We start from the raw sequence: 57671 nt of genomic DNA, 5'->3' as shown, positions 1-57671 counted from the left end.
CTGCACTGTCACTGGCTATCCAGGTTGGCAGCACATTCATTGCGTAGGCCTGAAAAATTGCTCGCACCTCATGGGTATCGAGCTGCGTGGTGCCTTCCGCCAGTGTCCGGGCAATCAGCTGGTGCGCCTGATCGGTGTTTTGTTCAAGGTCTGCAGGAAGTGCCGGCGTTTCTTTCAGCTGCTTCTGGTTACGGCGATATTCCACCATGTGCATAAACGCCGTCACCGTACCTTCCGGCGTGCGGTAAGTCGGGATCCCGGCTTCAGTGAACAGTTTGCGGGCTTCCTGTGACGAAAATTCTCCGCACCAGTTGGTCAGTAACGTGACGTATTTACCGCGCGGATGCCCACGAACGGCATCTATCAGCTGACTGGCTGTCACCGTGCCGTGGGCAGCCGCGCTTGGGGCGTGGATCACCAGCAGTGCATCGTAATCCGTGCTGTCGAGCAGAGCGGTCATTACCGCCTGATACAACTTTGGTGTGGCATCGTCGCGTAAATCTAACGGATTGGCGGCGGTAATTGCCTCTGGCAAAACAGCACTCAGGGCGTGACGGGTTTCCTCACTGAGTTGCGCCAGTTTGCCGTTACGTGACAGCAGCTGATCCAACGCCATTGCAGCAGGGGCTGCGCCGTTACTGATAATAAGTAAGCGCTCACCGCGCAACGGACGCATATGGCTCAGTGTTTCGACAGCTGAAAAAAGCTCATGAGTATCCTGCACACGCAGCAAACCGGCGCGCTGGATAGCGGCATCATAAGCCGCATCGAGGCTCAGCGGGCTGTTGAGTAATTGCTGTGCCTGACCGCTGCGGCCACTTTTGATCACCAGAATCGGTTTATTGCGCGAGGCACTGCGGGAGGCGGAAAGAAAACGTCGTGCATCGCTGATATGTTCGAGATAAAGCAGGATGGCGCTGGTTTTACTGTCGCGGGCGAGAAAGTCGAGCAGGTCGTCGACATCAATATCCAGGCTGTCACCCAGCGAAACGAAATAGGAAAAGCCCACGGCTCGCTGTTGCGCCCAGTCGAGAATGGTATTAGCGACGGCCGCTGATTGCGAAATAAATGCCAGTTTACCGGGCAGGATCGGCACCGGCGAAAAGCTGGCGTTCAGTTTCTGCCACGGCGCGAGAATACCGAGACTGTTTGGCCCGAGCAGACGCATCGAAAAGCGCTGGGCACAGGCTTTGAGTTCAGAGAATTGCTGCGGTTTTGAGGAAAGCACAATCACTGTTTTACAGCCGCGTTCGCCAAGCTGTTCGAGGAGGGCGAGATTGCGGTCAGCGTGGGTACAGAGAATCGCCAGATCCGGCGACATCGGCAGACTGGCGATATCCCGCCAGGTGAGAACACCACACACTGCGCGATAAGCGGGCGTGACCGGCAATACCGGGCCATTAAATCCGCTGTCGAGCAGATTGCGCATCATCAGATATCCGGCGCGGCCCAGTTTATTGCTGGCACCAATAACCGCGATAGATTCAGGTCGTAAAAGTGCTTCCAGTCCGCGCTGACTCATGGAATCTCCCATACCCTTTATTCTTGAAGCTGTCTCTGCGTCGGCAACGCTCGCTCAGCCGAATCACCCGGGGTGCCAGGCTCGTCGGGATCCCTTCTCTTGCCGCCTTGATTCAGCGTCAATTATTTCAGGTATATTTAATTGATGAACTGATTCTAGAGGCTTTCTTCGTTCTTTGCTGTGAGCTGATGCACCGGATGATGGGGTTTTCCGGCCAGATATTGGGTACGGAAATGAGTGAAGTGCCTTGACAGACCCGCTGATGCGTCGAGATCACCGGCTTTTTCCAGCAACGCCGCCGCCACTTCTACGGTGCAATGCAGTTCCGGGCGCGAGGCTTCACGCAGGATATAACCGGAGCTGACGCTTACATCCAGGGAGAACACCGGCAGATTATCCAGATACGGGCTTTTACGAAACATCTTGCGCGCCTCGTTCCAGGTGCCGTCGAGCATAATAAATAAAGGCGGTTTGCTGCCTGCCGGAACCTGCGTAAATACCTGACGCGGCGGTGTTGCGAAAGACGCAGGGAAAACGACGTAAGCCTGACGGCCGGGATCGGCAATCGCTTCCAGCAATGCCGGATCAGTCTGCGTGCGCGACCACAGAAACGCCTGGGTATCGGGCAAAACGTCTGCGATTAACCGGCCAGTATTGCTGGGTTTCATCGGCTCAGTGTCAAACATCACCAGACAAAAACGGCTGGCGGCCTGATGGATTTCGCGTGTGGCGCAGATGCAGTTACGTGTGGGTAACAGGCAGGTCTGACAGCGAATGGCCCTGGATCCGCGCGCAAGGAAAGGGCGGGTAGACTGAGCTAAGCGCTGCTCACGCAGGCGAAGAACGGCGTTGTCTGACATAGGCATTCCGGTTAACGAAAAACGGCTATTCTAATCACCCGGTGAGGACAGGCAAGTGGCAACTGCGAATAACAGAAAAAGGCCCGTACTGTACGGGCCTTCGGCAGGGCTTTATAACGGCTAATGCGTTACAATGATTCATTGAGCCAGTTGTTGAACGGTGCCTTAGGCATTGCTCCGCTCAGCATGTCGACCATTTTGCCTTCATTAAATACCATAATGGTCGGAATACTGCGGATACGGAACCGCGCGCTCAGTTCAGGTTCTGCTTCGGTATTAACCTTAATGAAACGGATTTTACCGGCACGTTCCTGAGCCACATCTTCAAAAATTGGCGCGAAGTTAACGCAAGGGCCACACCACGGCGCCCAGAAATCGATGACAACCGGCAAATCATCTTGCAGGTATTTGTCCAGGGTGGCGGCGGTCGCGTGAACCACATCGCCTTCAAAAAGTGCATGACCGCAGCGGCCGCATTTTGCGCCGTCGTCGATACGATCCTCAGGCAGGCGGTTGGTGGCCTGACATGATGAACAAACCGTATTCATAAAATAGCCTCTACATTGCTTAACGTGAGAAGGGCATCAACCACAAACTCGTTTTTACCCTAAAAACGGTTAATAAAACGGCTGATATGTTACTTGTATGTTGTAAGTATGGGGGCGACACCTCACGTAAACAACGTGGTTTATTCAATGAATACGATAGTTTTAAGCTTTTGGTCCAAAGCCTGTGGCTTAGCTCACAGACATCAGGTAATCTTCGCGCCCTGCGCGTAGGTGGAGAGAAAAATGAACGATTCATTCAGTGGCAAGAACGGCAAAGTCAAAGTGATGTACGTCCGTAGTGACGACGACGGCGATAACCGCAATAACGATAAACGTCCTTCTAACAATAAAGGACGTCCGGGCGATAAACCTCGCCAGGGTTCCCGTCCCGACGATGCCCGCCGCAATGAGCGTCGTAGCAGCGATTCCCGTGGTGATTCCCGCGGCCCGGCTCCGCGTCGCGGCGACGATCGCCCGCGCCGTCCGGCACGTGATGACGACGGCCCGTACTCTTCGCCGTGGAAAACTGTTTCACGTCCGCCGGCAGATGAATCTGTTCCGGATCACGGTGGTATCAGCGGCAAAAGCTTTATCGATCCTGAACAGCTGCGTCGTCAGCGTCAGGAAGAAACCCGCGTATATGGCGAAAATGCCTGTCAGGCGCTGTTCGCCAGCCGTCCGGACGCTATCGTCCGTGCATGGTTTGTTCAGTCAGTAACACCGCGTTTTCGTGAAGCACTGCGCTGGATGGCGGCAAACCGCAAAGCCTATCATGTGGTTGAAGATGACGAGCTGGCGAAAGCGTCCGGCACCGAACACCACGGCGGCGTGTGTTTCCTGATCAAAAAACGTCAGGGTCTGGATGCGGAAACCTATCTGCAATCTGCTCCGGCGAAAGACTGTGTGCTGGCGCTGGAAAACGTCGGTAACCCGCACAACCTCGGCGGTATCATGCGTTCTTGTGCGCACTTTGGTATCAACGGGATGATGGTTCAGGATCCGGCTCAGCTGGAATCTGGCGCGGCAGTCCGTACTGCTGAAGGCGGCGCGGAACACGTTAAAGCCATCAGTGCGGATAACTTCCTTGAAGTGCTGGAAACCTTCCGTAAAGCGGGATACACCATCGTCACCACGTCCAGCCATAAAGGTACGGCGCTGGGCAAAGCCGTCTTACCGGCCAAAATGGTGCTGGTGCTGGGTGAAGAGAGTGATGGTCTGTCTGACAGCGCATGGCAGCAGGGCGACCTGAGCGTCTCTATCGGCGGTACCGGTAAAGTGGAAAGCCTTAACGTTTCCGTTGCATCAGGTATTTTGCTGGCAGAATGGTGGCGTCAGAACCAGGCATAATTGCCGGTTTTTGCCATAAAAAACGGACGCTTAATGCGTCCGTTTTGCTTTCCGACATTCAGGAATCGCCTGAATCAGTGTGCGCCACCGGCACCACCACCACTGCTAAATGGCGGACGGGCGAACCAGATTAAAATAAGCAACACCAGGAACGCGCCGCCAGATAACCAGAAGATTTCATTGGCAGAGATGATCAGTCCCTGGTTGGTGATTTCCCTCGCTATCCAGCCTGATGCCTGCTGATGGCTCATGCCCAAACCTTCGAGCTGCTGATAGGTCTGCGTCGCTGCCGGATTATACGGCGTGATGTTTTCCGTTAACTGCGCATGGTGCAGCGATTCACGGTTCGACCACATAGTAGTGGTGATCGACGTACCAATCGAGCCTGCCAGCGTACGGATAAAGTTCGACAAACTCGATGCCGCCGCCATGCGTTCAGGCGGTAAACCGGAAAGAATAATGGTCGTCAGCGGCATGAAGAAGCAGCCGACCGCGAAGCCCTGAATAAACTGCGGCCACGCCGATGCCCCAAAATCCATCCCCGGTTCGAACGTATACGCACGCCAGAAGAAGCAGTAGGCATACATGATAAAGCTGAAGGTCACCAGCTTTCGCATATCCAGCCGATGCGCAAAGCGCCCGATAATCGGTGACATCAGCACTGGCAAAATACCCACTGGCGCCGACGCCAGACCGGCCCAGGTGGCGGTATACCCATAGACCTCTTGCAATAACTGCGGCAGCAAGACAATTGCGCCGAAGTAGAGCATGTAGGCCAGGCTAATACACAGCACACCTATGGTGAAGTTTCGTGATTTAAACAGCGACAGATCGACTATCGGGTGATCATCGGTCAGCTCCCACACGACCAGGAAGCACAGCGCGACCACCGCCACGGCCGCAAGTACGATAATTTCCGTTGAGTTAAACCAGTCGAGTTCTTTACCCCGATCGAGCATCACCTGCAATGCGCCAATGCCCAGTACCAGCAGCACTAACCCCACACTGTCGATTGGCCTGATCTGCGTCGCGGTCTCGCGTCCTTTCAGCGTTTTCAGCGTCAGGAATACCACCACAAGACCGATCGGCACGTTGATAAAGAAGATCCATCCCCAGTGATAGTTATCACTGATATACCCGCCCAGGATCGGCCCGCAAATCGGGGCGACGATCACCGTCATCGACCAGAGCGCGAGCGCGGTACTTCGCTTGGCCGGCGGATAGTTATTGAGTAACAGACTTTGTGAGAGGGGGATCAGTGGACCTGCCACCACGCCCTGCACCACACGGAAGAAGATCAGCATTTCCAGACTGTTGGACATACCGCACAGCCACGATGCAATCGCAAACAGCACCGTGGACCACAGGAAGAGTTTGACCTCACCAATACGTTTTGCCAGCCAGCCGGTGATCGGGATCGAGATGGCGTTTGCCACCCCGAACGACGTGATAACCCAGGTGCCCTGTGAGTTTGAGGCACCGAGATTCCCGGCGATGGTCGGGATCGCCACGTTGGCGATCGTCGAGTCCAGCACCTGCATAAAGGTGGCCATAGACAAAGCCACCGTCATCCAGGCCAGCGGGGCGCCTACCAGCGGTTTATTTGCCACGAAGGCCTCCGGAGATTTTAGCCTGCATTAGCATGGATAACGTCTGCAATGATGGCATTGACCGGTGCCAGATCTATCGTCAGGGCTGAAGTCTGATACAACGGTTCGGTACGGACTTTATCGGCCAGCACCAGACCATCACGGTTTTGCGTATCAACGGTTACCAGTGTTGATAAACCGATACGCAGCGGATGTTCTGCCACTTCCTGATCGTTAAGTTCGATACGAACCGGCAGACGCTGAACCACTTTGATCCAGTTACCTGTCGCATTCTGAGCCGGTAACAGCGAGAACGCGCCACCGGTGCCCATATCCATACCCACAACTTTGCCGTGATATTTCACATCATCGCCATACATATCGCTGACCACGGTCGCCATCTGGCCAATACGCATATTTGCCAGCTGGGTTTCTTTAAAGTTGGCATCGACCCAGATGTGATGAGCCGGAACGACTGCCATCAGAGACGTCGTCGGGCTGATTTGCTGGCCGATTTGCACGGCGCGGCGTGAGACGAAACCGTCAATCGGGCTGCGCACTTTGGTACGTTGCTGGGCGAGCCATGCGTCACGAACCTGAGCGGCGGCCTGCAGTACCTGCGGCTGTTTATTGACAGGCGTATCCAGAATCATCGCCTGATTGGCGTTGTATTGCTGAACGGCGACATCATATTGCGCTTTCGCGGTATCGACGGCGTCACGGGCGTGTTGCAGTTCTTCACGGCCAATCGCATCAACATTACCCAGCACGATGCGGCGCTTGAGGTCAGTCTGTGCCTGTTGCAGCTGCGTCTGACGCAGCGCGATATTGGCCTGATACTGCTTGCCGTTGATGATTAACTGATGTGTCTGACGCACGCTGTTCGCCAGCGCTGTTTTAGAGCGCTCGAAAGCCTGCTCTGCATCGGTCGGGTCAATCGTCACCAGCACGTCGCCTTTTTTCACAAAGTCGGTGCTGTCGAAGTTGACGTCGGTCACGCTGCCCGACACCTGCGCCATAATCTGCACCTGGTTACCTGCGATATAAGCATCGTCAGTAGACTCGAAATGACGCAGCACCAGCAGCCAGTAGAACAGGTAGGCGATGGCGATAATAATGAAAATCCCGGTTAACAAGAGCAAAGCGACTTTACGCGTTTTTTTCTTATTTTTCGGAGCTTGCGGCGTTGCCTGAGTTTCGGCATTTGCGCTCATGGTCTTCTCCACAATGTGTCTTTTATTATGATTTTTGGTCCGCGGCCGGGGCCTGATAGCCACCCCCAAGCGCACGGATGAGACTGATTTTTGCCTGCATCAACTGACTGCTGGCGTTGAGTTGCGCCTGTTGTTGTTGCAGGAGCGCTGACTGGCTGCTCAACAGCTCATCCCGTCCGATGACGCCAGCGTTGTATCTTGCATCCGAAACGCGATACACCTCATCAAGCGACTTAGCGGCAGAAGATGCCTGCTGCAATTGTTCCGCGCTGCTTTTTGAGACTGTAATGGCATCCGCAGTTTGCTGGATGGCGTTCAGGATGGTCTGGTTATACGACTCAACAGACTGGTCATATAACGCGGACTCTTCGCCCAGTTTGGAGCGCAGTGCACCGGCGTGGAAAATCGGCAGCGAAATGGCTGGCGCGATATTCCATGCCTCACTGGCTGCTGACAGAATATTTGGGCTGGTACCGCCATAGTTGGTGGTCGTCAGACCGCCAAAGGCACTGATGGAAAGGCTTGGATAGAACTCTTTTTTCGCTGCACTGACCCGCTGGGAATAGGATTCGACCAGATCACGTTGTGCTGCGATGTCAGGGCGTTTGCCCAGTAAATCCAGCGTCAGTTCCGCTTTCGGTGCCAGAGCCTCTGCCGGTGGCAGCGCCACGGCGTGCAGCCCGTTCATGGCATCCGGGCCACGACCTGCGAGCGCTGAAAGCTGATGTCTCAGCTGTTCAGTTTGCGATTTCAGATTGATGAGCTGCTGTTTGGCGCTGTCAGCCTGAGCCTGGGTTTGTTGCGGAATCTCAATACCATAGACACCGGCTTGATATTGCGCTTTACGCAAATCTGCCAGATGCTGGTTGTTATCCACTTCATGTTGCAAAACATCCTGCAAAGCAAGATTGGCCTGCAACTGATAATAGGCTGACGCCACCGAACTGGTCAGCGTCAGAGCGGCTTCTGCCTGTTCAGCACGGGCTGAATCTACCTGCGCTTTCGCGGCATTCACCTGATTGCGGTATTTACCCCACCAGTCAAACTCATAGCTCAAATTCAGCCCGAGGCTGTTGCTGCTGTCGAAAATTGGCGCTTCCGGATAACTTGTCAGGAACGGCGGGATCGTATTTTTTGCTATACGTTCGCGTCGTGTCGAGGCATTGAGATCCAGATAAGGGCCATTGGCGGCATCGGCTTCTCCCATAACGCTCTGTGCTTCGCGCACGCGAGCGGCGGCCTGACGCAACGACGGCGAGTTTTGCAACGTCGTGGTCATCAGGTTATCCAGTTGCGGGTCATTAAGACTGCGCCACCACTGAGGGCCGAGGGTCAGGGAGCTGACCTTTGCCTGCTGCAGGTGAAGCTGTTGCGTATCCAGCAGCGACGACTGAGGAGCAATATTATTACTGGAGGCGCAGCCGGCCAAAATCAAAACGGCAAACAGCGGCGTAAGCCTCCAGCGAGCTTGGAGTGACATGTGTAGTTTACCTGAACAGAAATTTAGAATTGTTGTAGCGCTGTTGCATCCATCTGATCAAGGCGAGTTAACAGCTTGCGGGTCAGTGTTTCTAACTGCTTCTGTTCTTCAGCGTCTAAAGTTGACCAGAGTAAATGCAGACTCTTGTGTTGAGGTGGAAGTAACTTCTGGATAAAGGCTTCCCCGTCAACCGTCAGGTGCAAATGCAGGCACCGGCGGTCATTATCGCTCTCACGACGTTCAATCCATCCGCGTTTTTCCAGCTCATCCGCAATACGGGTGGCGTTAGTGCGGGAAGAACCCAACGCAGAGCTTAGTTCAGAAGGCTGAATGCTGTGGCTTTCCTGCGCATCAAGGGTCAGTAACGCCATAAACAGCGTTTCATTAATGCCCTGTGCTTTCAGCATTTTATTGCGATTTTCAAGCAATTTACTTTGCATGTGCATACACAAACGGGTCAGCAGAATTTCCTGATAAGGGAAATCTTTTTGCTTTTTGGCCCGGAAATTTAACATGTTTTCAATTGGCGCGAACGAACTGTCCATATGAGAAGCCTCATTAGTTACAGATGACATAGTAACGATGGTAATTAATAATATCAATGTTATGAATCACCAATTCTTTAGCAAATAGTGTGATTCATAACTCCAGTGAATTATTCGATGTTTACTGTATTCGGCAGAGTTTGCCATTCTGTTGTTTTGCGGTAAAAAATGATCTTCAGCCTGCGGTCATCAGCATCACCTTGAACACCAGTCCGTACACCAGGGCACCGGTCAGTGTGGCAATAATGATGCTTTTGGTTCGCCAGAAAATCAGCGCGAGCAGGACAAAACCGGCCAGCGAAGGCAGCAGTTTTTGCTGATCACGCAAAATTTCCGGTGTACTTGAAACCACCAGCAGCGCGCAGATAGACGCGATGCCGATGCTGTCGAGCACGCGGGACAGAGGACCACTCTTCGGCCCGGTTTTCTGCCTTGCGCCCATGCGCAAAGGCAAATACCGGAACAGGTAATTCACGGTGCCGACGAGCAGACAGACCAGAATGACATTAGTGCTCATCTGAGGTTATCTCCGTGGCAGAAGGGGATTGAGGGCGTTGCAGCAAGGCGGCAAGGCAACCGGCGGCCAGACCGCAGCCGATAGCGGCAGGAATCGACCAGAACAGGAGTCCGCCCAGCGCACCGGCCAGCGATGCGACAAACACCATGCTTTGCTGGCGCTTAAACGCCGCGAGCAGAAAACTCAGAAACAGCGCCGGTAACATAAAGCCGAGTGCGGCTTCGATGGCCGGAAAATTTTCCAGCGGCCCGTTACCAAACAGCGCACCTACCGCCGTGCCAGATACCCATGAGAGCCAGGATGAAAGCGCTATGCCGCACATCCAGTTTTCGCTCCAGCTGCGTTTATCGCGGATAAGTTTGGCGGTAGCAGCGGCGAACACTTCGTCTGTCAGGCCAAATGCCCAGAGTGCGGTTTTTTTGCCATTGAGTTTTCCCACCAGACGGTTACGCAGCGACGGACCGTACAGCACATGCCGCACATCCATTGCCATGACGGTAAGGGCAGAAATCCACAGGGACATTCCGGCGCTGAGCAGCGCGGTGATGACAAACTGACTGGCGCCAGCATAGATAAGAATGGAAAACAGGAGACTTTCAGCTGGGGTGAATCCCAGTTTTACGGCACTAAGGCCAAATGCAAAAGCGATGGGCAGATAGCCAATGACAATGGGCAGGCTATCAGTAATGCCTTGTTTGAATGTTGAAACACGGACGGGGTCGGGTGCTTCGAGATCTGGGTTGCTTTGCATGAGTGTTTAAAACATTGTGAAACCGGATGAGTACCGGCAAATAATTTATGGCGCAAACATTACCAGACTGTAAGTATTGTTAACACCCTTTGGTTCAAATAAATTTCTAATATGATTATTCGCAAGCTAATCAGGAGGGGTGATGGTTCCCTCCTGATGTAATTTCATTCGTTATTACGCCAGCTTGTGTTTATATCCCTTCAGCCAGACGAGCAAATTCAGCACACACATGATGGTGCCTGCTGCCGACACCCCATACCAGCCAGCGGCCTGATAGGCTGATGCCGAGACCAGCGAACCCACCGCACCACCAATAAAGTAAGTCGTCATGTAACCCGCGGTCAGGCGGTTTCGCGCTTCCGGCATGGTTTTATAGATAACGCTTTGGTTGGTGATGTGCACGCCCTGAACCGAAAGGTCCAAAACGATAATGCCGATAATCAGCGAAATCACTGAATGCTGACCCCAGGCAATCGCAGCCCATGACAGCAAAAGCAGAACCAGTCCCGCCGTGGTGGTCAGATGCGCTTTGCCCTTATCTGCCAGATGTCCGGCGCGGGTAGCCGCCAGCGCGCCGGCTGCACCCACCAGCCCGAACAGCCCGATCACCGCTTCGGAATAATTGTACGCCGGACCTGCCAGCAGGAACGCCATTGACGTCCACAAAATACTGAAGTTAGCAAAACAAAACATGCCGATCAGTGCGCGCGTGCGTAAAACCGGCGTGTGGATGAACAGCGTGAAGATGGATTTCAGTAGCTGAGGATAATTCAGGTCGGTTTTCTGCTCATGCTTGGGCAGTTTACGCCACAGTACCAGCGCCATCACGATCATCAGCGCACTCGCCACCCAGTAAACGGTGCGCCAGCCACCCAGCGACGCCAGAAGACCGGCGACAGTCCGCGCCAGCAGAATGCCCAGCAGCAGCCCGGACATAATCAGCCCGACCACTTTACCGCGACGTTCCGGTTCCGCCAGCGTGGCCGCCAGCGGCACCAGAATCTGCGCTACGACCGAGAACAACCCGGTCAGCGCTGTACCGACCAGCATGATAGTCAGCGTTGGCGCCATCGCCGTGATCAGTAATCCGGCGGCGGAAAGCAGCGTCATCAGCACGATTAAACCGCGACGTTCGAACATATCGCCAAGCGGTACGATAAACATCAGCCCGCAGGCATAACCGAGCTGTGCCACGGTGACGATGAATCCGGCCTGATTGACTGAAAGACTGAACGCGCGTGCGATAGTTTCCAGCAACGGCTGCGGGTAATAGTTACTGGCGACGGCAAGCCCGGTGGCAACGGCCATCAGAATAATCAGCGCCGGGCTGAGGGGAGAATGCGTTGTAGTTTTTTTCATAATCAGAATAAATGGATCTTATTGAAGGAGCAGGGAAATGCGTAAAACGATTATCGTTTTAGTTGAAATATTAAACCAATGAATAGTTTTCATGGCAACTAGTGGGTTTTGCAATAGCGTTTTTTTTATACAGCCCCACAAAAAAGCGGGCGGAGATTGCTCCCCGCCCGCTGGTCTTACAATGTTCGTGCTGTGTTATTTCGCAGCAGCCAATGATTCTTTAATCCAGCTATCGAACACTTCCTGGTGGGCTTTGATCCAGCCGTCAGTTTGTGCGTTGATATCGGCTTCTGAGTTCTGACCGGCGTGCATAGCAGCGTTCTGCGCATTAATGTCTTTCAGAGGCAGTTTCATGATGGCAAACAGTTTCGCCGCTGCCGGGTTTTTCTCAGTCCAGGCACGGTTCGCTACGATACGCATGGTGCTGACCGGGAAACCGTAGTTCTTGCCATTTGGCAGCTCAGTGTTGGCGTTTTTCTCGCCAGGCACCACGGAGAATGGCACCTGCAACCACACAACATCTTTGCCCGGCACCATAATGCTGCTCACCCAGTACGGCGTCCAGGTGTAATAAAACACAGGTTTGCCTTCTTTGTAGCGCGTAATGGTATCGGCGATCATCGCAGCATAGTTACCCTGGTTATTGGTCACGGTATCTTCCAGACCAAAAGCTTTCAGCTGTTCATTGAGCACCGCTTCACAACCCCAGCCCGGTGTACAACCGGTCAGATCAGCTTTACCGTCGCCGTTGGTATCAAAAATTTTTGCCAGTTTCGGGTCTTTCAGCTGAGCGACATTGGTAATGTGATACTTTTCGGCGGTTTTCTTATCAATAAGCCAGCCTTGTGCCGCGCCCGTGATATACGTGCCTTCGCGGTAAAAGACCTTGTCGCCACCGGCTGCTTTGTACATTTCATCATGCAGCGGCGTCCAGTTAACGGCGGTAAAGGTCGCATCACCGGCAGCCAGAGTGGTGTAGCCCACGTTGTAATCGACTTCGCGAATTGGCAGAACGTCGTAGCCCAGTTTTTCCAGCGCTTTGTTTACCAGCTCAGTCTGGAAGGTTTCCTCGCTGATGCTGCTCTGGATTGGCGTAACCTTAATGCCTTTACCCGGCAGATCGGCGGCGAAAGTGGATGCTGTGGCAAATGTAGTGAGAGCGACGAGCGCCCAGAGTCCTGTCTTTTTCATAAATTCCTCAGATTTTATCTTTGATTATTTTTTTGCTGCGGCAGCGGCAGCTTCTTTGATCCAGCCATCGAAGGTCGCCTGATGCGCCTTGATCCAGCCGTCGACGTGTTGCTGAATATCCTCGGAAGAAGATTCACCCTCGTGCATCCGCAAGTTTTGCGCATTCACATCAGCCAGTGGCAATTTCATAATGGCAAACAGTTTTGCAGCCGCCGGGTTTTGCTCAGCCCAGGCTTTATTGGCCACGATATGTTCGTTATTGACCGGGAAACCGTAGTTTTTACCATTAGGCAGCGTGGTATCGAGGTCTTTCAGTGATCCCGGATTGGCGGAGAAAGGTACGGTCAGCCAGACCACATCTTTGCCAGGTTTCATCTCGTTACTGACCCAGTACGGCGTCCAGGTGTAATACAGCACCGGTTTGCCGGATTTATAGCGGGTGAGGGTATCGGCGATAATGGCCGAATAATTGCCCTCGTTTTGTGTCACGGTATTGTTAAGGCCGTAGGCTTTAAGCTGCGTGCTAATTACCGAGCCGCACACCCAGCCCGGATTACAGCCCGCCATGTCGGCTTTGCCATCGCCGTCGGCGTCGAACAATTTGGCGATTTTCGGATCTTTCAGCTGCGACAAATCGTGGATGTGATATTTGTCTGCGGTTTTTTTGTCGATCAGATAACCCTGTGCCGCACCGGCGATATACGTACCTTCGCGGTAGAATTTCTGATCGCCACCGGCTGAGGCGTACATGTCTTTTTGCAGCGGATCCCAGTTCACCGCCATGAACGTCGAATCACCACTGGCGATGGCGGTGTACGCCACGTTGTAGTCGACTTCGCCGGTTTGCTGAACGTCGTAGCCCAGTTTTTGCAGCGCACGGTTAACCAGTTCGGTCTGGAAAGTTTCTTCTGCGATAGTGCTTTGCAACGGTTTGACGACCACGCCTTTGCCCGGTAAACCGGCAGCGAAAGCGGCGGGTGTCGCAATGGATAATGCGAGGATGAGTGCTTTTTTCTGAGTTGTGCGCATGGTGAACCCTTATTCTTTTTAAGTTTGTGGCTTATGAATACGTAAGAGTGGACTGCGTTGTTTCAGTTTATTGAGAGTTCCCGGCAGCGAACTGCCGGGAAAAGTGCAGTATGAATCAGACTTTTTTAGTGAAAGGCTTCATCACCAGACCGACAGGGCCACGGGTGAACCAGCGGTGACCGCCTTTACTGCGGCTGTCACGACCCATCGACTGAGTAAGACGGTCGAGGATAATGGCGAGGATGACGATACCTGCACCACCGACCGACGCCAGACCCATGTCCAGACGACCGATACCGCGCAGAACCATCTGACCCAAACCACCGACCGCGATCATCGAGGCGATAACCACCATCGACAGCGCCAGCATCAGCGTCTGGTTAATACCAGCCATAATGGTCGGCATCGCCAGGGGCAGCTGAACTTTAAACAGCAGCTGGCTCGGGCTTGAACCAAAGGATTTCGCCGCTTCGATCAGATCTTCGGGTACCTGATTAATACCCAGAATCGTCAGACGCACGACTGGCGGCAGGGCGAAGATGATCGTTACCACCACGCCCGGCACGTTCCCGATACCAAACAGCATCACGATCGGCACCAGATAGACAAACGCCGGAGTGGTCTGCATGGCATCAAGCAATGGCCTGATAATTTTGGCGGCCCTCTGACTACGGGCCAGCCATATGCCGAGCGGCAAGCCTATCAAAATACAGAAGAACAGCGAGGTCAGCACCAGCGCCAGCGTCACCATAGCCTGTGACCATGCGCCGATAGCGCCGATCAGAACCAGTGAAACCAGCGTGGCAGCACCCATACCCAACCCGGCCATCTGCCAGGCGATTAGCGCGAACACCAGGATCGCCAGCGGGGCAGGCAGGGATTCCAGACCATGCTGGAAACCGCTCAGTACGAAATCGACCGGCACACGGATCCCCTGGAATACCGGGCGGAAGTTGGTGACCAGCCAGTCGATCCCGCTGGTGACCCAATGGTCAAGCGGGATCAGCGTATTGTGGAACGGATCGAGAATATTAAAATGCTGATGATGTTCAGGCGCGACGGTCAGCCAGTCGTTGGCCTGTGCTGCGGCGTGGTGCGCGGTGTCCGGAGCACTGGTCGCGGCATCGCTGGCGCCTCCCCACGGATCACTGCTGGCCGCTGCGTTCGCGGCGGCATCGGGCTGAGTCGCAACAGCGCCACTGGCGTTATCGGCACCCCACGGATCGATGGACGCGTCGGGAACCTGCGCCTGAGCGGCCTGTGCGTGCTGAACAATGGTGTTATGCATGCTTGAAAGACTCATTCGTTACCCCCTTCTTTATCCAGAGCCTGAAGCAACATGGCTTTGGAAATAATGCCGATATAGTTATTGTCCTCATTGACGACCGGCACGGCGCAAGGCGCGGCGGCGACATGGGAAATCAGTTCGCTGAGTGGCATATCTGCCTGCACCGCAGCCGGAGATTCCAGCAGGGCACTTTCCAGCGTCAGATTGGCTTTCAGCGCGGTTTTCAGGGATTCAATCGACACAACGCCGATGAATTTCTGCCCACGTTCAAGCACATAACCATATTCGCGGTCTTCATCTTCGAGCAGCTTAAGGGCAGCACGCGGACCAAAACCGGGGGTTTTACGTATAAGCGCGCCACGACGGCGGGCAATGTCTTTGGCACTAAATACCTGGCTGATATCGACGCCACGGAAGAAGGTGCGCACATAATCGTTTGCCGGATTATTCAGAATGTCTTCCGGCGTACCGACCTGCACCACTTCGCCGCCCTGCATAATGGCGATGCGATCGCCGATGCGCATGGCTTCGTCGAGATCATGGGAAATGAACACGATGGTGCGCTGATGCTGAGCCTGAAGCTTCACCAGCTCATCCTGCATTTCGGTACGGATTAACGGATCGAGTGCCGAGAAGGCTTCATCCATCAGCAGAATGTCAGGGTTGTTGGCCATCGCACGGGCAAGACCCACACGCTGACGCATACCACCCGATAATTCATCAGGATAAGATTTGGCATAGTTTTCCAGCCCGACCTGACGCAACGCGTCAATCGCTTTTTCATTGCGCTCTTCGACCGGGACACCGGCCAGTTCCATACCAAACGCGGTGTTATTCAACACGGTCAGGTGTGGCATCAGCGCAAAGGACTGAAATACCATACTGATTTTACTGCGGCGCACCTGGCGCAATTTTGATTCTGAGATTTTGGCGATATCTTCGCCGTCGATCAGGACTTCGCCACGGGTGGGCTCTATCAGACGATTGAGAAGGCGTACCATGGTGGATTTACCAGAACCGGATAACCCCATGATGACGAAAATCTCGCCTTCTTCAATGGCCAGACTGGCATTCTTAACGCCAAGTGAAAGACCGGTTTTCTCAAAAATTTCTTCTTTACCCTTGCCTGCGTCGATCATCTTGAAAGCGCGATCCGGGTTCTCGCCAAATACCTTATAAAGATTCTTTACTTCGATTTTAATTGCCATGCAATGTGCATTCCTTGGATATAAATAGCCGTATCGGCTCGATATCTAGTTTTTGTGTTGGACCGTATAGGATTTTGCCTGTAACAAAATAGTGAACGCTTTATACCCTAACACATAGAAATTCTGAGACAAGTCTCAATGTTTCCGGGGAATAATCATGATTGTGTTTCTGGTGGTGTATTTATCTGTATTTGCAGTGTTTAATTTAGGTAAGTTAGCACTGACATTTAATGACAAATTATCCCACCCGAAAATTTCAAGCGCAAAACTAATTCCTTCATGGGGTGTTGTGTTAAAAATATATGTAATTTATTGTTTTTACTAGGGATAATATCTTTTGTTTTTGTGGGGTTATAAGGGGTGGTAATTGCGTGATTTATAGGGAGTTAATGTGTTTATGTTAGTACTCATTTACATGTGTAAATAGAGATTTCAGATTTGACTGAATGCCGTGAATTTACCGGTTATCTGAAAGATGAATGCGCAGTGAAATAATGACCTGAACCAGTGGGGGCTGCGGGAAATTCGCCGGTGATATCACCGGCAGAGTGTGCGAAATGCGTCACGCAAAATGGCCTGAATTCGGCCTCAGGATACGGATTTTTCCTGGTCTGCTATTTTGCGATATAAGCGTCTCGGATGACCGATATTTCCGTACTGCATTTCGACGCCGATAAAGCCAATTTCCACACAATATTCCAGATAACGACGGCCTGTCGTTTTGCTGATCCCGACCTCCTCAACCACCTCTTCAACAGACCAGCTGACGTCAGGTTTCGCGGTAAAAACGCGCTGAACCAGTTCGAGCGTATTCGGTTCGATGCCTTTGGCGGAAGGGGCTGCCGGCGTATCGCTGGCGGGCAGATTGAACAGCTTATCCAGCGCCCGCTGATCCACCACTTTCACATTGCGCAGCGTTTGCACCAGCTGCATAAAACGTTCCAGTGAGCTTTGCAGCCGGTGGAAAGATACCGGTTTGATAATGTAATCAAACGCGCCGCTGCGCATCGCATGACTACAGGTTTGCATATCGCTGGCGGCGGTAATGAAAATCACCGAGCAATCGAAGCTTTTCAGCAGCGCGCTGTCGATGAGATCCACACCCTGACCGTCCGGCAAAAAGTTATCGAGCAGGATCAGCCGTGGCTCATGCAGGCGCAGCAATGAGCGCGCCTGTTCCAGCGTGGCGGCAATACCCACAACACGCAGATTGAAATTCTGCTCGATAAAATCGCGGTGCAGGCCGGCAAGATGCGGCTCGTCTTCCACAATCACTACATCGAGAGCGCTACTGTTATTCATGATTCGTTCCTGTTAGAGCATTCGCCGGAGTCGGTATAAAGACTGAAAATATCGTCCCCTGCGGCGAGTTGTCTGAGATTTCGATGCTGCCACCGGCCTGACGGACATATCCGGCCACCAGATAAAGCCCGATACCGTGTTCTGCGCCGGTCGTCTCATGGCCGCTTGAGGGCTTGCTCGTCACGCCCTGTTCAAACAGATGAGGTTTCAGGGCATCGTCCACGCCGCTGCCCTGATCGGCGACCTCAATCAGCAACTCCTGATTCCTGTCAGAAATATACAGTTCCACCGGCGCAGGAGGTGTCAGCGCTTTCAGCGTGGCGTCCACGGCATTATCCAGCAGATTACCGACCACCGACATCAGCTCAGTTTCAGTAATCGCTGCCGGAATACGGATTAACTGGCAGGCGGGGTCGAAACTCAGCTCCACGCCTTTTTCGCGCGCGCTGACGTATTTCCCCAGCAGCAGCCCGCAAAGCGCCGGGGAGGTGAAGCGCGTCGAGACGAAATCCAGCACCGCCTGCGCTCCTTCGGACTGCGCCTGGATATAGTGCATCGCATCGTCGTAACGCTGCATTTGCAGCAACCCCGCCAGCGTGGCGGTCCAGTTCAGCTGTTCGTGGCGCATGATGCGCAGATTGTCCGCGTAACGTTTCACCTGACTCAGCTGACTGCTCAGCGTATTAATGTCATTTTTATCGCGGAAACTGAACACCCAGCCGCTTTCCTTGCCCGGTTCCAGCTCTATCGGCACGCGGTTGACGATCACCTGTCTTTGATTAAGCACCGTAATCTGATCATGCTGGCTGTTATTTTCACTGACACCACTTTGCGTAAAGAAGGTGGGCGGAGTCTGAAGCACCTCATTGAGCGGTTTACCCAGCAGTTCATTTTCGGGCTGATGGATATCGAGTAACTCACGTGCGGCACGGTTGATGGAAATCAGCTGCTTCTGCGCATTAATCGCAAATACGCCTTCATACATGGCTTCCAGCAAGGCTTTTTGCTGGCGAACCAGAAGGGCTATATCTTTTGGCTCCAGCCAGAACATCTGCTTTTTAACGTTGCGGGTAAACATCCATGAAAAAATAAACAGCAGTAATAAAAGCAGCAAACCGTATAAACCCACCTGCGCCAGGCGGTGGCCATTAATGTTATCAATATATGAGGTGAGGTAGCCGACGGAAACAATACCGATGACCTGATTATTCTCATCCAGGATCGGCGCTTTACTGCGCAACGAAACGCCGATGCCGCCTTGTCTGACGGAAATAATGGTTTTACCGGCCAGCACCCCGGCATTATCACCGCCAATCATTGGCAGATCGATTCGCTCCGGCGATTCGGAGTGATAAAGATGCAGCTCGCGGGTATCCCCTATCACGATATAACTGGCATCGCTTTTATCACGCAGTGGCTGGATAAGTCTGGCAATACCGGCGATATCCCGGGCCTGAACCTTCTGTGCCAGCCCCGGCATCAGTGCGATTTCACTGGCCTGAACGCGTGCGCGCTGGCCGAGGTCATGGTGCAACTGACGGTCGATGATATGAAATAAAATAGCGCCCAGCAGCACCAGCAACAGGCAGGAAAATACCACCAGAGATAAAAAGAGTTTTACCTGAAAAGGCATTCGGAGTTTCATACGGTCTGCGGCAACATCAACGTAAAGACACACATTGAATAAGCCTACCATGGGCCAACAGGGGCGGTAATCGGATAAAGACAGAGTTGTGAACAGGCAATATAAATAGCGATGAGTTCACTCAGTGATTATAGGGGTAATAGGGTGTTTTACTACAAATCTGATAATCCTTATAAATCAAATAACATTAACTCCATAAACACCATAACAACCTTAATCCCTGCGGTTTTAATTTGAACAAACTCACATCCGGCTGACCTGCTGTTTTCTTATGCTCAGAACATCAATAAGAAAAGTACTTATAAGAAAGAGGCAATGTCATGAGCACAACCGACGATTCCTACATCGCAGTCAAAGAAACGAAAGCTTCCGGCCTCTCAGCCAGGCAAAAATGGTGGCACATTCTTGATAACTACAAGATTGGTATTATCCCGCTACCTTTCTTCCTGCTGGCAGGCGTGCTGATCCTGCTCGACTGCCTGAACGGCAAACTGCCGAGCGATATCGTGGTGATGGTCGCTACGCTGGCCTTCTTCGGTTTTGCCTGCGGAGAATTTGGTAAACGCTTACCGGTGGTGGGCAAACTCGGCGCGGCGGCGATTTGCGCCACCTTTATTCCTTCGGCGATGGTGCATTACGGGCTGCTGCCGGATGTGGTGGTTGATTCCACGGTCAAATTCTACAAATCCACCAACATTCTCTACCTTTATATCTGCTGCATTATTGTCGGCAGCATCATGAGCATGAACCGTCAGGTGCTGATCCAGGGCTTTATGCGCATTTTCGTGCCGATGCTGTGCGGAGAAGTTGTCGGGATGATCGCCGGTATGGCGATGGGCACCGTTTTAGGTTTACCACTGATGCAGACCTTCTTCTTCCTGATCCTGCCGATCATGGCCGGGGGCGTGGGCGAAGGGGCGATCCCCTTGTCGATGGGTTACGCGACCATTTTGCATATGGACCAGGGCGTGGCGCTGGGGCGTATTTTGCCGATCGTCATGCTGGGTGGTCTGACGGCGATTGTGCTGGCGGGTGTGCTCAATCAGCTGGGCAAACGCTATCCGCATCTGACCGGCGAGGGTCAGCTGATGCCGTCGAAAAAAGGGGTGCTGGGCAGTGGTACTGATGAATTCGAAGGCAATCCGGGAGTAAATGCGCTGGCCTGTGGCGCGCTGCTGGCGATCCTGTTGTACATGGTCGGGATGCTCGGACAGAAATGGATCGGTCTGCCTGCGCCGGTCGGCATGTTATTCGCAGCGGTGCTGGTAAAACTGGCGAACGGCGTTTCTCCGGCTATTCAGCATGGCTCGATGACGGTGTATAAATTCTTCCGCACCGCAGTGACCTATCCGGTGCTGTTCGCGGTGGGTGTGGCGATTACGCCGTGGCAGGAACTGATCAACGCTTTCACCCTCCAGAACCTGCTGGTTATCGTGACCACGGTGCTGGCGCTGGTAGGCACCGGTTTTTACGTCGGCAAGAAAATCGGTATGCATCCGATTGATGTAGCGATTGTTTCCTGCTGCCAGAGCGGGCAGGGAGGAACCGGTGATGTTGCGATCCTCACTTCCGGTAACCGCATGACCCTGATGCCTTTTGCACAAATCGCTACCCGTATCGGCGGTGCGATTAACGTATCGGTCGGGCTGTTCGTGCTGGCGAAGTTCTTCTCCTGAGATAGTCCCTCCTGATACTACCAACCCCTTTTACTGAAGGGGTTGGTTTCACAGACAAAATTGTTTTGAGTCTAATTTTGGACACATTGCAGGCTGGTTATTTATTATTCTGTGGTTATTATTTGCGCACTCAAAGAGGAGTCACCCGCACCGTCAGCAGGTTCTCAGGTAAGGATTAATGGCATTTTCGTTAAAAGAAGTCACGCATGCTCAGTATTAAAAAGTTTCTACCCGTATTACTCATTATTGCTCCGGTATTATTTAGCACCAATTCCTTTGCCTTTGATATGCCAAAGGAATTTGTGTCTATGAATAATCATAAATTCTCCCAAACAGCGCTTTTTGAGACAAAAGAAGCACCGGTATATGAAGCCGGTAATGGCAGCTCAAAAACGATCAAAGCTTTGTTACTGTCAGAATATTTAAACTGGAAGGGTACACATTATCGTCTGGGTGGCACTACCCATAAAGGCGTGGATTGTTCAGCGCTGATGCAGCATCTCTTCAATGCTTCCCTGCACCAGCAGTTGCCCCGAACGACGTTCCAGCAGATAAAGAATGGGGAGAAGATCAGCAAAAATGACCTCAAACCTGGTGATCTGGTCTTTTTCAAAACCTCATCGCGCGATCGTCATGTTGGTGTTTATGTCGGGGATAATCAGTTTATTCACGCATCGAAAATTGAAGGTGTCACCATTTCATCTCTGGATAATCAGTACTGGATTAATCATTATGAAACGGCGCGACGTTTAGAATTAATGAGTTAAATAAAGCATATAATCACGGGCGAATTAATTTTTATAATTCGCCCGTGATAATTTATGGATAATGTATCGCTTATTTATCCGAAGATGCCTGCCACAGATTTAATTCGCCATCCGCCACATGTTTATCGATCGCCGCCAGTTCTTCTGCGGTAAAGCGCAGATTTTCCAGCGCCTTCACGTTTTCATCCAGCTGTTCCGGACGGCTGGCACCGATCAGCACCGACGTCACACGGTTATCCTTCAGCAGCCAGCTCAGCGCCATCTGCGCCATTGTCTGCCCGCGCTGTTGCGCCATTTCATTGAGCAAACGCAGACTGTTCAGATTCTCTTCTGACAGCATTTTGGCATTCAGGCCGCGTACTTTGTTCCCTTCCACCTGCATGCGCGAACCGTCCGGAATACCTTTAAGGTATTTGCCGGTCAGCAAACCCTGCGCCAGCGGCGTGAACGCAATACATCCCGCGCCATTTTGCTCCAGCGTATCCAGCAGGCCGCTCTTATCGACCCAGCGGTTCAGCAGATTGTAAGAAGGCTGATGGATAAGCAGCGGCACTTTCAGTTCGCGCAGCAGCTCAGCCATTTTTTGTGTACGTTCCGGCGAATAAGACGAAATCCCGACATACAGCGCCTTGCCGCTTTGCACGGCGTATGCCAGCGCCGCAGCGGTTTCTTCCATTGGCGTCTCTTCATCTACACGATGCGAATAGAAGATATCGACGTAATCGAGCCCCATGCGTTGCAGGCTTTGATCGAGGCTCGCCAGCAGATATTTGCGCGAACCGCCGGAGCCATACGGACCCGGCCACATATCGTAACCGGCTTTAGTGGAGATGATCAGTTCATCACGATACGGGGCGAAATCCTGCTTCAGCAGGCGGCCAAAATTCTCCTCGGCAGATCCCGGAGGCGGGCCGTAGTTATTGGCCAGATCAAAATGCGTGATGCCTAAATCAAAGGCTTTTTGCAGCAATGCACGCTGAGATTCCAGCTGACTGACATGGCCGAAGCTGTGCCAGAGACCGAGGGACAGTGCAGGGAGTTTTAAACCGCTTTGACCGCAGCGGCGAAATTGCATGGTTTCATAGCGGGAGGGTGAGGCCTGATACGGCATTGTAATCTCTCCTTTTCATTATAGATGTAGGGTTTTGAAACACTGTTTCTATAGTAGCGCGGGGAGGAATTACAGCAACAGGATAAATCGGGAAGGGGAGAAAGAGCTTCCTCCCCGTATACATCAGAAATCCCAGTCTTCATCTTCAGTATTGACGGCTTTGCCGATCACATACGACGATCCGGATCCGGAGAAGAAGTCGTGGTTTTCGTCGGCGTTTGGCGATAATGCGGAAAGGATCGCCGGATTCACATCCGCCATGCTGGCCGGGAACAGGGCTTCGTAGCCGAGATTCATCAGCGCTTTGTTGGCGTTGTAATGCAGGAATTTCTTCACGTCTTCGCTCCAGCCCACGCCGTCGTACAATTCTTCGGTATAGCGGATCTCGTTGTCGTACAAGTCCTGAATCAGATCAAACGCCTGCTCTTTGATCTGCCGCTGACGTTCTTCGCTTTCCAGTGCCAGCGCTTTCTGGAATTTATAGCCGATGTAATAGCCGTGAACCGCTTCGTCACGGATGATCAGACGGATCAGATCTGCGGTGTTGGTCAGTTTGGCGCGGCTCGACCAGTACATCGGCAGATAGAAACCGGAGTAAAACAGGAACGATTCGAGGAACACGCTGGCCACTTTCTTCATCAGCGGATCTTCGCCGTCGTAATACGACAAAATGATCGCCGCTTTGTTTTGCAGCGCGACGTTTTCCTCACTCCAGCGGTAGGCTTCATCCACGTCCACGGTGGCGCACAGCGTCGAGAAAATCGAGCTGTAAGAACGCGCATGTACCGCTTCCATAAAACAGATATTTGAGTAAACCGCTTCTTCGTGCGGTGTCACCGCGTCTTTCATCAGCCTCGGTGCGCCGACGACATTTTGCACGGTATCAAGCAACGTTAGCCCGGTAAACACGCGGATCGTCAGCTGTTTTTCTTGTGCGCTCAGCGTCGCCCAGGACGGAATATCGTTCGACAGCGGCACCTTTTCCGGTAGCCAGAAATTCGACGTCAGGCGGTTCCACACTTCGAGGTCTTTATCGTCCTGGATTTTGTTCCAGTTGATGGCTTTGCTGACCGGTTGCGGTACTAAAAATTGTTTTACTGCGCTCATCTTTTAAGTCCTTTCAATCGGTTACAGCGTGCAGGAAACGCAGCCCTGAACTTCAGTGCCTTCCAGCGCCATCTGGCGCAGACGGATGTAATAAATGGTTTTGATGCCTTTGCGCCAGGCGTAAATCTGCGCTTTGTTGATGTCGCGCGTGGTGGCGGTATCGCGGAAGAACAGCGTCAGCGACAGCCCCTGATCGACGTGCTGCGTGGCTTCTGCGTAGGTATCAATGATTTTTTCCGGACCGATTTCATAGGCATCCTGGTAGTAATCCAGATTGTCGTTGGTCATAAACGCCGCCGGATAATACACGCGACCAATTTTGCCCTCTTTACGGATTTCTACGCGGGACACAATCGGGTGAATACTCGACGTCGAATTATTAATGTAAGAAATTGAACCGGTCGGCGGCACCGCCTGTAAGTTCTGGTTATACAGGCCATGCTGCATTACGGACTCTTGCAGTGCCACCCAGTCTGCGGTGGCCGGAATGGCAATTCCGGCGTCAGCAAACAGTTCGCGCACGCGTTCGGTTTTCGGCTGCCATTTCGCAGCCAATGCGTCATCGACATATTTGTCGAAATAGGCGCCGCTGGCATAAGTGGAATCTTTGAAACCTTTAAACGACCGCTGGCGTTCGATGGCAATCTGGTTTGACGCACGGATGGCGTGGAAAGCCACGGTGCAGAAATAGATATTGGTGAAATCCAGCCCCTCTGCCGAGCCGTAATAAATCCGCTCGCGGCACAGATAGCCGTGCAGATTCATCTGTCCGAGGCCGATGGCGTGAGAATCCTGATTCCCCTGATCGATAGACGGCACCGAGCGGATGTGACTCATGTCAGACACCGCGGTCAGCGCACGCACTGCCATTTCCACGGTATTGCCGAAGTCCGGTGAATCCATCGCCGAGGCGATATTCAGTGAGCCGAGATTGCAGGAGATGTCTTTGCCAATTTCCTGATAGGAGAGGTCTTCGCCGTAGATCGTTGGCGAATTCACCTGCAAAATCTCCGAACACAGGTTGCTCATGTTGATGCGACCTTTGATCGGATTGGCGCGGTTTACCGTATCTTCAAACATCATGTACGGATAACCGGATTCAAACTGAATTTCCGCCAGCACCTGAAAGAACTCGCGGGCGTTGATTTTGCTTTTGTGAATGCGCTTGTCATTCACCATCTCACGGTATTTCTCGCTGATGCTGATTTCCGACATCGGCACGCCATACACTTTCTCGACGTGGTACGGCGAGAACAGATACATATCTTCGTTGTTCTTCGCCAGTTCGAAGGTGATGTCCGGAATAACCACACCCAGCGACAGCGTTTTAATACGGATTTTCTCGTCGGCGTTTTCGCGTTTGGTATCGAGAAAACGCAAAATATCCGGGTGATGGGCGTTCAGATAGACCGCGCCTGCGCCCTGACGCGCACCCAGCTGATTGGCGTAAGAGAAGGCATCTTCCAGCATTTTCATGATCGGAATAACACCGGAAGACTGGTTTTCGATGCGCTTAATCGGCGCACCCACTTCACGGATGTTGGTCAGCATAAACGCCACGCCGCCGCCGCGTTTGGAAAGCTGCAACGCCGAGTTCACCGAGCGCCCGATGGATTCCATATTGTCTTCGATGCGTAACAAAAAGCAGGAGACCAGCTCGCCGCGCTGTTTTTTGCCGCAGTTGAGAAACGTCGGTGTCGCAGGCTGGAAGCGGCCAGAGATAATCTCATCGACAAAATGGCTGGCGAGCTGAATATCGCCGCGTGCCAGCGTCATCGCCACCATGCAGACACGGTCTTCATAACGTTCGAGATAACGTTTGCCGTCGAAAGTTTTCAGCGTGTAGCTGGTGTAATACTTGAACGCGCCCAGGAAAGTCTGGAAGCGGAATTTTTTGGCGTAAGCCTGTTTGAATAACGCCTTAATATCGTCAAACGCGTACTGATCCAGCACAGCGGCTTCGTAATAGCCTTCTTCCACCAGATACCGCAGTTTTTCCGCCAGATTATGGAAGAACACCGTGTTCTGATTGACGTGTTGCAGGAAGTATTGGCGCGCGGCCAGACGGTCTTTATCAAACTGGATCTGACCGTTAGTGTCGAACAGATTCAGCATCGCGTTAAGCGCGTGATAGTCCGGGCTGCTGGTGCCGGGGTCGGTGATAGCTAGTTCTGTCGCTGCCAAAATTCTGTTACTCCCTGTCTGACCTTTGCAACGTCTTCCGGCGTTCCCAGCAATTCAAAGCGGTACAGGTAAGGCACCTGACACTTCTGGGAAATAATGTCGCCGGCAATACAATACGCTGCGCCGAAGTTAGTGTTTCCGGCGGCGATAACGCCGCGGATGAGTGAACGGTTATGTTCATCGTTGAGAAAACGGATCACTTGAGTCGGTACCGCGCCTTTGGCCGATCCGCCGCCGTAACTCGGCACCACCAAAATGTACGGTGTGTCGATGCGCAATTTTTCGGGCTGACGATTAATCGGGATGCGGATCGCCGGCAAACCTGTTCTGCCGACGAAGCGATGGGTGTTTTCTGAACTGCTGGAAAAATAGACCAACGGATTCATCCGCCGGGCCTCAGAACGCGTTCTGAAGCTGGCGCAGGGCGCTGATTTTGTCCGGACGGAAACCAGACCAGTGGTCGTCACCGGCCACAATCACCGGAACCTGCTGATAACCCATCGCACGAACCTGGCCAAGAGCCTGCTCATCCTGAGTTAAATCCACAACTTCGTAAGCGATGCCTTGTTTATCTAATGCACGGTAAGTCGCGTTGCACTGGACACAGTCTGGTTTACTGTAAATAATAATGCTCATGATTCGTATTTCCATCTGGTGAGAAATCAGAGACAATTTTTACCTTCCCGCTGTGCGGTCGTTTCAGCCGGGGGAAAGGCGCGAGAGTCGGTGCCATCGTGGCGTCCCGATGCATTGAATACTAGATGTGGTGATTTAAATTTTCAACCACACAATATGTAGATTTTCTAAATTTGCTTATTGCAAAAACGACAAAGCCCGCTGGAAGCGGGCTCGAGAGGAAAAACTTTTTACAGTTCGTTTTTTAAGCGGTGAAATTACTGGCGCATACCCACGGCAAGACGGTTAAAAGCATTCATCAGGCCGATGGCGAACGTCAGTTCTGAGATTTCGACGTCGCTGAATTGTGCTTTCAGTGGCTCAAACGCATTGTCCGGCGCACCGGTGGTAGCCACCAGCGTCAGGGATTCTGCCCACGCCAGCGCCGCACGTTCACGTTCTGAATACACGTGGCTGACCTGCCAGCCCGCAAGCTGATCGAGTTTGGCCTGAGCAACGTCCATTTTACGCAGCGCTTTGGAGTGCATGTCCAGGCAATAGGCGCAGCCATTGATTTGTGAAACACGCAGGAACGCCAGTTCGATAATCACGTTATCCAGCGGACCGTTTTCCAGCGCGCCGAGCGCCGCTTTCATCGGCTCCATCACGGAAGAAGACAGGGAATAGTAAGGCAGGCGAAGTGCAGTCATGATGATTTCCTCTGGGATTTTTGGGATTTAACAGTGGCGCACCGTGCGCCTCAATGACCGCTACTTTACGCCTCGCATGGTCTATACTACAGGGCCATAAAATACATATTTAAACAGGTCATGATGCGCGGCTTCAGTCTTTCCTTTCAGCTCGATCCCCGGCATAAAGAGCCACTTTACCGCCAGATTTATCAGCGGGTAAAACAGGCGATCATGGCCGGGCAGCTTAGACGCGACAGCCGCGTGCCGTCTGTGCGGGCACTGGCCAGCGAACTCGGGGTGGCGCGCGCAACGGTGGAAAATGCTTATGGCCTGCTGATGGCGGAAGGATTTTTGCAAAGCCGCGGGCAGGCCGGAACAGTGGTCAGCGCGCCGGAAAGTTTATCCGCCGCTGCCCCCAGGCCTGTCAGGAAAGACGCGGCGCGTAAACCTATCAATCCGATGCTGCCCTCTGTTTCTTCTTTGCCTTTCCAGCTCGGGCTTCCGGCGCTCGATGAATTCCCCCGCGCTATCTGGTCGCGCATAGTCTCGCGGCAAATCCGTCACACCAGCATGAACGATCTCGGTCATCCGCCGCTGGCAGGCACTGACGGATTGCGCAATGCAGTCGCGCGTTATCTGCAACTTTCCCGCGGGTTTACCTGCCGCCCCGAACAGATTTTTATCTGCGGTGGTTACGCACCGGTTCTGGATTTGATTATCGGCAGCCTGTTGCAGCCCGGCGACGGTGTGTGGCTGGAAGACCCCGGTTATCCGGTAACACAGGCGTTTTTCCGCGCGGCAGGTGCGGTTGCCATGGCGGTGAACGTGGACGATGAAGGCATGAATGTGCCGCAGGCGGTGAAGCAGTTTCCTGCCGCGCGATTTGCCGTTGTGACGCCAGCACATCAGAGCCCGACCGGCGTGACCATGAGTTTAGCGCGGCGCATGGCGTTGCTCGACTGGGCGGCGAAACAGCAGGCGTGGATTATCGAAGATGACTACGACAGCGAGTTTCGTTATCACGGCCAGCCGCTCCCTTCCCTGAAAAGCCTGGATACGCAGGGAAGGGTGATTTATGCCGGCACCTTCAGCAAAGTGATGTTTCCGGCGCTGCGTTGCGGTTATGTCGTGGTACCAGAAAGTCTGGTGGAGAAAATCGAAGCTTATTGCCCGCTGCGGATTTGCGGTACGCCGCCGTTGCTGCAAAGCAGCATTGCGGAATTTATCGAACAGGGGCATTTCTACCGGCATCTGAAAAGAATGCGTCAGTTGTATGCACTGCGGCGTGGCTTTCTGGAACAGGCGCTGACGGCGCAGTTTTCGGCGGAGATATTGCGGGTGAATCAGCAAGTCGGCGGGATCCAGCTGTCCGCCAGCCTGAACAAAAATCTCGATGATGCGCTGATTGCCAAAAATGCCCGCGAACAGGGGCTGGCGGTACAGGCGCTTTCCGACTGGCAGGTTGAGCGGCGTGAACGTGGCGACGTGCTGCGCCCGAACGGACTGCTGATGGGATTTCCTAATATTGGCACTCAGGAACAGGCAAACCAACTGGCCGCGCGACTGGAAGAAGTGATTTCAAAGACCCAGAAATAGAAAACGGAGCCCGAAGGCTCCGTCGTCTTTTTAGCAATTGCGCGGCAATGAGGGAACCACGCGGATGTTTCAGCTTTTTAAGCCATATTCCCGACACAGGAGTGAAACATCACAAATTGCCTTTAACGTTAGCGACGTCCCAGCAGGACCCCGATAACAATACCGATTGCCGCACCGGCACCGACGCCGTACCACGGATTATCTTTCACATAATCGTTGGCTGAAGCTGCCGCATCACGTGCCTGCTGGCTGATTTTATCGGTGTTAAAACGTGCGCGGGTATCGCGCAGAACGCCCTGTGCTTTGCTGCGGATCTTATCCAATTCGTCCCTGGATTTATCACCTGCAGACTGAAGCACTTCATCCAGCGTGTCCGCCAGCAGGGTTACGTCCTGATTGATATTTTTTTCTACTTTATCTGTTTTCTTAAACATTCCGTCTCTCCTTGTGTGACTGTTGAATTAAGCATAGACCATAATGTTGTACCGGATGGTTCTTTAAGGACAAAGGACTGGGATTATCGGGCTTTTCAGACCATGACGCTGTGGTAACAAGTCAGGCGGGGCGCGGGATGGCGTGACGCGGCTCAGATTTCTCTGCAAAACAAAATTCACGTTACAGCCAATAACATTTTTAACCCGTAGTGAGGCTGAAACCTGTTTATACTGTTGATTCCACTCTCAGTGATCTCATTTTTCGGGTCCGCCCATGTCTTTAAGTACGCTTCGTTCTAACGCTGTCCTCAATAAACGCATTTTGTCGTTCATGCTGTTTACCTTCGTTGTCTATCTGACTATCGGCTTACCGCTCGCCGTCTTGCCGGGCTTTGTGCATAACACCCTGGGATATAACTCAGTGCTGGCGGGGCTGGTGATCAGCGTCCAGTATTTCTCGACGCTGATAAGCCGTCCGCACGCAGGGCGTTACGCCGATCTGCTGGGGCCGAAAAGGGTGGTGATTTTTGGTCTGGTTTGCTGCGGGATGAGCGGCGTTTTTTACGCGTTCGCTTTCTGGTTTGCCGCTAATCCCCTCGCCAGCCTGCTGCTGCTTTGTCTGGCGCGCGTTTTCTTAGGCGTGGGGGAAAGCTTCGGTAGCACCGGCACCACTTTGTGGGGGATTGGTGCAGTGGGCGCAAAACATACGGCGCGGGTGATTTCCTGGAACGGTGTGGCGACATATGGCGCGATGGCCGTCGGCGCGCCGCTCGGGGTTTTGCTCAACCACGCGTACGGACTGATGGGCGTCGCCGTTCTGATCGTCGTTGCCGCCGCTTTTGCCGCCATTCTGGCTTGCATGAAAGCGGCGATTTCCGTCACCGCCGGTAAACGTATCGCCTTTAAGGCGGTAGTCGGACGCATCTGGCTTTACGGGCTGGGGCTCGGTTTTGGCACTATCGGGTTCGGCGTTATCGCCACCTTTATCACGCTGTATTACGCCGATAAAGGCTGGAGCGGGGCGGCGTTCACGCTCACCTTATTCAGCCTCGGATTTGTCGGCGCGCGTCTGATCTTCGGCAATATGATTAACCGGTTTGGCGGCCTGCGGGTCTCGCTGGTGTCATTCGTGTTTGAGGTCGCGGGGCTGCTGATGATCTGGATGGGGCACGATCCGCTGTCAGTCCAGTTTGGCGCGTTCCTTACCGGTTCCGGCTTTTCCCTTATTTTCCCGGCGCTGGGCGTGGAAGCCGTGAAACAGGTGCCGCCGCAAAATCAGGGCACAGCGCTGGGCCTATATTCTGCATTTTTAGATCTCGGGCTGGGTATCACCGGACCGGTCGCCGGGCTGATTATTTCGCATCTGGGCACGCCGTCTATTTATCTGGCCGCAGCATTTATGGTGGTGGTCGCCTGGCTGCTGACCCTCAAAATATGGCTGCAAACCTCGCGTCAGACACAGACTGAATAGCCTTTTTAATTGTGAGGATGATGCGTTTAGATAAATCCTAAATACGCTAAAGTTTAGGATAAACGCATTGTCTGGCAGAGTTATTGCGGTAAGGTCGCCTTGCGGTTAAAGAAGCGAGGAGCAACCATGTATTTACGGCCAGATGAAGTGGCACGCGTTTTAGAAACATCAGGGTTCGAACGCGATTTTGTTGTTGATAAAGCTTACGGTTATCGCCGTGGCGAGCATTATGTGTATGTAAACCGGGAAGCGCGGTTTGGCCGGACTGCCCTGGTAATACACCCGGCGCTGAAAGAGCGCAGTGAACAATTTGCCGAACCGACGGCATCTTTTCGCAGCAGTGATGCGTACAAGAATTTCCCGCTGGATGTTTCCAGCGACAACGAAACCTATTATGGAATTTGCCACGGTTTCAGTTCACGTCAGATTCTCGCGAGCTATCTGGATAATGTGTTCAGATAATCCGGCAACGGAACAGGAACAGACAGCGCTGATTTCACCAGCGCTGTTACCTCACATTTATATTTTATTTCAGCGGCTTCATTTCAGCGGCAACAAAATATCGGTTTTCTGTTCATGTTCCGGTAATTCCTGATCAAGATGCAGATAGCGGAAATAAACCGGAAAATCCCGTAATTCCTCTTCGCTTTGTGGCAGCCATTCACGGTAAAGATAATAGACACTGTCGCTTATCCGGTCATACGCTCCGACATGACGAACCACCGCGCAACGCCCGCCCGGCAGTGTTTTGGCGATCACTCCCTGTGGGTTTTCGGGCACGTTGCCATTGGCCTGCGGGTCTAATTCGCCACAAACATCGAAACGAAATTCCTCGCCCGGCGTGACCAGCGGATCGTTATACGGAATGCCGTAAGTGCCGCGTTGTGTGTAATCCGAAAGCCCGGAGGCTTTACGCCATTCGATAAACGTTGCGACCGTATTGTTTACCCGCATCGGATCACCGAGATGTTCCAGCACTGCGACCCGCATCGGTTCCACTTCAATGATTTTGACTTCCATATTTACCAGCCTCTGCTGATTTTCCCTGCCGGGAAATTGAAAATGCACATGCCAGTCGACCCAGACAGGATTTTTGCGAAACTCACTGGGGCTCAGACCAAAAGTGTTTTTGAAGGCACGGGAAAACGACTCAGGATTTTCAAATCCGGCATCCAGCGCAATACCAATTACTTTTTCCAATGGGTTTTGTACCAGCCGGAACGAGGCGCGTTTCAGGCGCATCAAAGTGATGTAACGGCTAACGCTGACCCCGCAGAACTGACCGAACTGCCGGTGAAAGTGAAACCTGGAGAAACAGGCAACTTCACTGAGTTGTTCCACGGTTATCGGGCTGTCCAGATGCTGTTCTATATAGGCAAATACCTGCAGAAAACGTCGCTGATAAAGCCGGGCTTTGTCGTGATTCATTTCCTCTCCTTCATGGCCTGTACTTTACCTGCCGTGCGAGGGACTGTCCTGACTGAGATTGCTTTTTCAATGAAGCAGAAACGAAAATGGCCCGGATAAGGGCCATTTCTGATGCGAAGCGGAACGTTAAACCAGATGGATCTGGTTATAAGTCTGATTGTAGTCGCGGCGAAATTGCGCCAGTTCAAAAGGTTCGATATCCAGTTCCGCGAAATAAAACAGCGCCAGTTCGGCGTGTTCGCTGCTCAGCTGCGGCGGCAGATGGGCGCGCACCAGAATGTTACGCCAGCGGACGATGTTCTCATCTGAAGCATCTTTAATAAATGTCTGATAAATAAACACTACGTAGGCTGCTTTGCGGATCTCTTCAGCGTAGCCACCGCTTATGGAGCGGATAAACATCTGGCTCTGTCGTTTGCCCATTTCCAGCAGCATTGAATCAATATAAACCGGCTTAATTTTCAACAGACTGGCGAGAGACGCGTTCGCTTTGCGGGTGTCTGCCGTCATAAACCAATAACCCACAATAAAAACCACAACAATTGCAGCAAGCATAATCCATATCATTCTGGACTCTGGCCTCCGGCCTTTTCTGGCGTGATGTGAAAGGTGCATGCAACACCCGATGCGGGGAGTTTATCTGCTAATGACAGGAAATACGTGAAGGAGTGACAAAGAATTTGCGCCCGCTTCGCAGAATGTCATTGTAAGGTCATGGGATATTGATTAAATCAGATAAAAAAGCGTGAGCCCTTAAAGGAGTGACGGATGGCCAGAAACATTGAAATTAAAGCCAGGATTGATGATTTTTCAGCGATGTATGAAAAGCTGGCGCTGCTTGCTGACGGATTGCCGGACATCATTGATCAGGATGATACCTTTTTTATCTGTCCGCACGGACGGCTGAAATTACGCACTTTTTCGCCCGTTCACGGTGAACTGATTTTCTATCAGCGTCCGGATCAGGCAGGCCCGAAAACCAGCTTCTACCAGCTGACAGAAACCCATGATCCGGACAGCCTGCGTGAAACGCTGACGCTCGCTTATGGCGCTGCAGGTCGTGTCATCAAGCAGCGGACGTTATTCATGACCGGACAGACCCGTTTGCATCTCGATCGGGTAAAACATCTGGGAGATTATCTCGAGTTTGAAGTGGTGCTGGACGAGGGCGAAACGCCGGAATACGGCATTGCGATTGCTGAGGATTTACTGGAAAAGCTAGGTATCGAGCGGCAGGAACTGGTCGATCAGGCTTATGTCGATTTGCTCAATGCCAAAGGCAAACACCATCACGACTGAATTCATATTGCCGCCTGCCTCTGTCCTGCCTATTAAAAAGGGCAAGAAGGCGGCAATATGCGCAATGTTACTTCGTTTCTTCCAGCGAATACGGCAACGGCTGAATGCTCAGCTGGCTGGTGGCGTCTTCACGCACACGCAGATTCGCGTCGGCATCCAGATCGTTATTCAGCACGGCCTGAACCCAAACCGTGCCGTCGTTGAGCTGAACGGCAGACAGAACGGTACCGGTGCGACGCCAGTTTTCCCCGAGTTGCAATTCAAGGTCGTCTGCCGGAGCCGGCACTTTGCTCGCCTTGCCGGACAACCAGTAAAGCGCGCGTTTATTGGCACCACGGTATTTTGCGCGTGCGACCATTTCCTGACCGGCATAACAACCCTTGGTAAAGCTGATGCCGTCGAGCGCCTGAATGTTGGTCGCCTGCGGAATAAACTGCACGGCGTTAGGCGTATCGATCACCGGGAAACCGGCTTCGATATCCAGGGCCAGCCATTGCTGGCTGTCATTGCGCTGCGCCTGCTCACCTAATTCTTCGACCACCTGACGGGCTTTTTCCGGGCTGGTCACAATCAGATAACGTTCTGCCGGCAGAGAGAAATGCAGCAGGGTGGTTTCATCCTGTTGCACCACTTGCTGCTCTGCCGTTGGTAGTGTCGAAAAGAGACCTGTCAGCGCGGCACTGGCCTGGAAACCTGCCACACCGAGCAACACGACGTCGTCGTCCGCCGTGAACGTCACTTTGGAGAACACCGCATATTTCTTCATTTCGGTTAACTGAGTGTCGCGCAAATTGCGACGCTCAATAAACGCCATGCCATCTCCGCGTTTGAACAGACGAAGGTTGCTCCACATTTTTCCTTTCGCGTCACAATGCGCGCAAAGAACGTGGCTGTCGGCGGCCAGCGCATCAACATCTACAGTGACCTGACCTTGCAGGTACTTCATGGTGTCAGCGCCGGTCATGGTGACCAGCGCCCAGTCTTCCAGAGAGATCAGTGTCAGCGGCAGATGAGAGGACGCTGAAGGTTTTTGCGGTGGAAAGGGAAATTCGTTAGCCATTTTCTAATCCCGGTCAATGAAATGTGACTGATGCCTCATGGTAAAAGAGCCCACCCGCTTTGAAAACAGTTATTGGTGCCTTTTACGGGATGCCTTCCAGAGAATGTAAAACACCCGACATGTTTACAGCAGGTTTTACGGTACATCACGTAGATTGACAAAACAGGGCACTGAAAAGTTACGTTGCATGACGCGCCGCTGTTAGAATCATCGCAGACATAAAGAAACTCACGTTCTGTATCTCAACAAAGAGCCTTGTTATGGAAAGCAAAAATCAACTGGATATTAATAACCGTTCCCGAGTTCACTGGGCCTGCCGCCGTGGTATGCGCGAGCTGGATATTTCAATCATGCCGTTTTTCGAACATGAGTATGATTCGCTGAGCGAAGCCGATAAAGAGGTGTTTGTCCGCCTGCTGACCTGCGACGACCCTGATCTGTTTAACTGGCTGATGAATCACGGCGAGCCGAACGATACCGAATTGCAACGCATGGTCGCGCTTATCCAGACGCGAAACAAAGCCCGTGGCCCTGTGGCGATGTGATCTGAGGGTGTCCTGGCGCAGTCAGCTTTTCTCACTGGGATGTTACGGTACGGTGATGCTGCTGATTTTGCTGGCGCCCTGGCCTGCGGGTTACTGGCCTGTCTGGATGACGCTGCTGTTGTTGGTGCTGTTTGAATGCATCCGCAGTCAGCGTCGTATCACGGCACGTACCGGCGAAATTGTTCTGACGAATGATTACCGTCTTTTATGGCGCGGTCATGAATGGCATATTAAACAACCGGTGTGGTTGATAAGCCACGGCGCGTTGCTTTCACTGCGTCGCGAGAAGCTCAAAGGCGGTCTGGCACAGGCAATGCGCAGCAGGAGGCAGCGTTTGTGGCTGGCCTCGGACAGCATGAGTCAGGAAGAATGGCGGCATTTGCGCCAGATACTGCTGAACAGTCATCCGCGAAGCCCGGCAGAACCGGGCTGAAGTTTGCGTATTACCGTTTGCGGATAGCAACGTGTTACAGCAAGGCGTCCATTTCCAGCAGGATTTGCTCACACCACTGTTGCAGGCGTTCTTCGGTGAGATCAAACTGATTCACATCGTCGAGTGCCAGCCCGACGAAATGTTTACCATCGGCGCTCAGCGGTTTCGGGCTGGTAAATTCAAAGCCTTCCGTCGGCCAGAAACCGACAAAGCGAACACCCAGCGGCACCAGCTGATGGTAAAGCATTCCGAGCGCGTCGAGGAACCATTCGCCGTAGCCGAGCTGGTCGCCCATACCGTACATGGCAACAATTTTGCCGCGTAATTTAAGCGTAGGAAGTTGATTCCAGACGGCTTCCCAGTCTTCCTGAATTTCACCGAAATCCCATGTCGGGATGCCGAGGATCAGGATGCTGTAGTCTTCCATCACATCAGGATCAACATCTTTGATGTTGTGCAAATCAACCAGTTCTTCGCCCAGAATGTCGCGAATTTTTTCCGCAGCCATTTCGGTGTAACAGGTGCTGGAACCGTAGAAAAGTCCAATTTTCATGCTTGTTGCCATAACGTCATAAGAATACGAATGGCAGGCAGTGTAGCAGATTTGGATGCATGAAAGGCATAATGGCTGGCGCAGTATGTGCTCAGGAAACAGGAGTCGGGATGCCAAAACAAGATAATGTGAACACTCAGGACGTTACCACTGAGCAGGCTCAGCAGGCAGTAAATGAGGCCGACCAGAGCCTGACAGAGCAGTTTCTGGATATGCTGTGGATTGAGCGAAATCTCGCTGAAAATACGCTCTCATCCTACCGGCAGGATCTCAAAACGCTGCTGGGCTGGCTGCATCACAATAAGACTGATTTACTGCATGTCAGCGCGGAGGATTTACAATCTTTCCTCTCCGAGCGGATTGAGGGCGGATATAAAGCCACCAGTTCAGCGCGTCTGCTCAGTGCGATGCGCCGTCTGTTCCAGTATATGAACCGCGAATCTGTGCGGCAGGATGATCCGACAGCATTACTGTCTTCGCCAAAATTACCGCAGCGATTGCCGAAAGATCTCAGTGAAGCACAGGTTGATGCGCTGCTGGCTTCACCAAGCGTGGATGTTCCCCTGGAACTGCGCGATAAAGCGATGCTGGAACTGCTGTATGCCACCGGTTTGCGTGTTTCCGAGCTGGTCGGGCTGACGCTCAGTGACCTGAGTCTGCGACAGGGCGTGGTGCGCGTTATCGGTAAAGGGAACAAAGAACGTCTGGTGCCGATGGGCGAAGAAGCGGTGTACTGGATTGAGAATTATTTTGAGCACGGCAGGCCGTGGCTGCTGAACGGTCAGTCGCTGGATATCGTCTTCCCAAGCAATCGCGCGCAGCAAATGACGCGCCAGACATTCTGGCATCGTATCAAACACTATGCGATCCTTGCGGGCATTGATGCGGAACGGTTGTCACCTCACGTTCTGCGCCACGCTTTCGCCACCCACTTACTGAACCACGGTGCGGATCTGCGCGTGGTGCAAATGTTGTTAGGTCACAGTGACTTATCAACCACTCAAATTTATACCCATGTAGCGACAGAACGACTCAAACAGCTACATCAACAACATCATCCCCGTGCGTAACAGGCCGGAGAGAAAGGACGACATGATGAAAAAAGGTTTACTGCTGCTGACATTCCTGACCGCGTGTATGAGTTGTGCGGTCCATGCTGATGATGCAGCAATCAAGGCCACGCTGGGCAAACTGGGTATGAGCAATGCCGAGGTACAGTCTACGCCGGTGAACGGGCTGAGCGCCGTTTCCACCGACAGCGGTACGATTTACATCACCGAAGATGGCAAGCATGTTTTGCAGGGGCCGATGTATGACGTCAGCGGTACCAACCCGGTCAACGTGACCAATAAAGCGCTGGTGAAAAAGCTCGATGCGCTGCAAAACGAAATGATTATCTACAAAGCCAAAAACGAAAAGCATGTGATTACGGTGTTCACCGACATCACCTGCGGCTATTGCCACAAACTGCACCAGCAGATGCAGGACTATAACGATCTGGGTATCACGGTGCGTTATCTGGCATTCCCGCGTCAGGGGCTGAATTCCCAGACCGAGAAAGATATGCAGTCAATCTGGTGTACCGGCAACCGTAAAACCAATTTTGATGCGGCGATGCGTGGCGATGCAATTACACCGGCCACCTGTGCCACCAGCATTGCCAAACACTTTGAACTGGGCGTTCAGTTTGGCGTTACCGGTACTCCGGCTGTGGTGCTGGAAGACGGGACTTTGATCCCGGGTTATCAGCCGCCAAAAGAAATGGCCGCGATGCTCGATCAGCGGGATCCTTCACATAAAACGGGTGGTTGATTTTTCGTGACCTTGCAGACTCAACTTCGCCGCCGTGAGGCGGCAACGGGCGTGGATCTTCCCGCCGATCTTTCTCCGCTGTTGCGCCGTTTGTATCTCGCCCGTGGGGTGAAGGAGAGCCAGGAGCTTGAGCGCAGCGTGCGCGGAATGCTGCCTTATCAGCAACTTGACGGCATTGATACCGCAGTCGCGCTGTTGCAAAAAGCGCTGGCTGAACGTCTGCGTATTATTATCGTGGGCGATTTTGATGCCGATGGTGCAACCAGCACCGCGCTCACCTTGCTCTCGCTGCGCAGTATGGGCTGCGGGAATCTGGATTATCTGGTGCCGAACCGTTTTGAAGACGGCTACGGCCTCAGCCCGGAAGTGGTGGAACAGGCCGCATCGCGCGGTGCGGAGCTGATCCTGACCGTCGACAACGGTATTTCTTCTCACGCCGGGGTGACACTGGCCCACGAAAAGGGCATTCAGGTGCTGGTCACTGACCACCATTTACCGGGCGAAACATTGCCGGATGCCGAAGCGATTATTAACCCGAATCTGGTCGGCTGCGAGTTCCCGTCCAAATCGCTGGCAGGTGTCGGCGTGGCATTTTATCTGATGCTGGCGCTGCGCAGTGCATTACGTGACAGCGGCTGGTTTGAGCAAAACGGTCTGGCCATTCCTAATCTGGCGGAACATCTGGATCTGGTCGCGCTGGGCACGGTGGCGGACGTCGTGCCGCTCGATGCTAACAACCGCATCATGGTGTATCAGGGGCTGAATCGTATCCGTGCCGGAAAATGCCGGGCGGGGATCCGCGCGCTGCTCGAAGTGGCGGGGCGCGAAGCCCGCACATTGTGCGCCAGTGATTTAGGTTTTGCGCTCGGGCCACGGCTCAATGCCGCCGGTCGTCTTGATGATATGTCGGTCGGCGTGGCGCTGTTACTGAGTGAAGATATCGGTCAGGCGCGTGCGCTGGCCAGTGATCTGGATGCGCTGAACCAGACCCGCCGCGAGATAGAGCAGGGCATGCAGGTTGAAGCGCTGGCGCTGTGCGACAAACTCGAGCGCAGCACTGACGCGCTGCCGTTCGGGCTGGCGATGTACCATCCGGAATGGCATCAGGGCGTGGTCGGTATTCTGGCATCACGTCTGAAAGAACGCTTTAACCGGCCGGTGATTGCGTTTGCTCCCGCGGGCGCTGGTATTCTGAAAGGCTCCGGCCGTTCGATTGCCGGTTTGCATATGCGCGATGCGCTGGAACGCCTGGATACGCTTAACCCGGGTCTGATGATGAAATTTGGCGGACACGCGATGGCGGCAGGTTTGTCGCTGGAAGAAAGCAAGTTCGACGAATTTCGCGACAAGTTTGCCGGACTGGTGGGTGAATGGCTGGATCCTTCTCATCTGGAAGGCGTGGTCTGGTCGGATGGCGAGCTCTCCGCCCATGAGCTGACCATCGATACGGCTGAAATGCTGCGTGACGGCGGCCCGTGGGGACAGGCGTTTCCGGAACCGACCTTTGATGGCACCTTCCGTATCCTGCAACAGAAGCTGCTCAAAGAGCGTCATCTGAAGCTGATGATAGAACCCGTCGGCGGCGGTCCGTTGCTCGACGGTATCGCATTTAACATCGACCCAACGTTCTGGCCGGACAGCAGCATCCGCGAAGTGCAGCTGGCGTACCGGCTGGATATCAATGAATTTCGGGGAAATCGCAGTGTTCAGCTGATTATCGAACATTTGTGGCCGAAATAAGCGCTTTTCACGCTGAATAAACCCTGCAAAAAAACGGCTCCTTGCTATAAAAACACCGCTAATTCCGTTAGAATTGGCGGTTCGAATGGCATTGGGCCAACTCCGAATCTAACGTAAGACGCGAAAAATCATGTTTGAAATTAATCCGGTTAAAAACCGCATTCAGGACCTGTCCGAGCGGACAGTCGTTCTTCGGGGGTATCTTTGACTATGATGCCAAGAAAGAACGCCTCGAAGAAGTAAACGCCGAGCTGGAACAGCCGGACGTGTGGAACGAGCCAGAACGCGCACAGGCGCTGGGCAAAGAACGTTCCTCGCTGGAAGCTATCGTTGAAACCATCGATGAGTTGTTGCAGGGCGCGGAAGATGTGACCGGCCTGCTGGAGCTGGCTGTTGAAGCTGACGATGAAGACACCTTCAATGAAACGGTTGCCGAACTTGATGCCCTGACCGCTAAGCTGGAACAGCTGGAATTTCGTCGCATGTTCTCCGGCGAATACGACAGCGCGAGCTGCTACCTTGATATCCAGGCGGGTTCCGGTGGTACGGAAGCGCAGGACTGGGCGAGCATGCTACTGCGTATGTATTTGCGCTGGGCAGAAGCCAAGGGTTTCAAAACAGAAGTTATCGAAGAATCTGACGGTGATGTTGCCGGGCTTAAGTCTGCGACTATTAAGATCATCGGCGATTATGCGTTCGGCTGGCTGCGTACTGAAACCGGCGTTCATCGTCTGGTGCGTAAGAGCCCGTTCGACTCCGGTGGCCGTCGCCACACGTCTTTCAGTTCCGCGTTTGTGTATCCGGAAGTGGATGACGATATCGAAATCGAAATTAACCCTGCCGACCTGCGTATCGACGTATACCGCGCGTCCGGTGCGGGTGGTCAGCACGTCAACAAAACGGAATCTGCGGTACGTATTACCCACCTTCCGACCAACATTGTGACTCAGTGTCAGAACGACCGCTCCCAGCATAAAAACAAAGATCAGGCCATGAAGCAGATGCGTGCGAAGCTTTATGAGTATGAGATGCAAAAGAAAAATGCGGACAAACAGCAGCTGGAAGACAACAAGTCTGACATCGGCTGGGGCAGCCAGATTCGTTCTTACGTGCTGGATGATTCCCGAATCAAAGATTTACGCACGGGCGTCGAAACGCGAAATACGCAGGCCGTACTGGATGGCGACCTGGATAAATTCATTGAGGCAAGTTTGAAAGCCGGGTTATGAGGAACCAAAATGTCTGAGCAACAACCAGCAGCGCAAAGTGCAGAAAACGTACCAGACCTTAACAACGAGCTGAAATCTCGTCGTGAGAAGCTGGCTTTACTGCGCGAATCCGGTATCGCTTTCCCTAACGATTTCCGTCGTGACAGCATTTCTGATGAATTGCATGCGAAATATGGCGAAAAGACCAACGAAGAACTGGAAGCATTAAACATCGAAGTCACCGTCGGTGGCCGTATGATGACCCGCCGTATCATGGGCAAGGCGTCTTTCGTGACACTGCAAGATGTCGGCGGCCGTATCCAGCTTTACGTGGCGCGTGATGATCTCGTTGAAGGCATCTATAACGAGCAATTCAAAAAATGGGATCTGGGCGATATCTTGGGCGCGACCGGTAAGCTGTTCAAAACCAAGACCGGCGAACTGTCGATCCATTGTTCTGAACTGCGTCTGCTGACCAAAGCACTGCGTCCGTTGCCGGATAAATTCCACGGCTTGCAGGATCAGGAAGCGCGTTACCGTCAGCGTTATCTCGACCTGATCGCTAACGATGATTCCCGTAAAACCTTCAAGATCCGTTCTCAGATCATGTCGGGTATCCGCAGCTTCATGGTGGAAAACGGCTTCATGGAAGTCGAAACCCCGATGATGCAGGTGATCCCTGGCGGTGCAGCGGCTCGTCCGTTCATCACTCACCACAATGCGCTCGACATCGACATGTACCTGCGTATCGCGCCGGAACTGTATCTGAAACGTCTGGTTGTGGGTGGTTTTGATCGCGTATTCGAAATCAACCGTAACTTCCGTAACGAAGGCGTTTCTCCGCGTCACAACCCAGAGTTCACCATGATGGAACTCTACATGGCGTACGCGGATTACAAAGACCTGATCGTTCTGACCGAAACTCTGTTCCGCACTCTGACCGAATCCGTTCTGGGCAGCAGTGTTGTGCAGTACGGCGAACAGACCTTCGATTTCGGCAAACCTTTCGCCAAGCTGACCATGCGTGAAGCGATTTGCAAATACCGTCCGGAAACCAACGTTGCTGATCTCGACGATCTGGCCAAAGCGACCGCTATCGCAGAATCTATCGGTATCAAAATCGAGAAGAGCTGGGGTCTGGGCCGTATCGTGACTGAGATCTTCGAAGAAACCGCAGAAGCGCAGCTGATCCAGCCGACCTTCATTACCGAGTACCCGGCAGAAGTTTCTCCGCTGGCGCGCCGTAATGACGACAACCCTGAAATCACTGACCGTTTCGAGTTCTTCATCGGTGGCCGTGAAATCGGTAACGGCTTCTCTGAGCTGAACGATGCACAAGACCAGGCGCAGCGCTTTGCTGACCAGGTTTCTGCCAAAGATGCAGGCGATGACGAAGCGATGTTCTTCGATGAAGACTACGTGACAGCGCTGGAACACGGCCTGCCACCGACTGCCGGTCTGGGCATTGGTATCGACCGTATGGTTATGCTGTTCACCAACAGCCACACCATCCGCGACGTTATCCTGTTCCCGGCGATGCGTCCGCAGACACAGAAATAAGTTTCTTCAGAAACAACAAAAGGGCGCTCCGGCGCCCTTTTTCATGCCACAGATCACGCCACGCGCTAACTGCTTAAAACTCCAGCGCTTATCTGCAATCACGCCTTGCTCCGCCGTCGTAACCGGTTATAATGCCAGTCGCACACCGATGCGGGTGTAGTTCAATGGTAGAACGGCAGCTTCCCAAGCTGCATACGAGGGTTCGATTCCCTTCACCCGCTCCAAAAGTACTTCCCAGACCTTCCGTAAGCATCCGAAAAAACCAATAAAATCAAATGAATTAGCCGGTTTTCAGTCCGCTAGCGTCCGAGCTCATCCCTTGAAAGCCAGTGTCTGATGTGTATATGATCGCGTATAGTTTTTCTATACACACGGATTCCTATACACAATGCCTCTGACAGAACTACAAATTAAAAAGGCTAAGCCCACAGAAAAGCCTTACACCCTGAGCGATGGCCTGGGTTTATCACTTCTTGTTGAGCCCAACGGCAGTAAAGCTTGGCGTTTTCGCTATCGTTTTGACGGTAAACCCAAAATGCTGTCATTAGGAACCTATGAGCACGTTTCCCTGGCTGATGCGCGACAAAGGCGTGATGAATCTCGTCGAATGGTTGCATCAGGTGTTAATCCAAGCACATTGAGGAAAGAGCAGAAAGCCGCAAAAACTCTTTCAGCAACTAACACCTTTGAAGCGATTACCCGTGAATGGTATGAGCATCGTTATGACCGTTGGTCGGCATCATACCGAACTGAGATGATGGATACCTTTGAGAAAGATGTATTTCCGTATCTTGGTTTTCGTCCTATAGCAGAAATTAAGCCTTTAGAGCTTTTGGCAATGCTTAGACAGGTTGAAAACAGGGGAGCTACAGAGAAAGTACGCAAGGTGCGCCAGAGGTGTGGTGAGGTTTTCCGTTACGCTATTATCACTGGTCGCGCCGAGTACAATCCCGCGCCGGATCTCGCCTCAGCGATGAAACCCCATAAGGCCAATAATTATGCACATCTGGCCGCCCATGAATTACCTGAGTTCTTAAGTGAGTTAAACGCATATACCGGCAGCGTGATCACCAAAATTGCGACCCAGCTTCTAATCCTCACTGGATTACGACCAGGTGAAGTACGTAGGGCGCAATGGTCTGAAATCGACATGGAGAATAGGGTGTGGGAAGTACCCGTCGAGCATATGAAAATGGGGCGTCCTCATTTGGTGCCGTTATCTAAACAGGCAATAGGTTTACTTGAACAAATCAGAATCGTGACTGGCCGTTATGAACTCATTTTCCCAGGGCGAGACTTTAGAAAACCTATCAGTGAAGCCTCTATAAACCAGGTGATGAAACGCATTGGTTACAATGGTAGAGCAACCGGTCACGGATTCAGACATACCATGAGCACAATATTGCATGAGAAAGGTTATAACTCTGCTTGGATCGAGCTACAACTCGCTCATGTTGATAAGAACAGCATTAGGGGCACGTATAACCACGCTTTGTATTTGGATGGGCGTCGGGAGATGATGCAGTGGTATGCGGATTATATGGATAGTTTTGGCATCTGAATGATATAGGTCCGATACCTTAACGGTTTTCATTGTATCCAAACTCACGCTGAACAGGTGACTTAGAAAAAAAGATTTATTAGAAAAGTGTTCACAGTGTTCACTTTTCTATTTATTCATTATATTTCAATTGATTATGTGGTGATCACCTTGTGCTGAGCTGTTCATTCCTGTTCACTTTCAGGTGATCACCTACCTTGCCATATGAAAAAACCGGCCTGAGCCGGTTTCTGTTTAAACTCGATTGATGTCGCTCTTTGGCAACCAATCAGCTTCGCAGTCCGCGTTTAATATCAGATTGGTTTGCACGCCCTGATTGGTCTTTCTCTTTAAAAATTCAATCTCATACTCTTTCATCGTTTGCGGGATGAACTTGCCGAAGTGTGAGAGAGTGATCGGGTGTTGATGCCCGCGCGCCTCCATAAATGACAGGTAGGCGTGATAAAGGTATTTGCGGGGATTCGACGGACGTATGTTTCCGTTGCCCATATATAAACCACTCGGTGACGGAACCGCGAGCAGGTAACCGCAAAAATCGACCAGTGAATCTGAACTCCGTTTAATTTCCAGCGCTTCGTCGGAGTTTTGCTGCTCTTCCAGTAGTGCGCGGGCTTCGCCAGGCTCTGCAAAGCGTTCCATCAGATGGCGGACAATTACCGCGAGCTCTCCCTCTATTTTCTCGATCAGTTTTGGGTCGCGTTCCTTAGCCGATATGACTTCGGGGAAGGTAATGATCACCCGCCGGCGCGATACGCCGCCGCTGCGGTCACTGAACTGCATCGGGTTGTTGTTCACTGCCAGGATCACCGCCGGAATGTGTGCTGAATAAGCGTCACGGTATTTCGGGTCAATGGCTACCGCATCGCCGCCGGTGATGGCTTTAATCCCTGCGCCGTCGCCGCTCCATTTCTCCTGATCGGGTAAGATGATCAGTGAGTATCCCACCAGGGAAGCCCGTTCACGGGAGGACTCCAGCGTTTCGATGCTGGCGGAGGTGGTATTGTCATTCCCTGCAAGCATGCGCGCTATGGCTGCCATGACGCTTTTACCACTGCCGCCTGGTCCTGTCACCTCAAGGAACAATTGCCAGTCATACCGGTTCGCCAGCACCATGAAAAGCGCCGCAAGAATGCGCTCTTGCTTTTCGCTTTGCTGGTTTGCCGCCCGCGTCAGCCATTGCCAGAAGTGAGGGGCATGCTCGGCAAGATTTTCCCCTTGCTTGGCCTGCGAGTAATCCACGCTGTTGACGGTACGCAACCAATTATCTTTGCGGTGAGAGCTAAAAATTCCGGTGCGGGTGTCAAAAACGCCATTGCGAAAACCAATTAAGTGACGTGCGGGCTTGCTCATTTCAGGCACCATGAGCTTTAGGGTTTCGATCATGCCGCTAATCAGTGGCGCTGAAAAAGGCGCTTGTGCTTTCTGAAATAGAGCGGCAATTTCACGGCTGAGGATCCTGTGCGGCAATACCTGCCAAGCACCTTCCTCATAGCGGCAAAGATCTTCCCCCACCGGAGGCATAGCCAGACGGTGTTCATAATGGACTATCAACAGTTCACACTTCTCACTCTGGCTCATGGCCTTGAGGTCGGCATCACTGACCGTTTCAAAGGGGCTCTTAGGAGATTGCTGAGTAAAAGCGCGGAGCTGTTCGAGCGCTTTGTCACGACCTTCCTGCATGAATACATCGTTCCAGTCACCGGCGATTAAGGGGATCGCAACCTTCCCGTTGACCAGATTTGCGGCTTCTTTCGCTTTTTTCTGTCCTGTGCCGTTCTCATCATTATCTGCGGCCATAAGCAGCAGGGCGTCAGGATATTTCTCTCGCAGGCACTCAGCCAGATGTGGGAAGTTATTGGCACCCATCGTCACATACACGGTTTCACCCGTCAGCGCATGTATTGTCAGACCCGTTGCATAGCCTTCTGCCATCCAGATAACGGTGTTGTCGTTCCCTTCAAAATGATGAGCGGCGCCGGTTACCTGCCCACCTGCAAGTGTGCATTTTTTCCCCGCCCCGTTAATAAGCTGGGCGTTGACCAGGTGACCCGACAAATCATACAGCGGAATGACCAGGTCACCCGCCGCGAAATCTATTCCGCCTACGTGCAGACCGCTGCCCTGTAAGTTCAGCGCTTCCTTATCCGGCCAGCCTTTATTCTTCAGATAGGCATTGCCTGCCGCTTTACGGGCGGCATTCACCAGCGCTTTGGCCTGACCGGCTGCCCTATGGCGGGCATTGTCTTTTTGCTTTTGTTCTGCGGCCTCGTCGTGATGAACCGCAAGAGGCTGAACCTCTCCCAGAATTTCAGCCACCTTCACGGCGGCTTCTTTCACACTGATATCCAGTTTTCTCTCAACCAAGTTTAATCCGTCACCGGCACCGCATTGGTTACATATCCAGGTGCCTCTTCCTTCACGATTATCGAAGCGAAAGCGGTCTTTTCCCCCGCAAACGGGGCAGGGAGAATGATGCCCGTGAGGGGCAACGTTTATTCCCAGCGCGGAAAGAAGTTGAGGCCAGCGGCCTTTTGCGGCGCTCACGGTGTTTTGTACAATCATTTGTGTCATGTGCGCCTCTGTCAGTGCAGCGTGGTATGTGGAGTGGTGTGAAGACAAGGCCGGAACAGCTCGTCCATCATGGATTCTCCCAGCGGTGTCAGGCGGGGTTTTGCCACCAGAATATCGGGCTGCACCATATCGCGGAGCATGGCACAGGCGATGTCCATACCCAGCTTTGCGCCGTGCTGACGGACATAGTAGCTTTCGACTTCTTTTGCGATGGTCATTTGCAGTTCATCAAGCGAGTAGCCGGTTTCAACGCCGTAGGCGGTACAGGCATCGAGATAAGCCTGTGCCAGGGCGCGCCGGTAGAGGGCGGTGAGCACTTCAACCGGCAGACAGGACTGCTGAGTCATATTCATTCGTAGACATCCTCCATTTGCGTTTTGATGGCGGTTTCACAGGTGTCTACCACTTTGCCGAGCTGGTCAGTGAGCAGTGCAACCATTGAGGCCATTGAGTTCAGCTGATCGCCGCTGGGCACGTGCCCTAACGAGTCCTGGGTATCAAGCATGTCGAGGAACATCACGCCGACATTGTGCGCGTGTTGCAGGCGCAGGAAATCAGCATGCGGAATAGGATAATGGGTGTTGGGGAAATAGAAGGAAGCGAGCTTGTTCATGCAGCCTCCTGAGCGGGCAGGCGACCGGCAAAGCACAGCACATAGTCACGGGCAAGCAGGCGACGGGCAGAATGTTCACTGTCGGCAGCGGAGCGCAGCATGCAGACCGGCGCTTTAGGTTCAGCACGGCGAACGGCGGCGAACAGGAACGTAAATTTAGGGTGTGGCGTGGCGGAGTTGATTAACATATGAATAGGATCCCTTGTTAGCTGGTTACAGCTACCACCGGAGTTCCTACACTCATGGGTGGTAGCCCAGACGGGGGTAGGAATACCGGCAACAAAGGAAACCGGCCAGCCCGAAGGCTGCCCCGCCTGAGCCACCATTGCTTGATAGACACAACGGATCAGAAACCATTGTGCAAATAACAGGTGCGCTAAGGCATCGACATAAAAAAACACGCCTGGCGCGTGTTGTGTCGCCTTTGTTAAACACGGGTTCCTACGCCCGGCTGCCGATTTTGCGGCAGCACAAAAACTATAGAGCAGGCGCTTGCCAGAGAAAAGCCTTTTTTGCTGCATGGGCGCTTTCTCCTTAGCAATCGGTCAGGACTTGATCGGACTGCTGCGGATTTGATCGGAAGTGTGAATCATCCTCTGAACTAACGCCTTCGGCTGTTACGGATAGCACGCCCAGGTTATCGCTGGTAAACGCAGGCAAGGGATTTTTTCTACCGCAGGCGGCAGCCATCAGGCCTTCAGCCAGGTAGGCAGCCTCTTGTGTATTGAGCTGGATATTATGATGACCGACAGACAGAGAAATCATTGCATGGTCTCCTGAGTACGTGCGGCGATACGGTCATTCATCCAGCTCTCAATCTCGGAGGCCAGCCAGGCCACGTTCTTGCCACCGAGAGAAATCTGGGCAGGAAATTGCTGACGGCTGATTAAGTCGTAAAGGGTGGAGCGGGAGAGGCCAGTAGTGTGGATCACTTCCGGCAGTCGCATAAAGCGATCGCGTGGGTAGGCCGGTGGCATCACAGGGGGAGAAGTAGGGGGCGTATTTTGAGCGGTGGAGAGCATGGTGCTACCTCATAATTGTATCCGGCTGGACACGTCCAGTACCGGCTGTTTCGTTAAGGAGCCCCCTATTGTGAGAATATTTTTTCTTTTAGCAACAAGCCTTTGAACGACAAAATACCTGAAATGCTTTGTGTTTTTTTTAATGGGATTTGAGCCACTTTGCCAATGATTGCCAATGTTAATCAATAATGCTCAATGCTACTCAGTAGGTTATTTTACGCTCAGTTGGTTGAGCTGTTTTAACGATTGAAACTCCAGTATCAATAGGAATAAACATTAATTTATTTTGGGCTAGCCAGAAAAAAGGCTTTTGAAGACAGTGAACAGTCGTGAACAGTGAGTGAATACCTTTAGATGAAGTGTTCACTGCTTAACTTAATGATTTTATTCATTTTTAATTTAAAGTGAACAGTAGTGAATAGTATTTATAGAAATATAAATTCTTTCCTCTTTCCTGCTTTACTTCCCTGCCCGTTGTACCAACGCTGAGCAAACGCCATCAGATAGAAATGTTGTGCCAGCCTCCCCACAATATCCTCACATTGACAACACATTGCTGAGGTAAGCCATGAAACCCGATTCAACCAAAACCGTCGAAGTCGTTATCCAGGATTTTCTTCAGGTCAAAGCCGGTCACAACGAAAAGCCATCATCAGGAAACGCGGAAGGTGCCATCCAACACTTTGAACAGGCCAAAGCGGCGTTTGCTGAGAAAAAGCGTGCACTTGATGAAATTGAAAGTTCAATTGCCCGATGCGCCCAGGAAAAAGAAACGGCGAACAGCGAAATCAAAGAGAACGAAGAGAGCTGGCGTTCACGTTTTCGCAAGTCACGCGGGGTTATGACTGACGAACTCAAGAACGCGCACAGTCAGCGGGCTATTCAGCAGGGGTTAGTAAAAGAGTTTGATGACCTTATTGAGGAGTTGAGTGTCGAGAAACAGTCGGCGATGTTGCATTGTGCTAATGCTGGTGGAGCGTTGATTAGCGCCCACCGCAGCGCACTGAATGCCTATGCTGATACACAGTGGCGCATGGCCATCAACAATCTCAGTCCGGCGCTAGTTCGTGCGGTAAAGCTGAAAGTGCTGGCGTTATCCAACGTCAGTTATCAGGAAACACAATCCGGTCATTATGTAGAGCCCGCCAAAATTGTCAGCGCTGAAATTGGCAAGGCGCTTGTCGGGGCGGCTAGCATAGGTCAGTTCAACATGGATGCAGAACCTATGTTGGAGAAAATCGGGACGCATTCTCCTGCGCTTCCTGGTGTCGATATGGGGCTGCTGCAAAGCCCGATAAAAAGACAATTGCTGGCTCAAAAACTCTCCCAGCGTATCAATTCAAATAAGGAGTAATAGCAAATGATGCGCTGCCCGCTTTGCAGCTCTGTTTCTCACATTCGCACAAGCCGTTATATCACCGAACAGACAAAGGAGTCTTATTATCAGTGCACCAGGCTGGCATGCTCATGCGCATTTAAAACAAATGAAAGTGTCAGTAAAATCGTTAAAAGAGAAAATCTAAAGCATAAAAATATAAATTTCGGCTTGTCTCAATCCCCCAAAAAATAATCTCAAGTGCCGCTTTCGAAGAAGGCGGTATTTTTCATTAATGCAGTGCAAAACCGTCCCTCCGGACAGCCTTTTCTCTGGCTAGCCTGCCCTTGTGAGCTCTGCATGCATAGGGTGCATGGTTTTGCATGCAATCCGGCGTGCTAAAAAGGGCTCAAAACCCTTGCAACACGGGCTTTCAGAGGTTTTATTTCATGCATTAAAACCAGTGGGCTAAGTCAGCAGCGGGCAGGCGGGGAGAATTGCGCGCGCCGAGGTGTGGCAGAAGAAAAGGTTGCCGGCCTGCTCCAACTGAAACATTTCCACCTTCTCTATGGTTTGTTTAATAGAAAGGTTACTTACCATGACATTTTTTATATTTATTACCAGAGCCACATGGGCAGGGCTCATTCCTACCTACTTTAATTTTTGTCATGTTTATATTTTTTCTAGAAAATCTTCTACTCAAATCTTTCATTATAATTTCATTTTTAACTTCTTCTATAGTTAACAAGTAACCAATATCACCATCTAAATGATTGTTTTTTGTATACTCCACATCAAAAGTAACACTATGTTTTTTTAACAAATCATTAAGCTCTCTTTGATTTATTTTTTTATTTGAAAAAGTTCGATTGATGTAAACTAGATCTTCTGAACGAATTGGGCATCCGTTAGGTTCTGTTGCGATAACACAAAGTTTATCTACACTATCATATTTATTTAATACGTAGGGTATATAGGCATAGATGCAACCTACTCGGGCATGCCTGTAGTCGGCGTCTGAATCTGAAATATTTCTTGGGAAGAAAAGAAATAAATAAAACTTCCCTTTTTCATCTAAGGACTCAACGAGCCTTGCGGAAGGCTTTCTTGAATGAGATTTCTCAAATTTTTCCACATAACTTCTTGATAAAAAATATCTAGATTTACGGCTTTCTTTGGCGAGCTCTCTAACTGCTAGCTCGTGTGTCATAAAGTCATGTTCTTTAAAAAAACCAACGTTGCTCGACAATATACTATCAGAAAATATCCTTATTAGATCATCCCAATACTCACTTCCTTTTTTCATGGCTTGTGAATATTTAAACCAATGTGTTGATCGATAATAACACCACTCATTTTCAGGAAGAATTGCAAAATTCTCATCTTTCAAAAAATCCTCATTAAGGATTTTTTTGTTATTCATCAAATAAGTGGCGAGTATTTCCTCCTCCCCTGGGCTAACTTTTAATGCACCAATTCTTACGACTCTTTCTCTTTCTTTTATATAATCCAAGAAATCAGAAGTGGTATTTAGCTCTGTCAATACAATGCTAAGAGAAGTTTCATCAAAAAAATGGATAAAGGTTTTGCTTCTATCAATATCGCCGATGCAAAAAGGGAATTCTAAACATTCCACTCCATCAAATACAAAGGCGTTGAATAATGTGGGTGAACTTCCCGGAGCAATGCTATCATAAAAATCCTGCGCAACTCTTGAAACGTTGTTAATAACACCTATTAGATGGAATTTAAAATCATTATGTATTTCAAAAGGAAGTGAGTTTTTGCATTCTTTATCAAGAAATATTCTACTTGGATACCTCTTTATAAAGTTCTCTGCCCCATAAAGTTGGTCTGACGACTCTAATACTGATTTCTTATACCAGCGTTTCCACGCAACTTCTAAGGTCTTGGTAGAATTAAATTTGATGTTCTTATCTGAGAAGATAATTACATCTTTATCAAAAACCACAATTAAGTCACATACTTCCTTGCCGGTTTTGTTTTTTGAATATCCCTCATCACTATAAATATTTGCATAAGACCATAGTCCCATAAAAGCAGTGTCTGCTAAATCAATTAATTTTTCTTCAGAACTGTTGAAACCAGTGTTTTTAGTTATTTTCCTTAGCATTATATAGGCCTCGCCTTTTTTATTTATCGATAAATCTCAACTGTGTTATTTCAAAGCTTTAAACGCTGCCACGGCACTGGCGAAGGCAGCAATAAATGAGAATACTGTTGCCCAGACCATACGTTTCTGGATTTTAGTCGATTCAACGTAACGTTGTTCCTCTTCGATATATTTGTTAAGTGTCATTAGTGCTCTTCCATTAACAGTATAGTTACCCCCATGAGTTTTAGTTAGTTCGCCATTAATCACAAATGCCTCAAGCGTAAGGGTTAATTGTTTTCTCATTCTATCTTTTTCATCATGATAAAACCACAATTTACCAAAAACGACTGACATAATATTGATATGGCTAATACCGCCCCCTTCTTTTTGGTCAAGATATAAAGAAATTACCGCCGATAAAACATCATGTAGATTTTTTATTTCTTTACGCTGTTTTCGATAACGATACTTTTCTCGGCTGCTAACCCAGTTATCCTTAATAGCCGATAATTTAAATTTCATCTCACGCCACCAAGTAAGGTCTTTCAGGGTGGTAAATCTTAATTCATGGGCTTTGTAGTAATAAATCCCTGAAAAGGACTCTGAGACCAAACCATCTGGATTTAAATTTTCTGGAATATTGAATATATTTTGCTCTGAATTCCACCTCAGTACACTAATTTTATTATTTTCATAACCTTTAAAAAGATACTCCTGACCACTATCGAGATGGGTGATATACACGGAATACGCATCATAATGGATGGCAGTTTCATAGTTAAGAGTGATACGGTCAGGTGTTTTTTTCTTTTCGAATTTAGCAAGGTAATGACGAATGTTCATTTACTACTCCTAAACACTGCTTTTAGTGGTTTCTACATCTTAACTTAGCCGCATTCGAGTTTACAGGCAGTTTATCGAATGCTCCGAGAGCCCCGCACTCTCAGTTTTTTTGACTACCCGCCGCGACAGGACTTTTTTAATTCTATGTTTTAAAAACTTCTCTTTTATGATGCAACCGATGTGCCTCTGAGAGATCTCCCTGCAGGACGCTCACCCGCAGTAGCAATTTTTCAGAAAAATAATGTGCGCGAAATGGCAAGGATGGTTTCCGTGCAAATGCTATATGCTATGTCTCCGAGGGGTTACTTGCTACCATATGAGTATCTGGGGGAACATTGCAATTACCCGCCGTTGGAGCGTTGACCTTTCGCTGTCCCTCCGGCCATTCGGGTTTACTCTGTCAGTGGAAGTTTCACCGAATGTGGTAATTCCGCCAGATAAATCTGTTTTAGTTGATATTTTTTCATTTAGCTTTTTTTGAAGTCCGATACATTTAAATAATTGACTTCTAAGTCAGCTTATCGTTGACAGCTGCCTGTCAATGTAGTTTGGTCGGGTTAGATTCTGTTGGCGATAGTCAACTAAAACGCAAATGGGTGTCAGGTGGCCAATCGAATGCAAATAGCCGTGTCGTGATAACAGCGCGTTTGGGATAAATATCGAGGCCAACATATTAAGTTTCACATACAGAGACGAGCTGTGATGAACCACAGTTAGTAAATTAGAAAACCGCATAGAGCAAGGTTGTCTACTAAAGGCAGAGTGAGGGGAAGTGTATAGTAATGTGTATACTAAATTAACTTAATGATATTTAATTCATTATTATCATTTGTTTATCTTTAAATTACCGTTCCCTTCACCCGCTCCACTACGTCTTCCAGTAACATCCCATAAAGTCTTCCAAACCCAGTAAATACGTCACTTCATGCACAATCTTGCTTCAGCCTTGTCCTCTGCTACCGGTTAGTTGTCAAAATTAGCGGGCAGGAGACGATACGGCGCTCAGGAAATTACCTGTCGAAACCTTACTTAATGATTATAAACACGTAATTAATGTATTAATTACGTGTTTAATCATTTACAGGCGCAATGTATAATTAAACTCCTTCTTTAATTGTTTATCAATTAATTTATATAACAAAGATGAAATATATTCATCATATTGATGAGTAATTATTTTACTGTTTTAAAAATAATTTGTTTTTTAATAATTAACAAATCATCACCAGTAAATATTAAAAGTAAAAGGATTTAGTTATGATTGATAAAAAGTTTGAACAGGCGATGACGCCAATTTTATTAGGTGCTATTAAGTATGCGCGCTCGCGATTACCTCTGAAGGCAACGAATAAAATTTATCGGGATAAAGGTTTGGTTAGCCATATGATGCCCAAAGATCCGAAGCGTTGGAGTTTACATACGGCACAAGCAGATGCCATTCGGCTCAAGTCTCTGCGCAGTTTTCGTGAGCAAGGTTTGTCTCCGCGGGAAAGAGCCAATGCCCTTGAAAGGGATTACATTAACCGAATCCCACACGCAGGAAACTGTGGTGAAAATTCAGTTCTTGCATTTTACTATCTTTTGGACCGAGTCAGTCGTCTGGATGGAGCCGCCGGAAGACAGGTTCAAATTTTGCGCGTTTATATGCCAGCGCCCGTTGACCATGCTTTTGTTTTGATTGGCACCCGGCCTGCGGGGTTTACCAAACTACTCCTCGAGAATACGATGATTTGCGACCCGTGGACTAAAATTATGTGTTCGCTGGATGATTTTGACGAGCTCTGGCGATTAAAAATGAAGAAGTGGTCTGATCGTGGGCTTTCTGGTCAATGTGGTGAGGGATGGTACGATCACTATCGTGACAGCTGCTCCCTTAATACCGTTGTAGTAGGTAAAATACAAATAGACGGGCAACGCTTTGAGTCAGGAGATCCTTCAGGACTCCATTCTTTGGTCGGGGGGATTTCCTTCCGGTAATGACATGATATTCCCAATATGATGTTTGGATAATAGTCAGAATTCATTAATATTCACCTGATGTATATCAGGTGAATATTAAAATGAAATAGTGAACGAGTAAGGTCGCCTTTTGATTTCCCCGCCGGGGTCATTCATTACACAACGGCAACACTTCCCGCATTCCTGTCCGCATAAATTGTTTACGTATTTTAGTTTACGCTAAACAATTATTTATTCTTGACCTGTAACCCACGCGGCAGATTATTGTTATCCACCTGCGGTAAACCGGTAGCAGCAGAAGAAGTCAGCAAGCCGGTCTCCACATAGTTTTGCAGCTTCTCGCGAGTATCGGTGATATCCAGATTACGCATGGTCAGTTGGCCGATACGGTCATCCGGTGAGAACACGGATTCGCCTTTTTCCATGGTCAGGCGCTCTGGTTTGTAGGTCAGATTCTCAGAGACCGTATTCATGATGGTGTAGTCATTACCGCGACGCAGTTCCAGCGTGACTTCGCCGGTGATTTCGCTGGCGACCCAACGCTGTGCGGAGTCACGCAGCATCAGCGCCTGTGGATCAAACCAGCGCCCCTGATACAGCAGACGACCCAGCACGCGGCCATTCGCATGATATTGCTCGATGGTGTCTTCGTTATGGATACCGGTCAGCAGACGCTCATAAGCGATGTGCAGCAGCGCCATTCCCGGGGCTTCGTAAATACCACGGCTTTTGGCTTCGATTATACGGTTTTCAATCTGGTCGCTCATGCCTAAACCGTGACGGCCACCGATGCGGTTGGCTTCCATCATCAGCTCAACGCTGTCGTCAAACGTCGCGCCGTTTAAGGCAACCGGATAACCACGTTCAAAACGGACAACCACTTCCTCCGCTTTCACGACCACATTCTCGTCCCAGAATTTCACGCCCATAATCGGGTTAACGATTTTGACGCCGGAATCGAGGAATTCCAGATCTTTGGCTTCGTGGGTTGCGCCCAGCATGTTGGAGTCAGTGGAATAGGCTTTCTCGGTCGACATTTTGTAATCGAAACCGGACTGAATCATGAATTCGGACATCTCATGACGGCCACCCAGTTCATCGATAAAGTCGGTATCCAGCCACGGTTTATAAATCTTCAGTTCAGCATTGGTCAGCAGACCGTAACGATAGAAACGCTCGATGTCGTTACCTTTGTAAGTGCTGCCGTCACCCCAGATATTCACGCCATCTTCTTTCATCGCGGCAACCAGCATAGTCCCGGTCACGGCACGGCCCAGCGGCGTAGTGTTGAAATAAGTCACACCGGCGGTGGTGTTATGGAACGCGCCACACTGAATGGCGGCGATGCCTTCGGCAACCAGTTGTTTACGGCAATCAATCAGGCGAGCTTTCTCTGCACCGTATTCCATCGCTTTACGCGGAATGGCATCGTAATCTTCTTCATCAGGCTGGCCCAGGTTGGCAGTGTAAGCATAAGGGATCGCGCCTTTTTTCTGCATCCACAGCAGCGCTGCACTGGTGTCCAGACCGCCGGAGAAAGCGATACCCACACGCTGGTTGATAGGAAGGTGCTTGAGAATAGTTGTCATCGATAAAATCCTGTATGAATTAGGGCTGTCTGCTAAAGGTTTCAATGCCTATATTGATATCGCAAAACCGGGGTCAGGTAAAAGACATTTTGCATATTCATGTGCATTTTATTGCATAATTATACAAAAGTCATGCCTGAGGCGGTGTTTCATTCAAAAATCATTCAGTACGCGCAAAGGCCCCCGATACTCATAAAGATGACCATACTGCTGTTTTCGAGCTCTTTTGACTACAACTGATAATCGCTTCCCGTGGGCTGGTGTGCCAGGCGTTGCGTGTTCTGTGACTTCACATGCCTGAGTCTATTGCTGATTTATTTATAAACTCTGTTCTTGTAGAACAACGGATTATGTAACGCTATTGTTCAGTGGCTGCCGGCACCTCCCTGGTATCTGTCATCCGGCAGCAAGGCAAAGTGTATGTGCATAATAAAATAAGCAAACGTTCTTTCCGATTAACCCACACGCGCCCGCCTGTGGGTTTTTTTTAATTAAAAATCTCACCGGTTTTAAATTAAATAAACAATAACTTCGCATTTCTACATTAAGGCGTAATGTACTTCTGTCAGATGTTTTTCATCATTATTCCCTGTTATGATCCTTTTTGGATTATGGAAATCTTAATTTTTTTGCCCGACTTGTTCGGGCTTTTTGTTATGAAGAGTGAGTGAGTTATTTTTAAACCCTGAAAACTTTGAAAAACCAGTAAAAAATAATGCAACATGCTGCTTTTAAATATTAAAGGTAAAGAAGTGCGCTATTTCTGGTTACCCCTGTTTCTGTTCAGTGTGTTTAACTCCCCCGTTCAGGCGGGTATTGTTAAAGAAAATAAAGACAAACTGGATGATGACCCGACGAAAGTCACGACCAAAGTGGGGCTCTCGTGGGCGAATAATTTTGAACTGAATGACGGGAACACCACGTTTTCAGGATCGCTGGCTCTGGATGAAGTCAGGAAAGTGAATTTGCACGTCAACAGTGATGCCAGTGAATGGCGCGTGGGTGGCTCATGGTTATTTCCGGTCGGTATTGTTAACTTTAATTTCGGGAAAAATGAATATATTAATGGAGCGACGCAAACCAATTATTCCATCGGAACATTTATTCCCCTGAGTTACTTCGGCTTTACACCCGCTGGTTTTCAAATTTTCCCCATGGCAGGCTACACCTATAACACTGGTGAGGTCTCAGTGTGTAGCGCCTGTAACTCTCCCGGCCTTAGCAGTCTCCCTTCGGCAGATAACGGCTTTAATACCATGACCGTCTCAGGTGGCAGCGGTTATCTCGGCGCATTCGCACTCAAACCCCTTTCAGAAAATGTCAGGTTGATAAGTTTTGTGGGAAGTTCTTTTGGTTCAGAAAACAGAGACGGGGAAAATTATAAAGGATATTGGGG

At 51.1% G+C, this 57671-nt stretch carries 54 protein-coding genes, 1 tRNA gene and 2 pseudogenes (1 of these 57 running past the window's edge); 20 read left to right on the top strand and 37 right to left on the bottom strand.

The window, feature by feature from the left end; genetic code table 11:
• From D6C13_RS20980 to trxC, 3 genes are all read right to left on the bottom strand, one after another.
• Nucleotides 1–1522 carry the 5' portion of a bifunctional acetate--CoA ligase family protein/GNAT family N-acetyltransferase gene (locus D6C13_RS20980; RefSeq protein WP_120134596.1) on the bottom strand. It extends 1139 nt beyond the left edge of the window, so 1522 of the gene's 2661 nt are visible here — the first part of the coding sequence; the start codon lies at nt 1520–1522; its stop codon lies beyond the left edge, outside the window.
• A gap of 155 nt (nt 1523–1677) precedes the next feature.
• Nucleotides 1678–2382, bottom strand: a complete 705-nt coding sequence (locus D6C13_RS20975) for a tRNA-uridine aminocarboxypropyltransferase (protein ID WP_120134595.1) — start codon at nt 2380–2382, stop codon at nt 1678–1680.
• 128 nt (nt 2383–2510) lie between these two features.
• Nucleotides 2511–2930: a thioredoxin TrxC gene (trxC, locus tag D6C13_RS20970; RefSeq protein ID WP_015695963.1), complete on the bottom strand. Its 420-nt coding sequence runs from the start codon at nt 2928–2930 to the stop codon at nt 2511–2513.
• 243 nt (nt 2931–3173) lie between these two features.
• Here trxC and D6C13_RS20965 point away from each other — a divergent pair, with 243 nt between their 5' ends.
• Entirely contained in the window at nt 3174–4277 is a 1104-nt protein-coding gene (locus D6C13_RS20965) for a tRNA/rRNA methyltransferase (protein ID WP_120134594.1), read from the top strand.
• A gap of 74 nt (nt 4278–4351) precedes the next feature.
• Here D6C13_RS20965 and emrB read toward each other — a convergent pair whose 3' ends face one another.
• The 13 genes from emrB to D6C13_RS20900 all read right to left on the bottom strand — a co-directional run bounded on the left by emrB (nt 4352) and on the right by D6C13_RS20900 (nt 19395).
• The gene (gene emrB / locus D6C13_RS20960) at nt 4352–5887 is read right to left on the bottom strand and encodes a multidrug efflux MFS transporter permease subunit EmrB (protein ID WP_120134593.1); all 1536 of its coding nucleotides are present in this window, start codon (nt 5885–5887) and stop codon (nt 4352–4354) included.
• Nucleotides 5888–5904: 17 nt separating this feature from the next.
• Entirely contained in the window at nt 5905–7080 is a 1176-nt protein-coding gene (gene emrA, locus D6C13_RS20955) for a multidrug efflux MFS transporter periplasmic adaptor subunit EmrA (protein ID WP_120134592.1), read from the bottom strand.
• A gap of 25 nt (nt 7081–7105) precedes the next feature.
• Complete coding sequence (locus tag D6C13_RS20950; RefSeq protein ID WP_120134591.1) at nt 7106–8560, bottom strand: efflux transporter outer membrane subunit; 1455 nt, start codon at nt 8558–8560, stop codon at nt 7106–7108.
• A gap of 23 nt (nt 8561–8583) precedes the next feature.
• Nucleotides 8584–9105 (bottom strand): transcriptional repressor MprA, encoded by a 522-nt coding sequence (mprA, locus tag D6C13_RS20945; RefSeq protein ID WP_120134590.1) that lies wholly within the window; start codon nt 9103–9105, stop codon nt 8584–8586.
• A 175-nt stretch (nt 9106–9280) separates the two neighbouring features.
• Nucleotides 9281–9622: an L-valine transporter subunit YgaH gene (ygaH, locus tag D6C13_RS20940; protein ID WP_120134589.1), complete on the bottom strand. Its 342-nt coding sequence runs from the start codon at nt 9620–9622 to the stop codon at nt 9281–9283.
• Nucleotides 9612–10373, bottom strand: a complete 762-nt coding sequence (locus D6C13_RS20935) for an AzlC family ABC transporter permease (RefSeq protein WP_120134588.1) — start codon at nt 10371–10373, stop codon at nt 9612–9614. The genes ygaH and D6C13_RS20935 overlap by 11 nt, the downstream gene beginning before the upstream one ends.
• A 174-nt stretch (nt 10374–10547) precedes the next feature.
• The gene (locus tag D6C13_RS20930; protein WP_120134587.1) at nt 10548–11732 is read right to left on the bottom strand and encodes an MFS transporter; all 1185 of its coding nucleotides are present in this window, start codon (nt 11730–11732) and stop codon (nt 10548–10550) included.
• A gap of 195 nt (nt 11733–11927) precedes the next feature.
• Nucleotides 11928–12923, bottom strand: coding sequence for a glycine betaine/L-proline ABC transporter substrate-binding protein ProX (gene proX, locus D6C13_RS20925; protein ID WP_120134586.1), 996 nt, complete (start codon nt 12921–12923; stop codon nt 11928–11930).
• Nucleotides 12924–12947: 24 nt separating this feature from the next.
• On the bottom strand, nt 12948–13952 hold the full coding sequence (proX, locus tag D6C13_RS20920) for a glycine betaine/L-proline ABC transporter substrate-binding protein ProX (RefSeq protein ID WP_120134585.1): 1005 nt from the start codon (nt 13950–13952) through the stop codon (nt 12948–12950).
• Between the two features lie 115 nt (nt 13953–14067).
• Nucleotides 14068–15255 (bottom strand): glycine betaine/L-proline ABC transporter permease ProW, encoded by a 1188-nt coding sequence (gene proW / locus D6C13_RS20915; protein WP_120134584.1) that lies wholly within the window; start codon nt 15253–15255, stop codon nt 14068–14070.
• Nucleotides 15252–16448 carry a glycine betaine/L-proline ABC transporter ATP-binding protein ProV gene (gene proV / locus D6C13_RS20910; RefSeq protein ID WP_120134583.1) on the bottom strand — a complete coding sequence of 399 codons (1197 nt, stop codon included), beginning with the start codon at nt 16446–16448 and terminating at the stop codon, nt 15252–15254. Before proV ends, proW begins: the two co-directional genes overlap by 4 nt.
• A gap of 588 nt (nt 16449–17036) precedes the next feature.
• Nucleotides 17037–17750, bottom strand: a complete 714-nt coding sequence (locus D6C13_RS20905) for a response regulator (RefSeq protein WP_120134582.1) — start codon at nt 17748–17750, stop codon at nt 17037–17039.
• Nucleotides 17743–19395, bottom strand: coding sequence for an ATP-binding protein (locus tag D6C13_RS20900; protein ID WP_120134581.1), 1653 nt, complete (start codon nt 19393–19395; stop codon nt 17743–17745). The genes D6C13_RS20905 and D6C13_RS20900 overlap by 8 nt, the downstream gene beginning before the upstream one ends.
• Before the next feature lie 320 nt (nt 19396–19715).
• Here D6C13_RS20900 and D6C13_RS20895 point away from each other — a divergent pair, with 320 nt between their 5' ends.
• Both D6C13_RS20895 and D6C13_RS20890 read left to right on the top strand, forming a co-directional pair.
• Nucleotides 19716–21071 carry a 2-hydroxycarboxylate transporter family protein gene (locus D6C13_RS20895; RefSeq protein WP_120134580.1) on the top strand — a complete coding sequence of 452 codons (1356 nt, stop codon included), beginning with the start codon at nt 19716–19718 and terminating at the stop codon, nt 21069–21071.
• A 206-nt stretch (nt 21072–21277) separates the two neighbouring features.
• Entirely contained in the window at nt 21278–21838 is a 561-nt protein-coding gene (locus D6C13_RS20890) for an NlpC/P60 family protein (RefSeq protein WP_120134579.1), read from the top strand.
• 70 nt (nt 21839–21908) lie between these two features.
• On the opposite strand, the gene mgrA is transcribed toward D6C13_RS20890, so the two are convergent.
• The 6 genes from mgrA to D6C13_RS20860 form a co-directional block, all read right to left on the bottom strand.
• Entirely contained in the window at nt 21909–22949 is a 1041-nt protein-coding gene (gene mgrA, locus D6C13_RS20885) for an L-glyceraldehyde 3-phosphate reductase (protein ID WP_120134578.1), read from the bottom strand.
• A gap of 123 nt (nt 22950–23072) precedes the next feature.
• Nucleotides 23073–24056 carry a class 1b ribonucleoside-diphosphate reductase subunit beta gene (gene nrdF, locus D6C13_RS20880; RefSeq protein ID WP_120134577.1) on the bottom strand — a complete coding sequence of 328 codons (984 nt, stop codon included), beginning with the start codon at nt 24054–24056 and terminating at the stop codon, nt 23073–23075.
• Nucleotides 24057–24077: 21 nt separating this feature from the next.
• Nucleotides 24078–26240 (bottom strand): class 1b ribonucleoside-diphosphate reductase subunit alpha, encoded by a 2163-nt coding sequence (nrdE, locus tag D6C13_RS20875; protein WP_120134576.1) that lies wholly within the window; start codon nt 26238–26240, stop codon nt 24078–24080.
• Nucleotides 26222–26626 (bottom strand): class Ib ribonucleoside-diphosphate reductase assembly flavoprotein NrdI, encoded by a 405-nt coding sequence (gene nrdI, locus D6C13_RS20870; protein ID WP_120134575.1) that lies wholly within the window; start codon nt 26624–26626, stop codon nt 26222–26224. Before nrdI ends, nrdE begins: the two co-directional genes overlap by 19 nt.
• A 10-nt stretch (nt 26627–26636) precedes the next feature.
• On the bottom strand, nt 26637–26876 hold the full coding sequence (gene nrdH, locus D6C13_RS20865) for a glutaredoxin-like protein NrdH (RefSeq protein ID WP_013574097.1): 240 nt from the start codon (nt 26874–26876) through the stop codon (nt 26637–26639).
• 257 nt (nt 26877–27133) lie between these two features.
• Nucleotides 27134–27565 (bottom strand): carboxymuconolactone decarboxylase family protein, encoded by a 432-nt coding sequence (locus D6C13_RS20860; protein ID WP_120134574.1) that lies wholly within the window; start codon nt 27563–27565, stop codon nt 27134–27136.
• Nucleotides 27566–27688: 123 nt separating this feature from the next.
• Here D6C13_RS20860 and pdxR point away from each other — a divergent pair, with 123 nt between their 5' ends.
• Nucleotides 27689–29143 carry a MocR-like pyridoxine biosynthesis transcription factor PdxR gene (gene pdxR / locus D6C13_RS20855; RefSeq protein ID WP_120134599.1) on the top strand — a complete coding sequence of 485 codons (1455 nt, stop codon included), beginning with the start codon at nt 27689–27691 and terminating at the stop codon, nt 29141–29143.
• 128 nt (nt 29144–29271) lie between these two features.
• Here the strand turns inward: pdxR and D6C13_RS20850 are convergent, their stop codons facing one another.
• Nucleotides 29272–29577, bottom strand: a complete 306-nt coding sequence (locus D6C13_RS20850) for an ElaB/YgaM/YqjD family protein (protein WP_120134573.1) — start codon at nt 29575–29577, stop codon at nt 29272–29274.
• 274 nt (nt 29578–29851) lie between these two features.
• Between D6C13_RS20850 and D6C13_RS20845 the strand changes: the two genes are divergently transcribed.
• Together D6C13_RS20845 and D6C13_RS20840 are read left to right on the top strand one after the other, a co-directional pair.
• On the top strand, nt 29852–31048 hold the full coding sequence (locus tag D6C13_RS20845; RefSeq protein ID WP_120134572.1) for an MFS transporter: 1197 nt from the start codon (nt 29852–29854) through the stop codon (nt 31046–31048).
• Between the two features lie 126 nt (nt 31049–31174).
• Nucleotides 31175–31510 (top strand): DUF2002 family protein, encoded by a 336-nt coding sequence (locus D6C13_RS20840; protein WP_120134571.1) that lies wholly within the window; start codon nt 31175–31177, stop codon nt 31508–31510.
• A gap of 78 nt (nt 31511–31588) precedes the next feature.
• Here the strand turns inward: D6C13_RS20840 and D6C13_RS20835 are convergent, their stop codons facing one another.
• Together D6C13_RS20835 and D6C13_RS20830 are read right to left on the bottom strand one after the other, a co-directional pair.
• Complete coding sequence (locus D6C13_RS20835) at nt 31589–32476, bottom strand: AraC family transcriptional regulator (RefSeq protein ID WP_120134570.1); 888 nt, start codon at nt 32474–32476, stop codon at nt 31589–31591.
• A gap of 126 nt (nt 32477–32602) precedes the next feature.
• Nucleotides 32603–33043, bottom strand: a complete 441-nt coding sequence (locus tag D6C13_RS20830; RefSeq protein WP_120134569.1) for a DUF1198 domain-containing protein — start codon at nt 33041–33043, stop codon at nt 32603–32605.
• Between the two features lie 201 nt (nt 33044–33244).
• On the opposite strand from D6C13_RS20830, the gene D6C13_RS20825 reads away from it, so the two are divergent.
• Nucleotides 33245–33775 carry a class IV adenylate cyclase gene (locus D6C13_RS20825; protein ID WP_120134568.1) on the top strand — a complete coding sequence of 177 codons (531 nt, stop codon included), beginning with the start codon at nt 33245–33247 and terminating at the stop codon, nt 33773–33775.
• 67 nt (nt 33776–33842) lie between these two features.
• On the opposite strand, the gene ygfZ is transcribed toward D6C13_RS20825, so the two are convergent.
• Nucleotides 33843–34835, bottom strand: a complete 993-nt coding sequence (gene ygfZ / locus D6C13_RS20820; RefSeq protein ID WP_120134567.1) for a tRNA-modifying protein YgfZ — start codon at nt 34833–34835, stop codon at nt 33843–33845.
• A gap of 278 nt (nt 34836–35113) precedes the next feature.
• On the opposite strand from ygfZ, the gene sdhE reads away from it, so the two are divergent.
• Both sdhE and D6C13_RS20810 read left to right on the top strand, forming a co-directional pair.
• On the top strand, nt 35114–35380 hold the full coding sequence (sdhE, locus tag D6C13_RS20815; protein ID WP_112291258.1) for an FAD assembly factor SdhE: 267 nt from the start codon (nt 35114–35116) through the stop codon (nt 35378–35380).
• Nucleotides 35361–35813 (top strand): protein YgfX, encoded by a 453-nt coding sequence (locus D6C13_RS20810; RefSeq protein WP_120134566.1) that lies wholly within the window; start codon nt 35361–35363, stop codon nt 35811–35813. The genes sdhE and D6C13_RS20810 overlap by 20 nt, the downstream gene beginning before the upstream one ends.
• 34 nt (nt 35814–35847) lie before the next feature.
• Here D6C13_RS20810 and fldB read toward each other — a convergent pair whose 3' ends face one another.
• Nucleotides 35848–36366, bottom strand: a complete 519-nt coding sequence (fldB, locus tag D6C13_RS20805; protein WP_120134565.1) for a flavodoxin FldB — start codon at nt 36364–36366, stop codon at nt 35848–35850.
• A 110-nt stretch (nt 36367–36476) separates the two neighbouring features.
• On the opposite strand from fldB, the gene xerD reads away from it, so the two are divergent.
• The 7 genes from xerD (at nt 36477) to D6C13_RS20770 (ending at nt 44247) form a co-directional block, all read left to right on the top strand.
• Complete coding sequence (gene xerD, locus D6C13_RS20800) at nt 36477–37436, top strand: site-specific tyrosine recombinase XerD (protein WP_120134564.1); 960 nt, start codon at nt 36477–36479, stop codon at nt 37434–37436.
• 25 nt (nt 37437–37461) lie between these two features.
• A complete protein-coding gene (gene dsbC, locus D6C13_RS20795; protein WP_120134563.1) occupies nt 37462–38178 on the top strand; it encodes a bifunctional protein-disulfide isomerase/oxidoreductase DsbC in 717 nt (238 codons plus the stop codon).
• A 6-nt stretch (nt 38179–38184) separates the two neighbouring features.
• Nucleotides 38185–39918, top strand: a complete 1734-nt coding sequence (recJ, locus tag D6C13_RS20790; protein WP_120134562.1) for a single-stranded-DNA-specific exonuclease RecJ — start codon at nt 38185–38187, stop codon at nt 39916–39918.
• Between the two features lie 130 nt (nt 39919–40048).
• Nucleotides 40049–41147, top strand: a protein-coding gene (prfB, locus tag D6C13_RS20785; RefSeq protein WP_120134561.1) for a peptide chain release factor 2 whose coding sequence is annotated in 2 segments (ribosomal slippage) — nt 40049–40123 and nt 40125–41147 — 1098 coding nt in all. Because the reading frame shifts where the segments join, the coding sequence is not laid out codon by codon here.
• 9 nt (nt 41148–41156) lie between these two features.
• The gene (gene lysS / locus D6C13_RS20780) at nt 41157–42686 is read left to right on the top strand and encodes a lysine--tRNA ligase (protein ID WP_120134560.1); all 1530 of its coding nucleotides are present in this window, start codon (nt 41157–41159) and stop codon (nt 42684–42686) included.
• Nucleotides 42687–42836: 150 nt separating this feature from the next.
• Nucleotides 42837–42910 (top strand) — tRNA-Gly (locus D6C13_RS20775).
• Nucleotides 42911–43074: 164 nt separating this feature from the next.
• Nucleotides 43075–44247 carry a tyrosine-type recombinase/integrase gene (locus tag D6C13_RS20770; protein WP_120134559.1) on the top strand — a complete coding sequence of 391 codons (1173 nt, stop codon included), beginning with the start codon at nt 43075–43077 and terminating at the stop codon, nt 44245–44247.
• Nucleotides 44248–44481: 234 nt separating this feature from the next.
• Here D6C13_RS20770 and D6C13_RS20765 read toward each other — a convergent pair whose 3' ends face one another.
• From D6C13_RS20765 to D6C13_RS20740, 7 genes and pseudogenes are all read right to left on the bottom strand, one after another.
• Nucleotides 44482–46818 (bottom strand): primase-helicase zinc-binding domain-containing protein, encoded by a 2337-nt coding sequence (locus D6C13_RS20765; RefSeq protein WP_120134558.1) that lies wholly within the window; start codon nt 46816–46818, stop codon nt 44482–44484.
• Between the two features lie 11 nt (nt 46819–46829).
• Nucleotides 46830–47171 (bottom strand): DUF5375 family protein, encoded by a 342-nt coding sequence (locus tag D6C13_RS20760; RefSeq protein WP_120134557.1) that lies wholly within the window; start codon nt 47169–47171, stop codon nt 46830–46832.
• Nucleotides 47168–47431: a hypothetical protein gene (locus D6C13_RS20755; RefSeq protein WP_120134556.1), complete on the bottom strand. Its 264-nt coding sequence runs from the start codon at nt 47429–47431 to the stop codon at nt 47168–47170. Before D6C13_RS20755 ends, D6C13_RS20760 begins: the two co-directional genes overlap by 4 nt.
• Complete coding sequence (locus D6C13_RS26150; RefSeq protein WP_341868027.1) at nt 47428–47619, bottom strand: host cell division inhibitor Icd-like protein; 192 nt, start codon at nt 47617–47619, stop codon at nt 47428–47430. Before D6C13_RS26150 ends, D6C13_RS20755 begins: the two co-directional genes overlap by 4 nt.
• Nucleotides 47620–47643: 24 nt before the next feature.
• A pseudogene (locus D6C13_RS26145) lies at nt 47644–47952 on the bottom strand (ash family protein); the annotation flags it as partial.
• A gap of 13 nt (nt 47953–47965) precedes the next feature.
• A complete protein-coding gene (locus tag D6C13_RS20745) occupies nt 47966–48196 on the bottom strand; it encodes a hypothetical protein (protein ID WP_120134554.1) in 231 nt (76 codons plus the stop codon).
• The gene (locus tag D6C13_RS20740) at nt 48193–48453 is read right to left on the bottom strand and encodes a helix-turn-helix transcriptional regulator (protein ID WP_120134553.1); all 261 of its coding nucleotides are present in this window, start codon (nt 48451–48453) and stop codon (nt 48193–48195) included. The genes D6C13_RS20745 and D6C13_RS20740 overlap by 4 nt, the downstream gene beginning before the upstream one ends.
• A 568-nt stretch (nt 48454–49021) precedes the next feature.
• Here D6C13_RS20740 and D6C13_RS20735 point away from each other — a divergent pair.
• The gene (locus tag D6C13_RS20735) at nt 49022–49807 is read left to right on the top strand and encodes a capsid protein (protein ID WP_120134552.1); all 786 of its coding nucleotides are present in this window, start codon (nt 49022–49024) and stop codon (nt 49805–49807) included.
• A gap of 6 nt (nt 49808–49813) precedes the next feature.
• On the top strand, nt 49814–50023 hold the full coding sequence (locus D6C13_RS20730; RefSeq protein WP_120134551.1) for an ogr/Delta-like zinc finger family protein: 210 nt from the start codon (nt 49814–49816) through the stop codon (nt 50021–50023).
• A 334-nt stretch (nt 50024–50357) separates the two neighbouring features.
• Here the strand turns inward: D6C13_RS20730 and D6C13_RS26225 are convergent.
• Both D6C13_RS26225 and D6C13_RS20720 read right to left on the bottom strand, forming a co-directional pair.
• Nucleotides 50358–50426 (bottom strand): annotated as a pseudogene (locus D6C13_RS26225) (SEC-C metal-binding domain-containing protein); the annotation flags it as partial.
• 1521 nt (nt 50427–51947) lie between these two features.
• A complete protein-coding gene (locus tag D6C13_RS20720; protein ID WP_120134549.1) occupies nt 51948–52727 on the bottom strand; it encodes a hypothetical protein in 780 nt (259 codons plus the stop codon).
• A 1257-nt stretch (nt 52728–53984) separates the two neighbouring features.
• On the opposite strand from D6C13_RS20720, the gene D6C13_RS20715 reads away from it, so the two are divergent.
• Nucleotides 53985–54704, top strand: coding sequence for a hypothetical protein (locus tag D6C13_RS20715; RefSeq protein ID WP_120134548.1), 720 nt, complete (start codon nt 53985–53987; stop codon nt 54702–54704).
• A 209-nt stretch (nt 54705–54913) separates the two neighbouring features.
• Here the strand turns inward: D6C13_RS20715 and argG are convergent, their stop codons facing one another.
• Nucleotides 54914–56275 carry an argininosuccinate synthase gene (gene argG / locus D6C13_RS20710; protein ID WP_120134547.1) on the bottom strand — a complete coding sequence of 454 codons (1362 nt, stop codon included), beginning with the start codon at nt 56273–56275 and terminating at the stop codon, nt 54914–54916.
• Between the two features lie 722 nt (nt 56276–56997).
• On the opposite strand from argG, the gene D6C13_RS20705 reads away from it, so the two are divergent.
• A partial coding sequence (locus tag D6C13_RS20705) for a hypothetical protein (protein WP_208642926.1) occupies nt 56998–57671 on the top strand: 674 nt, incomplete at its 3' end.

Source organism: Rahnella woolbedingensis (assembly GCF_003602095.1).
In the GTDB taxonomy this organism is placed as follows: domain Bacteria; phylum Pseudomonadota; class Gammaproteobacteria; order Enterobacterales; family Enterobacteriaceae; genus Rahnella; species Rahnella woolbedingensis.
The sequence above is the reverse complement of the archived record's forward strand: the minus strand, read 5'-3'. Positions and strand labels throughout refer to the sequence as shown.

Bases quoted from the DNA above. Each gene is read 5' to 3' on its own strand.
- D6C13_RS20975 (WP_120134595.1), bottom strand. From the start codon at position 2,382: ATGTCAGACAACGCCGTTCTTCGCCTGCGTGAGCAGCGCTTAGCTCAG.
- trxC (WP_015695963.1), bottom strand. From the start codon at position 2,930: ATGAATACGGTTTGTTCATCATGTCAGGCCACCAACCGCCTGCCTGAG.
- D6C13_RS20965 (WP_120134594.1), top strand. From the start codon at position 3,174: ATGAACGATTCATTCAGTGGCAAGAACGGCAAAGTCAAAGTGATGTAC.
- emrA (WP_120134592.1), bottom strand. From the start codon at position 7,080: ATGAGCGCAAATGCCGAAACTCAGGCAACGCCGCAAGCTCCGAAAAAT.
- D6C13_RS20950 (WP_120134591.1), bottom strand. From the start codon at position 8,560: ATGTCACTCCAAGCTCGCTGGAGGCTTACGCCGCTGTTTGCCGTTTTG.
- mprA (WP_120134590.1), bottom strand. From the start codon at position 9,105: ATGGACAGTTCGTTCGCGCCAATTGAAAACATGTTAAATTTCCGGGCC.
- ygaH (WP_120134589.1), bottom strand. From the start codon at position 9,622: ATGAGCACTAATGTCATTCTGGTCTGTCTGCTCGTCGGCACCGTGAAT.
- D6C13_RS20935 (WP_120134588.1), bottom strand. From the start codon at position 10,373: ATGCAAAGCAACCCAGATCTCGAAGCACCCGACCCCGTCCGTGTTTCA.
- D6C13_RS20930 (WP_120134587.1), bottom strand. From the start codon at position 11,732: ATGAAAAAAACTACAACGCATTCTCCCCTCAGCCCGGCGCTGATTATT.
- proX (WP_120134586.1), bottom strand. From the start codon at position 12,923: ATGAAAAAGACAGGACTCTGGGCGCTCGTCGCTCTCACTACATTTGCC.
- proX (WP_120134585.1), bottom strand. From the start codon at position 13,952: ATGCGCACAACTCAGAAAAAAGCACTCATCCTCGCATTATCCATTGCG.
- proW (WP_120134584.1), bottom strand. From the start codon at position 15,255: ATGAGTCTTTCAAGCATGCATAACACCATTGTTCAGCACGCACAGGCC.
- proV (WP_120134583.1), bottom strand. From the start codon at position 16,448: ATGGCAATTAAAATCGAAGTAAAGAATCTTTATAAGGTATTTGGCGAG.
- D6C13_RS20905 (WP_120134582.1), bottom strand. From the start codon at position 17,750: ATGAATAACAGTAGCGCTCTCGATGTAGTGATTGTGGAAGACGAGCCG.
- D6C13_RS20900 (WP_120134581.1), bottom strand. From the start codon at position 19,395: ATGAAACTCCGAATGCCTTTTCAGGTAAAACTCTTTTTATCTCTGGTG.
- D6C13_RS20895 (WP_120134580.1), top strand. From the start codon at position 19,716: ATGAGCACAACCGACGATTCCTACATCGCAGTCAAAGAAACGAAAGCT.
- D6C13_RS20890 (WP_120134579.1), top strand. From the start codon at position 21,278: ATGCTCAGTATTAAAAAGTTTCTACCCGTATTACTCATTATTGCTCCG.
- mgrA (WP_120134578.1), bottom strand. From the start codon at position 22,949: ATGCCGTATCAGGCCTCACCCTCCCGCTATGAAACCATGCAATTTCGC.
- nrdF (WP_120134577.1), bottom strand. From the start codon at position 24,056: ATGAGCGCAGTAAAACAATTTTTAGTACCGCAACCGGTCAGCAAAGCC.
- nrdI (WP_120134575.1), bottom strand. From the start codon at position 26,626: ATGAATCCGTTGGTCTATTTTTCCAGCAGTTCAGAAAACACCCATCGC.
- nrdH (WP_013574097.1), bottom strand. From the start codon at position 26,876: ATGAGCATTATTATTTACAGTAAACCAGACTGTGTCCAGTGCAACGCG.
- D6C13_RS20860 (WP_120134574.1), bottom strand. From the start codon at position 27,565: ATGACTGCACTTCGCCTGCCTTACTATTCCCTGTCTTCTTCCGTGATG.
- pdxR (WP_120134599.1), top strand. From the start codon at position 27,689: ATGCGCGGCTTCAGTCTTTCCTTTCAGCTCGATCCCCGGCATAAAGAG.
- D6C13_RS20850 (WP_120134573.1), bottom strand. From the start codon at position 29,577: ATGTTTAAGAAAACAGATAAAGTAGAAAAAAATATCAATCAGGACGTA.
- D6C13_RS20845 (WP_120134572.1), top strand. From the start codon at position 29,852: ATGTCTTTAAGTACGCTTCGTTCTAACGCTGTCCTCAATAAACGCATT.
- D6C13_RS20840 (WP_120134571.1), top strand. From the start codon at position 31,175: ATGTATTTACGGCCAGATGAAGTGGCACGCGTTTTAGAAACATCAGGG.
- D6C13_RS20835 (WP_120134570.1), bottom strand. From the start codon at position 32,476: ATGAATCACGACAAAGCCCGGCTTTATCAGCGACGTTTTCTGCAGGTA.
- D6C13_RS20830 (WP_120134569.1), bottom strand. From the start codon at position 33,043: ATGATATGGATTATGCTTGCTGCAATTGTTGTGGTTTTTATTGTGGGT.
- D6C13_RS20825 (WP_120134568.1), top strand. From the start codon at position 33,245: ATGGCCAGAAACATTGAAATTAAAGCCAGGATTGATGATTTTTCAGCG.
- ygfZ (WP_120134567.1), bottom strand. From the start codon at position 34,835: ATGGCTAACGAATTTCCCTTTCCACCGCAAAAACCTTCAGCGTCCTCT.
- fldB (WP_120134565.1), bottom strand. From the start codon at position 36,366: ATGAAAATTGGACTTTTCTACGGTTCCAGCACCTGTTACACCGAAATG.
- xerD (WP_120134564.1), top strand. From the start codon at position 36,477: ATGCCAAAACAAGATAATGTGAACACTCAGGACGTTACCACTGAGCAG.
- dsbC (WP_120134563.1), top strand. From the start codon at position 37,462: ATGAAAAAAGGTTTACTGCTGCTGACATTCCTGACCGCGTGTATGAGT.
- lysS (WP_120134560.1), top strand. From the start codon at position 41,157: ATGTCTGAGCAACAACCAGCAGCGCAAAGTGCAGAAAACGTACCAGAC.
- D6C13_RS20770 (WP_120134559.1), top strand. From the start codon at position 43,075: ATGCCTCTGACAGAACTACAAATTAAAAAGGCTAAGCCCACAGAAAAG.
- D6C13_RS20765 (WP_120134558.1), bottom strand. From the start codon at position 46,818: ATGACACAAATGATTGTACAAAACACCGTGAGCGCCGCAAAAGGCCGC.
- D6C13_RS20760 (WP_120134557.1), bottom strand. From the start codon at position 47,171: ATGAATATGACTCAGCAGTCCTGTCTGCCGGTTGAAGTGCTCACCGCC.
- D6C13_RS20755 (WP_120134556.1), bottom strand. From the start codon at position 47,431: ATGAACAAGCTCGCTTCCTTCTATTTCCCCAACACCCATTATCCTATT.
- D6C13_RS26150 (WP_341868027.1), bottom strand. From the start codon at position 47,619: ATGTTAATCAACTCCGCCACGCCACACCCTAAATTTACGTTCCTGTTC.
- D6C13_RS20745 (WP_120134554.1), bottom strand. From the start codon at position 48,196: ATGATTTCTCTGTCTGTCGGTCATCATAATATCCAGCTCAATACACAA.
- D6C13_RS20740 (WP_120134553.1), bottom strand. From the start codon at position 48,453: ATGCTCTCCACCGCTCAAAATACGCCCCCTACTTCTCCCCCTGTGATG.
- D6C13_RS20735 (WP_120134552.1), top strand. From the start codon at position 49,022: ATGAAACCCGATTCAACCAAAACCGTCGAAGTCGTTATCCAGGATTTT.
- D6C13_RS20730 (WP_120134551.1), top strand. From the start codon at position 49,814: ATGATGCGCTGCCCGCTTTGCAGCTCTGTTTCTCACATTCGCACAAGC.
- D6C13_RS20720 (WP_120134549.1), bottom strand. From the start codon at position 52,727: ATGAACATTCGTCATTACCTTGCTAAATTCGAAAAGAAAAAAACACCT.
- D6C13_RS20715 (WP_120134548.1), top strand. From the start codon at position 53,985: ATGATTGATAAAAAGTTTGAACAGGCGATGACGCCAATTTTATTAGGT.
- argG (WP_120134547.1), bottom strand. From the start codon at position 56,275: ATGACAACTATTCTCAAGCACCTTCCTATCAACCAGCGTGTGGGTATC.